Consider the following 57,671-nt stretch of genomic DNA (forward strand, 5'->3'; position numbering starts at 1 on the left):
TTCTTAGTCCTGTAGAATTGAGTAATTGTGCAGAACAAGAAAGATTTCTCAAAGAACAAGAAACTCAACGTGCAGAACGTGAAAGACTTCTCAAAGAGCAGGAACAAATAAAGTATCAAACCTTGCTATCACAATTAAAAGCTAAGGGTATTGATATTACTGCACTCGAATAAACTATTACCTCCACCAGAATACCCTTGGGAGGTTTTTAAAAACTGGAGTTTATACTAAAGAGAAGAGCGATTGGGAAGCACTCCCTACGGGAGCTCGCCATTATGTCCTAATCTTGATGGCTACAGCTATAATTGCCAGTTATGTGAACTTTCCATTCCGTCAGGACTTTACCGTTTTCAGTATTATTAATCACTAAAAATATGTTGAATATTCCCCAATTAGTCGCTCTTGAATTAGGACTTAAAGTCAACCAGGTACAAAACGCCTTGGATCTCTTAGCTGAGGGTGCAACTATTCCCTTTATTGCACGTTATCGTAAGGAACTTACCCAAGAAATGACGGAAGTACAACTACGAGATTTATCCGATAGATATACATATTTGACAGAACTAGAAGAGAGAAAACGGGCAGTTTTAAGCGCCATATCAGAACAAGGTAAACTCACGGACAAACTGGAAGAGAAAATCAGCTCCTGTTTACAGAAAACGGAATTAGAGGATTTATACTTACCCTACAAACCAAAGCGTCGCACTCGTGCTACTATTGCTCGAGAAAAAGGTCTGGAATCCTTAGCAGCATTTATTAAATCATTAAATGTAAAAAATGGTACATCCATTTCCCTGGATTCAGTAGCAAGTAAATATGTTGCCCAGGAAAAAGGTGTGAATACCAGTGAAGAGGCGTTAAAAGGCGCTAGTGATATTTTAGCGGAAGAAATAGCTGACAAGGCTCATTTAAGAGCCTATATCAGGGAATATGTGTTGGAAACGGGTGTGATTATTTCCCGAATCAAAGAGGAATATGCGGAAGGGACAACTAAATTTGAAATGTACCGTAACTATCAGGTAAAGGTCAAAAATGTTGCTCCCCATAATATGTTAGCTTTAAGTAGGGGAGAAGCGGAAAAACTCTTAGTCTTTGACATTGGTTTTGACCAAGATTTTCTACTTGCTTATTTGGAATCTCAGGAAATTCACACCCGAACACAAAATATCAGACAGTTCTACCAAGCTATGTTAAAGGATGCTTTTAACCGCTTGATGAAAACTTCGTTAATTAATGAAGTAATTAGTGAAAAGAAAACCTATTCTGATGTTGAATCTATTAAAACCTTTGAAGCAAATCTGAGGGAGTTGTTATTGTCTGCACCCGCAGGGATGAAACCCACCTTGGCCATAGATCCAGGGTTTAGAACGGGTTGTAAGACAGCGATTTTAGATCCGACGGGTAAATTCCTAGAATATCAAGCTGTTTTTCCTCACCAGGGAGGGGAACAGAGGCAAAAAGCAGTTCAGACGGTAAAAAAGCTCATAGAAAAGTATGAGATTCAACTAATAGCAATTGGCAATGGCACAGCATCTCGCGAAACGGATGAATTTATCACCGAGGTTTTAAGAGATTGCCACTCCAAACCAATTAAGGTTATGGTGAATGAGTCTGGTGCATCTATATATTCAGCTAGTGAAGTAGCTAGAGAGGAATTTCCTGATTTAGATATAACTGTCAGAGGTGCAATTAGTATTGGGAGAAGATTGCAAGATCCCCTGGCTGAATTAGTAAAAATTGACCCCAAATCCATTGGGGTGGGACAATATCAGCATGATGTGGATCAAAAACTCCTGAAAAAGAAATTACATGAAACCGTTGAAAGTTGTGTCAATTATGTGGGAGTAGATTTGAATACTGCTTCTAAAGAACTGTTGACATTTGTTTCTGGAATTACCCCTACAGTTGCTAATAATATTATCACCTATCGCAATCAATATGGGGCATTTAAAAATCGTCAACAACTGTTGAAAGTGCCAAAACTTGGTCCGAAAGCATTTGAACAGTCAGCAGGGTTTTTAAAAATTAGAAATGGGGAAAATCCCCTGGATAATACTGCAGTTCATCCGGAAAGTTATCCCCTGGTAGAAAAGATAGCAGGGGATTTACAAGTACCATTAAATCAAGTTACCCAAATAGCAGAACGGTTGAAAAAAACTGGCATCAAAAAATACCTGACTGATGCCATCGGAGAGCCTACTTTGCGAGATATTCTCAGGGAACTGGAAAAACCAGGAAGAGATCCTCGTGCGGAATTTAAATATGCCACCTTCCGGGAGGGAATTAAGGAAATTAGGGACTTAACCGTGGGTATGGAATTGGAAGGAATTATTACTAATGTGGCTAATTTTGGTGCTTTTGTTGATATTGGAGTTCATCAGGATGGATTGGTTCACATATCCCAATTAGCAGATAGATTTGTGGAGGATCCCAAAACCATCGTTAAGGTGGGACAGTTGGTGAGGGTGAGGGTGCTGGAGGTGAATGAAAAGTTAAAACGTATTAGTTTATCTATGAGAAAGCCTAATTAAGCTCCCATGCCTGAATACTGCTTTAACCCTAAGCGCCATAGTAGGCGATTGGCTATCCAAAATATGCACAACCAAGCTAAAATGGATAAAAATCCCCTGGTTAAATCTACGGGTAGACCTACTAAAATGCTTGCGGGAAAATGAATTAGGTAGGGAAATGGTGTCCATAGGGCGAAGTTTTTAACCGCTGGGGGAAAAACCTCTAAGGGTGCAATCATACCTGATAGAAACAGAAATAATAAGAACCAAAAGTTTTCTAGGGATGTAGCTCTTTCAGTCCAAAAGGCTAACATTCCTAGAGTGTACTGGATGAGGAACCTCAATGCAAAAGATAGGAATGCAACTAGGATAAACCAAAAAAAGTTGGTAAAACTGGGGATCCAGAAAGCTTGGGGGTAAAATGCGAAGAATATGCCCACAATTGCCACAATAAATGGCATTCTGGCAAATCTTTCACTAATGTGACCAGCAAGATGATGAAATACCGGGTCTAAGGGTTGTAATAATCGATTGGAAAGTTTCCCCTCGACTACTTCTCTTTCAAAATCATAAATTACCCAAACAACCGTTAGTTGTCTAAATAGAAATACTGCAAAAAAATAGCGGGTAAAGTCAAGTGGACTTAAACCAAAGTTTCCCCCCTGTGCTGCTTTATTCCACACACCCATAATTATTATGGGTAGGGAACCAGATAAAACCCATAATAGTAGTTCTGAGCGATATTCTAGCATGTAGGCGTAATACACTGTGAGGAAGATGTGGGCCTTCCTGAAAAAATACTTCATCTTTATTTACTTACGGTGGGTTGGTGATATAAGAACGGACTGGAAAACTTTACCTATTACTTCTTCTACTGGTGGTTCGGTGACAGTTAAATCTACCACGTCTAAATCTGCTAATATTTGTCCTACGGTGCGGGTTAAACCTTCCCTTTGCACGAGTAAACTAACTCTTCTACCTTCTAGATATTCTACCTCTCCATAGTAAGTAAGTTTTTCAATAGGTAGTGACTGGGACAATTCTATATAGATTTGACGATAGGGGGCAAATTTCTGTATTAATTCTTCCAGTCTGCCATCATACATCAGTTCGCCTTGGTGAATTACTAACACTCTTTCACAAAGAGCTGTGATATCCGCCATGTAGTGACTTGTTAATAATATGGTAGATTGATAAAGTTGGTTATATTCTCTTAAGAAGTCTCTTACGTTAACTTGGGCGTTAATATCCAGTCCCAGAGTTGGTTCATCTAAAAACAGAACCTGGGGACGGTGTAAAAGAGCGGCTAAAATTTCTGCCTTCATTCTTTCACCTAGAGAAAGTTTCCTGACTGGTTGGTTTAGTTTGCTACCTAGGGAAAGCATTTCTGTCAGTTCACCAACTCGCTGCTGAAATTCTCTATCGGATATATTATATACTGCAGCATTGATTTTTAGGGAATCTATGGCTGGTAAATCCCATAATAATTGCTGCTTTTGTCCCATAACTAGGGTAATTCTTTGCAAAAATGCTTCCTGACGACGAAAAGGACTGAATCCCCCCACTTTTAGTGATCCGCTGGAAGGATGAATTAGACCAGTCAGCATTTTTAAGGTCGTGGTTTTACCCGCACCATTGGGCCCCAAAAACCCCACTATTTCTCCAGGTTCTATGGTGAAGGTTACATCTTTAACAGCTTGAATGTGACGATATTGACGATTGAAGAAGTGGTTTATTGTACCAACAAACCCAGGTTGTTTAATGGCAACTGAATACGATTTGCTAAGATTTTGAGCTTGGATAATCGACATAAAAATATTACAATATGTGCTGAAACGTCAAGCCTTCGCCTACAAAAGATCCGTAAATCGAGGATCACTCTGTAGTTTCTTTAACACCTGTTTAATTTCCTGAGTTCGATCTTTGTCAACTATTAGGGTAACATTGCGATCGCGCACAATCACCAAATTTTCTAAACCGATAGTGACCACTAAATCGTTGGGATCGGAAGCATAAATAATAGTTCCTTGGGTATGGAGACCGACATGGGTAGCTAATTCTACATTTTGATCTTCCTGGGTTTTGAGTAGACGTTCAATGGCATTCCAGTCCCCCAGATCATCCCAGCCAAATTCTACTGGTAAGACATAAGCCAAATTAGTCTTTTCCATGAGGGCATAATCTATACTTTGCTTAGGCAAAGAAGGGTAAATCCCAGGTCCATGTTCTGCTAAAGGGATGACAATTTCTGGAGTATGGGTGTGTAATTCTTGTAGTATGACTCCAGCGCGAAATACAAACATGCCACTATTCCAGCTAAAACGTCCTGTAGATAAAAAATGTTCAGCTGTTTCTCGGTTGGGCTTTTCAGTAAACCGGTTGACGTGATAGACTGGTAAATTATTAAATTTACCAACCCTTTCACCCTGTTCAATATACCCATAAGCAGTGGATGGAAAACTAGGCTTAATCCCCAAAGTGACGATCGCTTGTGTGCTGGTTGCTAATTGGGTAGCAGCACTGAGAGTGTTTTCAAACGCCTCTTGGTCAGCAATCCAGTGATCAGCAGGGAAAAATCCAATCACAGTGTCATCCCCATGACGCTTCTGGATTTCCAAACTTGCCCAGGCGATCGCAGCTGCTGTATCCCTACCCTCTAATTCAACTAACAGGTTTGAGGGTAACAGGTTGGGCAATTGCTGTTCTACACCCTGAGATATTTGGCTGGAAGTGATTACCCACAGATTATCCCAACCTCCAGAGACATTTAGCAGTCGCTTGGCTGTGGATTGCAGTAAACTTTGGGAACTACCATCCAGATTTAAGAACTGTTTAGGTTTGTCTTTGCGACTTAGGGGCCAAAAGCGCTCGCCCTTACCACCAGCCAAAATAACGGGGATCATGGAACTAGTCATGTTGTTTTCAGAAAATGGGAACTACTGTAAAACAATATTAAGTCTATATTTATTATTCATCCCATTTGGGATAATCTTGACTGAATCCATCTGGCCAGTGGGGAATTATTGAATAAAAAATCTAGTAGTCTACATTAATTTCAGATCAAGGTTGGTTTGGTTGTTCAACTGGTTTCCTTGCAAGCCTAATTTTCCCTGCACTATCTGAATTATAACCTGCGATACCAGAAATTTGTGGCTTAATATGAACGTACTCTTATGAAAAAGTGATTAAGTGGGGAGGCAATTGTGATTAAACAAGTTCAGTGGTTAGAAAATCAGCTTGCAATTCAACAAGTGACTGCTTTAGAACATGAGGGACAACTGGAGCAATTTATGTCAGTTGAAACTCAGACTGTGTCAAATCCGGTATTGAGAGCGGAGGTAACTGCAGGGGGTGTAAATAGTCAACGAACAGTCGCTGAACTAATGGGATCAATGCCATATCAGATTTCTGACAAATTAGGATTAAGTATGCCTCGTTGGCTATTGTGGGTATTAACCTTTTCTATAAGCATCACCTTATCAGGGCTATTCATGTCAGCAGTTGCTTTATGGACTCCCCTATGGAGTAACTTAGAGAAAGCAGAAGATGACGGATTTACACCAAGTAATAGAGATACTTTAAAAGTATCGGATGGTTTATGGAATAAACTTTCCCTTTATCAACTATCCAAACCCATGAACATTTTAGTGATGGGTGTTGAACCGATTAAAGGCACCCTAGATGGTTCACCAGAAAGTTTTGCCGGTAGCAGTGACACCATGTTACTAGTGCGGTTAAACCCTAGTGATAAATCAATAAGGGTGCTTTCCATTCCCAAGGGGACAATGGTGTCCTTACCAGAAGATGGACTCAGCAAGATATCAGAAGCTAATACCAAGGGTGGTCCGGTATTAGCTGCACGGGTAATCAGTCGCACTTTTAGTAACGCTCCCATAGATAGGTATATTCGTATTTCCACGAGTGGTTTACGAGAACTGGTGGATCAGTTGGGGGGAGTAGATATATTTGTACCCCAGTCTATGAGCTCTCAGGAGCAAACTGGTGGAACACCAACAAATTTAGTGAGTGGGTGGCAAACCCTCAACGGTGAACAGGCGGAATTATTTGCTCGTTTTCGGGAATCTAGTCTGGGAGATATAGCCAGGGTGCAACGACAACAAGCTCTGATTGGTGGTCTGGTTCAACGCTTAAATAATCCTGTCGTTCTACCTCGGTTACCCCAACTTACTCGTATGATGCGCAAGTATTTTGACACCAATTTGAGAATGGAAGAGATGATGGCCTTGGCCAATTTTGCCGTCAATGTGGAACGGGATAATTTTCAAATGACCATGCTTCCTGGTACCTTTAGTAAGTTCAGTAAAGATCCAGAAAGTTACTGGTTGAATCTCACCGGACAACAAAGTTTGTTAAAAAATTATGTTGGGGTGGATATTTATCAAGTCAAATCAGACTCTCGTTCAGTTTCTCAGCTAAAAATTGCCATTCAAAATGCCAGCAGTCAACCTCAAGTAACTGCAAAAGTTATCAACCAACTCAAGTCCAAGGGTTTTGCTAATATTTACACTGTTCCCGATTGGGCTGAAAACCAACGCCAAACCCAGATCTTTGTTCGCAGAGGAACTCGACAACCAGGAGTAGAGCTACAGACAATATTGGGTAGGGGTCAAATTGAAGTTTCCGCTCAAGGAGATTTAGATGCAGATCTCACCATTCGCATTGGTGAAGATTGGAAATAGATTAGAAATGAAAGGCGAAATTTGAGGCCACTATCAATATTCCCCGTACCATCAGGTCGGGGAGTATATCAAAAGGCATGTTTAATTCCTAGGAAAGGTCTGAATGTATTTAACTACAGCTGGGTGAAATTTAGATAGTTTCTAACCAGTCATAGATCTGCTCTAACTGGTCTAGAGTTATTAGTCCATATTGCCACAGGATCATGGTTAGGGATCCAGTATCTTGCTCAGGGTGACGCAGGGCGACAGCTAGGGAAGCTGCTGAAATCGCTAAATCTTCCTGCAGGAAATTGATCAGACGGGTGTATCTCGATTGTACCATTTCTATCTCACCTCCCGGGGGTAAAGCATATTATCTTATATCGTTTCTTTTTTTTTAGTTACCTAAAGACAGTATTTAATGTGTCACCTGAGCGGTTTGAATACCTCAATTTTGACCCTATCTCCTATTTTGAGACCCAGTTCCCGGGCCCGTTCAGCTCTTAATTCAACCACTTGGTCTATTAGCACTCTTGGACCGTAGGTAGGACAGGGTTCATTTTTGCAGGGGGGGGCGGTCTTGATATATTGAACCACGCCTCTGTTAATAAATACCATGTCTAATGACACTGGTACATTCTTCATCCAAAATCCTACTGGTTGGGGTGAGGGAAATGCAAACAACATACCCCGGTTATCTGGTAAAGCTGGACGATACATTAACCCCATCATCTGCTGTTCTGGTGTTTTTGCAACTTCCAAATCAATTTTTTTGCCATTGGCAATGGTCATTTGAGCGGAAACTGGCAAGTATTGACCTTTAGTGTTTGACTGGGGTAACTGAGCATTTAAGGTGGTATTGAGTTGGGCCGAACTCGGAGCAGAACAGCTGGCGAGTAAAATACTCAACAGTAAATAACATATTATAAGACAGTGTAACATAAGTTATGAAATATCTCATCCATGTCTAAATATCTAAGATATACCCAACTAATATCTAATGGTTAGTCGACAATTAATTTCCCAACTCCTCAATGTTTTTCATGGTTTGTTGATATAATCCCCTGTTACCCTCTTGGTCAAAAATAGTTGCTGCTTTTTGCAAGTCTTGTAAAGCACGACGTTTATCTCCAGAAGAGGCAAAAGCATTACCACGATTATTATAAGCAGGAGCAAACTGTGGATTTAACCGAATGGCTTGATTATAATCAGCGATCGCTTTTGATGTATTTCCCAGACTAGAATAGGCATTACCGCGATTATTATAAGCAACGGAATAATTTTGGTCAATGCGAATAGCTTGAGTATAATCTTCTAGAGCTGCATTTTTGTTTCCTTGAGCAGCATGGGAATTGCCTCTATTATTGAAAGCCTCGTCATAGTTAGGCGATAAACGAATAGCTTCGTTATAATCTTCTATAGCACCTTTTTGGTCTCCTAAAGAAGCACGAGCATTACCCCTATAGTTGTAAGTTTCTGGGTCATTAGGATTAATTTGCAGAGACTGATTATAATCATTAATTGCTCTTTCTTTATTATTTAAGTCAAAATAAGCTAAACCACGAGCCTTAAATGCAGGTGCATAGTCAGAATTTAAACTGATAGACTTACTATAAGCAGCAATAGCAGCTTGAAAATTGCCTCTCGAGTGCTGATTTTGTCCCTGAAGATAAAATTCTCCTGCACCAGAGGTTTTACGGGTGGGACGTTTAGGGGGATTGACCCCTATTTCAGTTACCAAAAGATCCTGATTGCGATTACAAGAAACGCATAAAATTCCAGTTAACCCAGTAAAGACTAATATTGTGAATATTTTGCCTAGCACTTGCTTATTATGTGTCAATAACTGCCATTTCATAAGTTTCTATTAATGACTTTCATATCCTCAAGGGAATTAAGTAGGGAGGCACAATTATTTGTAGGATGGGTCGAGTAACGAGATCCATGCGGGTGTTGGGTTTCATACTTCAACCCAACCTACGTTCATCTTATATTTAATTCCACCCACTCACTTACTTTCTCCTAAATTTAACCAAATAATTGATGGTTTTAATGTATAAACAGTTTCATTCCTAATGTGGCACAATGTTCAATTGATCTGTTATACTGGGAGCAGATGGCAAAAACAGGATTAAACCCCAAGCCATAATGAGTAAACTCATATCACAGCTTACCAATCATACTAACTATGCTAGAAAAAAACCTGATGAAATTACCGGGTGAGTCTCAAACTCCCAGATTTCTACAGAGAATCAACTGGGTTTTTAATCCCGTGCAACTAATGGAAAAATCTGCCCAGGCCTACGGGGATTTTTTTACACTCAAATTATCCAGTCAAGAACCAATAGTATTTATTAGCATTTAAGCCTGGTTGATAATATCAAGGTTAAACCTCTCAGGAGAGGTGTTACCCTAGCTCCTTCTGCTGGTAAATGGTTGGTAGCAACTGGAAAAGCTAATTTATCTACCAATATTGGGCACGAATCTTAAATATGTACCCCCTAAACCTTCTACAATGCTGCGAGTATTTGCATCCATCATTTTTTGATAGGTTTCTCCATCACTACCTGGTTCACCCAATCCATCAATATAAAGTGGTCGAGGAAAAATTTTCACTTTTGTTTTTTTGGCAATTGGCGCAAGTAACATCAAATTAACTGCTCTATCAGCAAAAATTATTGGTGCTTGGGTTGTTTTAATATATTCAGCTAGACTTTTAGCTTTTTTAGCTGTTAATTTATCTTCATTGCTGATATCTGGTAAGGTTCCTTTATAATCTAACCCATAGGCCTTGACGTAATAAATCATCGCCCCATGGGTGGTCAGCAATTTCCGTTTTTTGTCAGGAATGGTGGAAAGAGTAGATTTAATCCACTGGTTTAATTCTTTTAATTCTCGGGTCAGTTGGCGGGTATTACTATTATATCTCTGTTGATTTTCCGGTGATATTTTGCCTAATTGAAAATTCACTACTTCTACCATTTTGATGGCATTTCTCACATCATGCCAAATATGTGGTTCGTTAATAATTTTGCCATTTTGGCGCAGTTTTTGTGGTTGTTTCACAGCACGTTGACCAACTGGTATTTTGGCTATGTTTTTTCGACTATTTTTGAAGGACTTAATTAGGTTAGGCTCAAAATTATAACCGTGATATAAAATCAGATCTGCTTTTTTGATGGCTTTGATATCTTCCGGTGTTGGCTGATATATAGGAGGTTCCAAACCAGGAGGAACTAAACAAATTAGATTGATACTTTCTTTGGCTATTTGGTTAGTAATATCGCAGAGTATGGTTGTAGTAACTACAACTTGGGGTAGATTTTGACTGATCTTTTGATTCTGGTGATCTTGAGTATAGTTATTATTTAGATTCCTATGATTACAACCTAAAATTGCTAGTATTATTGGTAGGCCAATTGGTAAACAAATATTGCAAAACTTACAATTTAACAACTTATTCATCACAATTATTTTAAGTAGGGAGGCACGATTATTTATAGGATGGGTTAGCGGTAGGGTAAACCATTACGTTCATGTTTAATTCCACTCACCTACTTATCCTATTTATCTTTACATAGTTTGGTCTTTTAACGCCAACTTACTTAGTCTATAACTTCACACTGGGAATTATTAGATGACCAAATAATTAATTCCCCTTGGTCTCCACCCGCTGCCAAAAATTTGCCTTGGGGTTCCCAAGCTAGGGTAGAAAAACCTTCAGTTACACCTGACAAAATTTCCCATACTTGAAAATTTTCATCCCATAAACACAACCAACCATCAGCACCAGCAGAAGCAAGTATTAACTCATTATTTGGCAATCTATAATTTAAGGACTGGGGTGGGTGGGCGATCGCAGTTACAATGTCGAAGTGATTAGTCAAAATTGTTGACTCCCAACCTACAGATTCATCAACAGATTTATGCCACATTACTACACCTTCTACACTGGCACAAGCTAAGATGGGATCTCCTGTATCACTTGTTCTATTAGACCAAGCCAATTGACGAATTTTGCCAGGAAAACCACGCATTAGCCAGGGATCGGGATTTTCCCACTCTAATACTGCGATACTACGATCCATATTTGCTGAAGCCAAATATTTACCGTCACTGGACCATGCCACACCCGTACTGACTGTATCCGTATACAGTATATAAGGTTCCTCATCCCAATTTTCCCTATTCCAAACCTTAACTCCTTTATAACCGCTAATAGCCAAATACTTTCCATCCTGACGCCAATCAATTCCTAAAATTGATGAGTTTTCAAAGTTGAGGGTGACCACCAGTTCCCGCGCATCCACATCCCACACTTGAACATAACGACCTAAACTAAAAGCTAATAGATTATTGGTATGGTTCCAAGCCAACTTATCAATCCAAGCTGGAGCGTTTGCTAGGGTTTGAATTAACTCTTTGTCCTTCCAGATTTTTACGTTTCCATCCTGACCACCTACAGCCAAATACTGGTCATCAGCTGAGAAACCTCCACAGTCTAGGGATTTACCTGTGGAAGTTTGGAGATTGGTAATTGTTTGGTTTTCCCAAATGATTACCTCTCCTGATGCGGAGGTGACGGCCAGCTTGTGACCGGATTTAGACCAGTTTAAGGATGTTACATATTCTGTTAGCTTTTCTGAATAATGGGTGGTGAATTTTTGCGGTTTGTTAGTGGTGAAGTTCATATATGGGAAATATGGAAATTGGGAATATCAATTCTGTTGATGATCTTGGGAGCGATTATAGCATACAGGATAAAAAATCTTGTTTTAATTTTGTCCCATCTAGGTTCCTTCCGATAAAAACTAGTTGATTTTTTCTCGGTTCACTATATTTCCAGGGTCTATCTGGTCTACCATCAAATATCATGTGTACCCCCTGAAAGACAAAACGCTCCTCTTCACCAGCAATATTTAAAATGCCCTTCATGCGAAAAATATCTTGCCCTTGATTGCGCAATAATTGCCCTAACCAAACATTTAATTTCTCCCCATCTAAGGCACCTGATTCTACTAAAGCTACTGAACCTACGCTATTATCATGTTCATGAGTATCTTCACCTAAAAAATTGGGATCTATTTCCAATGCTCTGGCTAAATCAAAGGCTCTCACACCTAATAAGGCATCCATGGATAGTTGGGAATTCTGGGTATGGTAAATTTTAGCCATGGCGTTCATGGCACGAATTCGCTTTTCTAATTCCTCCAAAGTTTCTGGGGAAACTAAATCGGTTTTGTTTAACAAAATTACATCGGCAAAGGCTATTTGCTCCTGAGCTTCATCCGCTTCCCAATGTTGACAAATGTGTTTGGCATCCACAACTGTTACTACCGCATCTAATGATAGTTGATTTTGCATGTCCTCATCTACAAAGAAGGTCTGAATTACAGGCGCAGGATCTGCTAATCCGGTGGTTTCAATCACTAAATGGTCGAACTTATCCCGCCGTTTCATTAAGTTACCAATGATCCGAATTAAATCCCCACGTACTGTACAGCAAATACAGCCGTTGTTCATTTCAAAGATTTCTTCGTCCGCATCAATCACTAGTTGATTATCAATGCCCACTTCCCCAAATTCATTGATGATTACAGCTACTTTTTTACCGTGCTCGTAGGTGAGAATGTGATTCAGTAGGGTGGTTTTTCCTGCCCCTAAATAGCCTGTTAAAACGGTTACAGGTATGGTAGTCGAGATTTCTGAACCTATCATAATTTATCCATTTATCCCCAGTTTTTGATAATCATTCTTTTTTTTAACATAAGTTTTGGCAGTTGGGAGCCTTATTTTCTGGGAGGAATCACTTAATTTGTTTGAAGTTTTGTAAAGTTTAGCAACAATTTGCTCATAGTTGTTGCAGGAGTTGAGATGAAGGTGGTATGCTCACCGGGTGAATGGTAAGTTAAATGTTAAAGAAATATTTAGAGAACTAGAATCTTGTACTAACTTTTGTAAAATCTCGGATACTAAGTAGTTGGTCAGTTCCTATGTCTTATCCGTTATACGTCGCTTTTATCTGGCATCAACATCAACCACTGTATAAGTCACCCGCTAATAACCACTATCGTTTGCCCTGGGTGAGGTTACATGGCACAAAGGACTATTTAGATTTAATCCTATTACTGGAAAAATATCCTAAATTGCACCAAACGGTAAATTTGGTCCCGTCTCTAATTCTCCAGTTGGAAGATTATATTAAGGGTGATGCTTTTGACCCCTATCTGACGGCCAGTTTGACCCCTGTGGAAAATTTGACCATAGAACAGAAAGAATTCATTATCCAACACTTTTTTGATGCTAATCACCACACTTTAATTGACCCCCATCCCCGTTATGGACAGTTATACCACCAAAGACAGGAAAAAGGACAGAACTGGTGTTTGTCAAATTGGGAATCGGCGGATTACGGCGATTTATTGGCTTGGCATAATTTGGCTTGGATTGATCCCCTATTTTGGGATGACCCGGAAATTTCAGCTTGGTTAAAACAGGGACGGGATTTTACTTTGGGCGATCGCCAAAGGATCTATTCTAAACAGAAACAAATACTAAGTCGCATTATTCCTCAACATCGGAAAATGCAGGAAACCGGACAGTTGGAGGTGACTACTACTCCCTATACCCATCCCATATTACCCCTATTAGCAGATACTAATGCTGGAAGGGTGGCGGTTGGAAATATGACATTGCCCAATTCTCGGTTTAACTGGGCCGAAGATATTCCTCGTCATTTACAAAAAGCCTGGGATTTCTACCAAGAAAGATTTGGAAGGGTGCCAAGGGGTTTATGGCCTTCGGAGCAGTCCGTTAGTCCGGAGATTTTGCCCTATGTGATAAAACAAGGATTCAAGTGGATTTGCTCGGATGAAGCGGTTTTGGGTTGGACTACAAGACATTTTTTCCATCGGGATGGAGCGGGAAATGTCCAGGAACCGGAACTACTATATCGTCCCTATAGATTACAAACTCCCGAAGGTGAGGTGTCTATTGTTTTTCGGGATCATAGATTATCGGATTTAATCGGGTTTACCTATAGTTCTATGCAACCTAGGCAAGCGGTTGCCAACTTGGTTGGACATTTAGAGGCAATTTCTAGACAGCAAAGAGAGAGGTCAACTGAACAACCCTGGTTGGTCACTATTGCTTTGGATGGGGAGAATTGCTGGGAATTCTACCCGGAAGATGGCAAACCCTTTTTAGAAACTCTATATCAAACCCTAAGTCACGAACCTAATATTCAACTAGTAACGGTTTCTGAATTTTTAGACAAGTATCCTCCTACAGCGACTATTAATGGAGACAGGTTACATAGTGGTTCATGGGTAGATGGTAGTTTTACCACTTGGATAGGAGATCCGGTAAAAAACCGAGCTTGGGATTATCTTGTTCAAGCTAGACAAACTTTGGCCAGACACCCGGAAGCTACGGAAGAAAATAATCCCGCCGCATGGGAGGCTTTATATGCTGCTGAGGGATCGGACTGGTTTTGGTGGTTTGGTGAAGGACATTCATCAAATCAAGATGCCATATTTGACCAGTTATTTAGAGAGCATCTTTATGGCATTTATAAAGCACTAAATGAACCCATACCTGCTTATTTAAATTCGCCCCTAGAACTGCATGAAGTGAAAGCGGACCGTCGCCCAGAAAGTTTTATTCATCCAGTTATTGATGGTAATGGGGATGAGCAAGATTGGGACAAGGCTGGTAGGGTAGAAGTGGGTGGTGCTAGAGGAACAATGCACCAAAGTAGTCTAATCCAGCGTCTTTGGTATGGGGTAGATCACCTCAACTTCTATTTGCGAGTGGACTTTAAAAATGGACTTACTCCAGGAAAGGAATTGCCACCGGAATTAAATTTACTGTGGTACTATCCAGACAGACCAATGGTGAACAGTTCCATACCTCTAGCGGAGGTTCCGGATATGGCTCCGGTTAATTATTTGTTCCACCATCACCTAGAAATTAATTTGATTTCCCAAGCAGTTCAATTTCGGGAAGCTGTAGAGAATTATCAATGGTTACCCCGTGCTAGTCGCGCTCAGGTGGCTTTAAATACCTGTTTGGAGGTAGCAGTGCCATGGGTAGATTTACAGATTCCTCCTGATTATCCTCTGCGGTTAATTTTGGTTTTGGCTGATGATGGCTGTTTTCATAGTTATTTACCAGAAAACGCCCTGATTCCTATCGAGGTTCCCTAAAATCTCTAAAATCTATTCATCAAAAACGGTGGGGAGATTAGATTTCCCCACCGTTTACTGATGTTTAAGGTTTAAGGTGTTTAAGTTTTTAAAAACTCCGGACTACAGCTCAATAGTTGGAGCAAGTAACTCCGGACGCTGTCTAGCTGTTACTTGGACAACACCATTTTCGTCTATGTCAACGTAAGCAATGTCCCCATCTTTGATTCGTCCAGACAGAATCTCTTCTGCTAAACTATCCTCGAGTAATCGCATAATTGCTCGACGTAATGGTCTGGCACCATAGCTAGGACTATAACCTTCTTGGATTAGACGGTCTTTAAAGCGATCGCTCACTTCTAAGGCAATACCTTTTTCCGTCAATCGACCAAACACTTCCTTGAGCATGATGTCGGCAATTTCGGTAACTTCAGCCTTGTTCAACTGACGGAAGACAATAATTTCATCCAGACGGTTTAAGAACTCAGGACGGAAATACTGTTTGAGTTCTTCATTCACCAGGGAACGAATACGATTGTACTGCGATTCAGCTGCATCTTCGGCAAACTCAAAGCCAATACCGCTACCACCTTTTTCAATTACCTTAGAACCAATGTTAGAGGTCAAAATTAACAAGGTGTTCTTAAAGTCTACTGTGCGTCCTTTAGCATCGGTCAAACGACCATCTTCTAAAATTTGCAGCAGCATATTGAATACATCCGGGTGTGCCTTTTCGATTTCGTCGAACAGCACTACAGTATAGGGACGACGGCGTACCGCCTCCGTAAGCTGACCACCTTCGTTGTAGCCGACGTAACCTGGAGGGGAACCAATTAACTTACTAACGGTATGACGCTCCATGTACTCGGACATATCCAAGCGAATCATTGCTTCTTCCGATCCGAAGAAGTAAGATGCCAGAGATTTAGCTAATTCGGTTTTACCTACTCCAGTAGGACCAGAGAAGACAAAACTAGCAATTGGGCGATTGGGATTTTTTAAACCTACACGAGCGCGACGAATGGCTCGAGAAACGGCCTTAACCGCATCCTCTTGACCAATAAGACGCTGATGTAGGGTATCTTCCATGTGTAGTAACTTTTCCGATTCGGATTCAGTGAGTTTATTCACTGGTACACCGGTCCAGGAAGCCACAATGTGAGCGATATCCTCCTCAGTTACTACCGGTTCAACCCCCTCTGCACTGGTTCCATTAGCTTTGTTTTGGGCGATCGACCTAATTTCCGCCTTAATTTCCATTTCTCTGTCACGCAGTTCTCCCGCACGGTCAAAGTCTTGGGAACGCACAGCATCATCTTTTTCTTTTAATATTTGCCGCAGTTCCTTATCTAACTCCTTAGCTGCTGGAGGTAACTGAGAATTAATTAGACGAACACGAGAACCTGCTTCGTCAACTAGGTCGATTGCCTTATCTGGCAAATAGCGATCGCTAATATATCTATCAGATAATTTCGCTGCTGCTACTAAAGCTTCATCAGAGATTTTTAACTTGTGATGCGCTTCATATCGATCGCGCAACCCATATAAAATTTCTATTGTTTCATCAACAGAGGGTTCGCCCACCATTACAGGTTGAAACCGTCTTTCCAGGGCTGCATCTCGTTCGATGTGCTTCCTGTACTCATCCAAAGTAGTAGCACCGATGCACTGTAATTCACCCCTGGCCAAAGCTGGTTTGAGAATATTAGCAGCATCAATAGCTCCTTCAGCAGCACCTGCACCGATTAAGGTATGAACCTCGTCAATTACCAGGATGACATTACCCGCTTGGCGGATTTCATCCATGATTTTCTTTAGGCGCTCTTCAAATTCCCCACGATACTTAGTTCCTGCTACCAGGAGACCAATATCTAGGGTAACAACACGCTTATCCTCTAAGATGTCCGGGACATCCTTGTTAGCGATGCGGCTGGCCAAACCTTCAGCAATGGCCGTTTTACCAACTCCAGGTTCACCAATCAGCACCGGATTATTTTTAGTCCGGCGACCCAAAATTTGAATCACACGCTCGATTTCCTTGGCGCGTCCCACCACGGGATCAAGCTTGTTATCTACGGCCATTTGAGTCAAATTAGAGCCGAATTCATCCAAGGTCGGGGTTTTTGTGCGACCCGAAGAACCGCCAGGAGTAACTTCTGCAGTTTCTCCTAACATCCTAATTACTTGGGTTCTCACCTTTGACAAATCTACACCCAGGTTCTCTAGCACCCTGGCTGCTACGCCTTCCCCTTCACGGATGAGACCCAACAGCAGATGCTCGGTGCCTATGTAGTTATGCCCTAGTTGGCGTGCTTCTTCTAAGGATAGCTCCAGAACCCGCTTGGCTCGTGGTGTAAACGGAATTTCTACAGCCACAAAGCCGGATCCCCGACCTATGATTTTTTCTACCTCAATTCGGGCATCTTTGAGATTGACACCCATTGACTTTAGCACCTTGGCGGCCACCCCTGTTCCTTCCCCTATCAGACCCAGGAGGATCTGTTCGGTTCCGACAAAGTTGTGACCCAAACGGCGGGCCTCTTCTTGGGCCAGCATGATTACCTTAATGGCTTTTTCTGTGAAGCGTTCAAACATGGCATCCTTCCCATCACCTGCGTCGTGCCGGTACGTCGATTTTAGCACAAGCAAAACTTTTGGATATCCCTGTTGCCAAAATAGATATCCAGTGACCATCACTTTTGCCGATGGGTTGATCCTTGGACTTTTTTGCTAGCTAGTTGGCTGTAGATGTCTAATTCACTAGCTTTTTCGCCACTAGGCTCGAGGATAGACTAGTTTTTCTCCTATTTTTCCGCCCTTATTCTCAGCCTAAACCCAATATCATACTGGTCGCTGCTTTGTCAACCTATAATAATTTTATTAAAAGTTAGTAAAACTTTACATAAGATATTCTTATCCAAAATAGATAATAATTTTCAATGTTTGATGATTTATCTACTAATTCTCCTCTTGTATTAATATCCAGGAGAACTGTTGCAGACGCTGTTCGACAAGAACATGCCATTTCTCTAATGTTTGGAGAAAGTGGGGGTGTTGTAACTGAGAAATCCATAAAATCAAACCATCTTCCTGATTATCCTGATAATAACGGGGTCTAATGCCCGCAGTTTTCCACCCAAACTTTTTATACAAGGAAATTGCTGGGGTGTTGGAAACACGAACTTCTAGTGTGGCCCGTTCTAATCCCATATCTACCGCGTCTTTTATCAGAGAGTATAATAGGGCTTGTCCTAGACCTTGACCTTGATATTCCGGATGCACAGCTAAAATGGTAATGTGTGCTTCTTCTAAAACTGACCAAAAACAACCTATTCCTAGTAAGTCATGGCTGGGAATTAGTGAAAATAAACCGAGGAAGTGACTACTGATATTTTCTATCTCTTGGCGATAGCCTTCTATTGTCCACAGACCATCAAAACAAGCCTGATCAAGTTCTAGCAGGTCAGTTAAATGTTCTAAGGTCACGGGTTCAATTTTTAATTCGGATAATTTCACCATACTTCCCCTGTTCTATCTTCTTTTTAGAGCTTTTAGCTAGGTTTTTTGATAAAGTGGATGTCAGGAGTTTAGCTCCCACCATCAAAAGTTAACTCTAACCAACTCAAAAATCAACGCTTTAATCAGGACAAATTTTAATTAATTATGGTATCGACTTACCCTGTCAAGGTTCAACCTTCCGGTCATCAGTATCTATCTATTGTAGATGTTCCTACCAGTGTTTCTCCTAATCAGCAACTTCTACCTGTAAGTGCCAAAGTTATTGATCATGATTTCCTGGAAATTGGCGGGTGTGATGTTAAAACCCTGGTTCAACAGTTTGGCTCTCCCCTCTATATCCTAGATGAACTAACTGTGCGCACCGCTTGTCAACAATATCGAGACGCCTTTAATAAATATTACAAAGGACAATCCCAAATATTGTATGCTTCTAAAGCATGGAACTGTTTAGCAGTTTGTGCCATTGTTGCTTCAGAAGGTTTAGGAATAGATGTGGTATCTGGTGGGGAACTTTACACCGCTTTAACTGCGGGTATGAGTCCGGACAAAATCTACCTTCATGGCAATAATAAATCTCACCATGAACTGATTTTTGCCGTAGAGACAGGTTGCACAATTGTAGTTGACAACTGGTACGAATTAAAGACCCTGGTAGCTATCCTAGAGCGGGAGGACCAGGCTAAAAAAATCAGGATCATGTTACGGTTAACCCCGGGAATTGAATGTCATACCCATGAATATATCCGTACTGGACATTTAGATAGTAAATTTGGTTTTGACCCCAATGACTTACCAGAGGTATTTGGCTTTGTCAGTCAACAGTCAAGGCTACACTGTGTGGGTGTACATGCTCACATTGGTTCCCAAATTTTTGAACGTCAACCCCATCGAGATTTAGCCGCTGTAATGGTACAGTGGTTGCGTGAAGCAAAACAATACAATCTAGAATTGGCAGAGCTAAATGTTGGTGGTGGTCTGGGAATTAAGTATACCGAGTCCGATGATCCCCCAAGTATTGAAGAATGGTCTAGGGCAATTTGTGAAGTAGTTCAAAATGTTTGCGCTGAAGAAAACTTGCCCTTACCTAAACTCTTGTGTGAACCCGGGCGATCGCTGATTGCTACGGGAGGTGTAACTGCTTACACTATTGGTTCAACTAAGACCATTCCGGATATTCGTACCTATGTAACTATTGACGGAGGGATGTCCGATAATCCTCGTCCAATTACATATCAATCGGTTTATCGAGCAGTGGTAGCCAATAAAATGTCTGCCCCCCTCACAGAAACGGTCACCTTAGCGGGTAAACACTGTGAATCGGGAGATATTCTGATTAAAAATGTCCAACTGCCAAAAACTGAGCCGGGGGATGTGCTAGTGGTTATGACAACGGGAGCATATAATTACAGTATGGCCTCCAACTACAATCGTTTACCCCGTCCAGCAGCTGTTCTAGTAGCCAATGGAGAGGCAAATTTAATTTTACAACGGGAAACCTATCAAGATATCATCCGACAAGATTGTTTACCGGAAAGACTTAAATAATTAGAAGTAATTAAGAGAGTCATCAAGGAGCGAGTCTCTTGGATGGTTATTAACCTTAGTTTATCCAGATGTCATGAGAAATTGGTGGAAGCAATGGCTGACGACAAACTTAGAATGGTCACAGTCCTTGCTGATTGGGACTCTGGATATTCTCTTGGTGGTCGGTTTGACATATATGATTCTGGTAATTATTAGTGAACGTCGAACACTATGGATGGTAAGGGGGTTTATTTTTCTAATGTTGGCTTCAGCAATAAGTGGAGCTTTAAACCTCATTTTACTCAATTTTGTTTTAGAGAAGCTAGTTATTGGTTGTGCAGTGGCCATGGCCGTATCATTACAGTTGGAATTTCGCCGGTTTCTAGAACAACTAGGAAGAGGGGAGTTTCGCCAGTTATTTCAACCTCACCGATTAACAGTAACTAAATCTGACAGCGTAATTGATGAAATTGTTGATTCTATCAAAGAACTTTCTAAAAATCGTATTGGTGCTTTATTAATTTTGGAGACTACTGAACCTATCGATGAGCGGGACTTCTCAGTACCAGGAGTAAAGTTAAATGCACAAGTGTCTAAGGAACTTCTACAGACGATTTTTCAGCCCAAAACCCTATTACACGATGGAGCAACTTTAATTCGGGGTTCACGGATTGTTTCATCAGGTATAATTTTACCACTCTCAGGACGTACGGCCTCCCGTCAGTTGGGAACAAGACACCGAGCAGCTATGGGAATCACTGAGCGAGTGGAAAATTGTATTTGTGTTGTGGTATCAGAAGAAACTGGTTCTATTTCCCTAGCGGAACGGGGAACTTTATATAGACCACTGACAATTAGGAAGCTAAAGGAGTCTCTGGAGGCTCGTTTTTCGACCACTGTGGACCGGGAAGTCGTTGCACCTGGTGTTTTCGGTTTAGTTAGTCAAATTGCTAGTCAAATTTTTAGATTTGTTTTCCGTTTATTTAGATTACCATTATCTTTTGCCAAAAAAAATCAGACTGAAAAATGACAATACAACAAACTGAACTTCTATATTTACCTCCCGATTTAAAACCAGAATTATTGCCTAAACATGTGGCCGTAATTATGGATGGCAATGGTCGATGGGCTAAAGGCCAGGGCCTTCCTCGAATTATGGGTCACAAGCAGGGTGTGGACGCTCTTAAAAACTTGCTACGCTGTTGCAAGGATTGGGGTATTCAAGCTCTAACTGCTTATGCTTTTTCCACGGAAAACTGGAATAGACCACATGAAGAGGTGGAATTTTTAATGACTCTTTTCCAAGGGGTGCTACGTCAGGAACTACGGGAAATGGTTGAAGAAAATGTGGAAATTCAGTTTGTTGGCAATTTACAAGCCTTACCTGTAGCACTACAGCGGGAAATCTCCCACTCTATGGCACAAACTCGTGGTAATCAAAGTATTAAGTTTACTGTGGCTACCAATTATGGTGGTAGACAAGAAATTGTACAAGCTTGTCAAGCTATTGCTCAAAAAGTTAAAGAGGGCCTATTAAACCCAGAGGAAATTTCTGAGGAGTTATTTGCTGGTCACTTGTACACAGCAGGAATTGCAGACCCAGATTTACTCATCCGCACCAGTGGAGAAATGCGTTTATCTAATTTCTTGCTTTGGCAAATGGCTTATGCAGAAATTTATATCACTGATACTTTATGGCCAGATTTTGACAGGAACCAATTCCATCAAGCTCTACGTGCTTATCAACAAAGAGAACGACGGTTCGGTGGAGTATAAAATCAAGGACCAGAAAAAACCGCTTGCTCTATATCTTTCCGACTTAGGGAATACCTAAAGGAACGTTGGATATCTTGACCATTTTCCCCCGCTTGGATATATCTTACTGTCAGCTGCTCAATATCTAGCCATAATTCTGCCTGCCATGTTTGCTTTTTTAACCGCCAACAATGTAGTTCTGTTTCGTCTTGTTGGCAACCCTGATGCTTTAACCACTCTTCAATTTGTGGTAAGGGATGATTGTATAGGGGGGTCTCTGGGGATAACATAGATAATTAAAAATCAATAAATCACTATAGAGCAATGGAAAAACCTGGCTCACCTCTTATAAATGCTACTAAGATTACCAGTATCAAACAACCTATTATTGTCAGAGCTAGTACAAGCAGTATAAATAGTTCTCCAGATGATAAAGGGCGATCGCTCGCCTCTAAATACATAGACTTAGAATAATCATGGGGTTTGGGAATGGAATCATTGAAATTTGTAGGTGATGGAATAACCCCAAATCTGTAATAACCAATTTTTAAATCATAACTCAAACGACGTTCAGGATTACTCAAAGTAGCATAAGCTTCGTTAATTTGCTGGAATTTAGCAGTAGCAACCTGATCGGGAAGTTCCGTAGTGTCTGGATGATAGTGTTTACTCATTTCCCGGTAAGCGCGGCGAATATCAATCACTGATGCCCAGGGGTGAAGTCCTAGCAAGGTGTAATAGTTAGGGCGATCGCTTTGTACTTCTTCTCCAGTTTGATTCACAGTTGTGGTTTACCTTAATTGCACTTGGCATTTAGAGAAGTATAACTTATTTCTTTCACTTAGTCAAGAACAAACCTATCTAAGGTTTGAGCTTTAAGCTTTCTATTTCCCGTAACTTCTCATAAAGTTGTCTCTCCTGATCACTAATATTTTTGGGGGTGATGATTTGAATTTCCACTAGTTGGTCACCACGTTTACCATCTTCCATGGGATAACCTTTATTTGCCAACCGGAATCTTTGCCCAGACCTGACTGCGGGAGGAATAGTCATTTTTACTGGACCATCTAAAGTAGGTGCTTCCACCTGGCCACCTAAAACCGCCTCACTGGGGGTTACAGGTACCTGACAAGAAATGTTAAATCCCTCCATTTTAAATAACGGATGAGGTTCAACAGTAATTTTTAAATATAAATCACCTCCACTAATTCCCTGATTGCGTAAGCGGATAGTTTGTCCTGTGAGCATAGCAGGTGGCATAGTCACTTCCAAAGATCGCCCATCTTCTAGGCGTATTCTCTCATTACCGCCTTGATAAGCCTTTTCTAAAGGCAAAGTCAATCTAGCTTCAATATCTTTAGGGGGAGTACGATTATTAACAGTATAAGCGACCTTGGTACGAGGATTACCAAAAGGGTCTTGAGTAGTTGTATTAGGGCTTTTCTTAGCCTCCTTACGACTGCTAACACCTATAACCTGATTAATAAAACTTTCAAAATCTGGGAAATCAGCTGGATTGACACCCTGGTTACTAGATTCACTAGGGCGGTTAGTACCCCAGCTCTTAGACTTTGCAGCTGTTTTAGCACCTGTAAAACCTCTTTGTTGCCAGTAGCGACTAAACTGGTCATATTGAGATCTGCGAGCGGAATCGGAAAGTATTTCATAGGCCTCCCCAATCATCTTAAACTTTTCCTCAGACTCCTTGTTACCGGGGTTGAGATCGGGGTGATACTGTCTAGCCAATCGACGATAAACCTTTTTAATTTCTTCATTGGAAGCATCCTTGGTGACTCCCAAAATTTCGTAATAATCACGGAAATTCTGCAAATTTTGCATAATTAGTTATCAGTGCTGGGGTAGGGAAACAGATATTTTGATTTTGGTTAGGGAATTTATAGCCAATCATCATCCTCGTCATCCCAATTATCCTGGTAACCGGGACGGGTGCGACGGGACTCGTTATTATAGGATGGGGAGGAGCGGTTGTTTTGACCATAGTTCTGATCCCTAGTATTATCCCTACCATAGTCTCTGTTATAGGAACGGGATTCTCGATAGGGTTCTCTGGGATATTCTGGCTGTTTTTCTTTTTCACCCATGAAAATCTCCCGAATGGCGCCAAACAAGTCCTCATCTTCATCCTCAGCATAATACTCCCGCACTTCACGATTTAGCTCGTACAGAGCATCTTGTAGGTCTGAGTAAGCCTGGTCAATACCCCGGTCATCATTTTCTTTGAGACTTTCCCGCAGTTCACGACAAATATTATCAATACGCTGACGACGGTTGCGGGCAAACTGCATACCCATTTCCAAAGCCACTTCTCTTAACTGTCGTTCTGCTTGTAAGATGAGAGCCTCAGACCGAGTGCGTTTTTCCACTCTTTCTCTTCGCTCACGATCAACATCAGCAAACTTCTGAGCATCCTGAATCATTCTGTTAATTTCGGATTCACTTAAAGTAGAAGCACCTTGAATAGTAATACTTTGTTCCCTACCAGTGGTGCGGTCTAAAGCCATGACCTGCAAAATACCATTAGCATCTATATCGAAAGATACTTGAATTTGAGGTATACCTCGAGGAGCGGGAGGAATGCCATATAACTTAAACCTTCCCAGGGATTTATTATCCGATGCCATTTCCCTTTCACCCTGAACTACATGAATTTCCACACTGTTTTGATTATTTTCTGATGTGGAAAAAATATCGGAGCGCCTAACGGGAATAGTAGTATTACGGGGAATCAGTTTTTTCATCAAACCGCCAATAGTTTCCAAACCTAGGGAAAGAGGAGTAACATCCAAAAGTAGAACGTCTTTCATTTCCCCAGCTAGAATCCCTGCTTGAATGGCCGCACCTACAGCTACTACCTCATCCGGATTAACATTCTCACTAGGTTCAATGCCAATTAAATCTCGCACTAGCTGCTTCACCATTGGCATTCGGGTAGATCCCCCAACTAATACCACTTCTTCTATATCCACAGGTGAAATTCCGGCATCTTTAAGTGCCCGTTTAACTGGATTACGAATCCTGGTGAGTAAATCACTACATAAACCTTCAAATTGGGAGCGAGTCAGTCTAGTTTCCAGATGTTTTGGACCATCCTCTGTTGCAGTAATAAAAGGCAGATTAATATCCGTAACACTCACATTAGAAAGTTCAATTTTTGCCTTTTCCGCTGCTTCCATTAAACGTTGTAAAGCTTGTCTATCCTTTCTTAAATCTACCTCTTCTGTAGCTAAAAACTGTTCCGCCAACCAGTCTACTATTTTTTTGTCAAAATCATTACCACCTAACTGAGTATCACCACTAGTGGATTTAACCTCGAAAACACCATCACCCACGTCTAGGATAGAGACATCAAAAGTGCCACCCCCCAAATCAAAAACGAGTATGGTTTCCAAATCACCTCGTTCTAATCCGTATGCTAGGGAAGCAGCAGTAGGTTCATTGAGGATACGCAGCACCTCTAACCCAGCAATTCTACCAGCATCGCGGGTGGCTTGCCGTTGAGAATCATTAAAATAGGCAGGTACGGTGATTACCGCCCCAGTGACGGGTTGACCCAAATAGCGACTGGCATCAGTGGCCAATTTCTTCAACACCATTGCCGAAATTTCTTCCGGGGCAAAGTCCTTATTTAATCTGGGACAGGCAACCTTAATATTGCCCATTTCATCCTTACGAATGGTGTAGGGTACACGTTTAGAATCGGGATTCAGTTCTCCATATCTACGTCCAATAAATCGTTTAACAGCAAAAAACGTATTTTGGGGGTTGAGAACTGTTTGCCTTCTGGCCATTTGTCCTACAACTCTTTCACCTTCTTTGCTGAAACCTACAACTGAGGGAGTAGTTCGCATACCTTCAGCATTAGCAATCACCACCGGCTTGCCACCCTCCATCACGGCGACTACTGAGTTGGTTGTACCCAAGTCGATGCCGACTACCTTGCCCATAGGTTTTTTTTCTCCTGTTTTCTGTTCAACTAGATTTATATGATATTATTCTATTATGCTTTCCCATTGTCCCCCGGTTGCTCGGCATCAATTGCCTAGGTCAACTAATGCCAAACACCGAACCCATACTAGATTTGATGGAGTTTCCCGCATCTTTTAGGGTTTTGGTAATTGGGTGTTTAGACTGGAGAAACACCTTGGCGCAATTACGTCCAGGCATTCCCGAAATGGATCCACCAGGATGGGTTCCCGCACCTGTTAAAAATAAATTGTTAATAGGCGTTTTGTAATTGGCCAATTCCGGTAGGGGTCTAAAGAATACCATCTGGTCTAAGGTCATGTCAATATGGTAATAATTGCCTTTATAAGCTCCTAGTCTTTCCCCTAATTCTGCTGGACTTTCTACCCTTCTGGCAATGGTAGCGGTTTTTACATTAGGAGCATAAGTAGCCAACTTTTCCACCACTTTATCTGCTACCTGATTTTTTAACTCATCAGTCCAACCTGTTCCGTTTAAACCCTTACCCTGGGCGCTGGCAATTTGATAGGGGGCAAAAAATTCAATCCACACTGTGTGTTTTCCCGCTGGGGCTAAACTGGGGTCTAAAAAGCTAGGCACTACCACGTACATGGATGGGTTGCTGTCGGGAATTTCTCCTAAAGTGCATTTACTATGAGCTTGTTCCACATGGTGCATGGAGTCAGCAATTAGAATAGACCCAGCCAAATATTCATCTTTATGTTCGTGGTAGGGGAAACGCAAAGGCTCATCTAAGGCTAAATCTATCTTTAAAATAGTTTCATTATTGTTGACGATCCGTCTTGCCAATCTTTCTCGCAGTTGGGGATCTCCATCGTCTACTTCCGTGGGATCGACTAGTTGTAAAAACAATCGTTGAGCATCAATGTTAGAAATTACTCCATACTTAGCACGATATTCCCTACCACCAGCTACACGTACCCCTACGGCTTCACCATTATCAATTAGGACTTTTTCTACCAACTGGTCAGTGAGGATTTTACCTTGCTTGGCAGTAACTAAATTTACTAGCGCCTTGATTAAAGCACCCGTACCTCCCCGGGGTCTACTCATTCCTGGGTGGTGACGCATGGACATCATCATTACGCCTATGGCTAGGTTTTTTTGTGATGGTGGTGCTCCCAGTTCTGATGCTAATCTTGAGAGAGGAGCTTTTAAAAACTCTTCATCAAACCATTCGTTTAAAATATCTTCTGCACTTGTAAGCATGGTGCGAATAAAATCTAAACTTTTTTGAGTAGAGCCAACAACCGAAAATAAATCTTGGAATTTTTCCAGATTATAGTTACCAAAAATTTCTATGATTGATTTTGGTGGAGCATTGAAAATGGGGATCATGGCATTGATTACTCGTTGCCAATATTGAGTAAATTCTGCGTATTTTTTAGCGTCCTTTGGGTTGTACCTGGCGATTTCTGCACAGGTTTTTTCTACGGATTTATGAGCTAGGAAGTACTTACCATCTGGGTGGGGACAGAAAACCACTGGATCGCATTCTAGATATTCCAAACCATATTTTTCCAGCTCTAATTCTTCTACCACTGGACCTAGGTGAATAAACTCATGGTCAATGGCACAAAGGTTAAATTTAAACCCTGGTGCTTGGTCTGGAATACATTCCTCCGTGGTAGCTGCACCACCGGGAACGGAACGCTTTTCTAGTAGTAGAACACTATAACCAGCTTTAAGTAGGTAAGCTGCACACACTAAACCATTGTGTCCAGCACCAATAATTATTACATCATATTCATCTTTATGGTTCATGTAGCCTTAATATACTATAATATATACTGCTTGTAGTTTACTGTAAGTATTATAACCCAAGTATCATAACTCAAAAATAGAGTTTTTGGGGAGGGGAGTTGACAAAAAAACTTCCCCCTCCTAGCTTATATCACAAGATTTACCAAATTTACCATTTGTGTCTTATCCAATCATAGATCTCTAAGTATTTTTCCCCGGGAAGATTCCAGGAGTAGTCATACTGCATACCCTGAATGGCTAACTTTTCAAACTCCTTTGGTTGGTCCTTCCATAGGTCAATAGCTCTACCCATGGCTGACTCTAGGCCTTGCTCGTCTTGACTATAAAACACGTAACCATTACGCCTTTCTGGGGGTAGGGTTTCTTCGTGATCTCTGTCAAAAACTGTGTTTACTAATCCACCCACACCTCTAACTATGGGAACTGTGCCATATTTTAACCCAATCATCTGAGTTAATCCACAGGGTTCATAATTACTGGGGACAACTATCATATCCGATCCTGCATAAATTAGATGGGATAGTTCTTCGTTAAATCCTAGTTCTAAATGAACATCTGGGTTACTATTTAAAAATTGTTTTTCATGTTGAAAATGAGCGTTGATTGCTGGTTCGGTGGCTGAACCTAAAAGTACAAATTGCGCTCCTTGATTTAGGGCATAATAAATGGCATGGTGGACAAGATGTACACCTTTTTGATTATCCAAGCGACCAATATAGGCGATGATGGGTTTGCTATCATCATCCTGTAACATCAGTCGTTCTCGTAAGGCTTTTTTGTTATAGGCTTTTTGCTCAAAATCATCCCAGCTGTAACTATGGGGAATATAACGGTCAATTTCCCCATTCCAAAAGTCATAATCAATGCCGTTTAGAACTCCACTAAATTTGTCTTTTTGCAAATATAATGTGTGTCCTAATCCGCAACCTACTTCTGTGGTTTGTGCTTCTACAGCATGATTTGGTGAAACTGTGGTGATGGCATTGGCATAGTTGATCCCCGCCTTCATAAAGTTGATGGCAAAGGGGTTAAAGTTGTCTCTTAATTTGTCGTACTGAAAGTAATATTCCGGTCGGTTTAAGTTGGTTGCTTCCAGGGTTTCTACACCCCCCATTCCCTGATGTTTGAAGTTGTGAATGGTGTAGCACACTCTTTGATATTCCATGCCATGGTATTTATAAATTTCATACAACATGACAGGAATTAGTCCGGTTTGCCAGTCGTGACAATGAATTATGTCTGGTCTTTTATTACTCTGTAATAAAAACTCCAGGGCGGCTTTGCTGAAAAAGGCAAATCGCATATTGTCATCATTACATCCGTAGTAACAACCCCTATTAAAGAAGTTGTCTTGGCTATGGGGTTGAATGAAGAAACACACTCTACCATGTACCCAACCACAATATACTGAGCAGTGAATTGCTGCACCAAACCAGGGTACCCACAAGTTTAAATAAGCATCGTGTAATCCCCATACATGGTCATAGCGCATACAGTCGTACATGGGTAGTATTAGTTCAACTGTATTTCCCCTTCCTTCCAATTCCCTGCTAAGTCCGTAGACAACATCCCCTAACCCCCCAGCTTTAATTACTGGAGCGCATTCTGAGGCAATTTGTACTATGTACATTCCTAGCCCTCACTTCACAAAACTTTATTTTTATTTAACTTCATTTAATATATAGTAATTATTACTCATTTGTTTCTTTATTTTTATTGATTGAAACCGTGACTCGAGACTTGTTGGGGGAGCACCATCCCCCCGGGACTAATCCATTAATATTGTTTTAGAAGCAATTCTGGTTTTTTTCCGCTCTGCATCTGATAGTTCTTCTCCATTTTGCAGACGGGTCGCAGAACTCTGTAATACGGTTGCACCACGACTGTCACCAATTTGTAATGCTGTCTTGGCAGCTGTTTGTAACATGGTTATTGCTCCTGTGCGATCGCCTGATTCTAGTTTTGTTTCTGCGACTTGGGTTTGGCGATATTTGGCTAATGCTAAGACTGAGTTTAACACGTCTGGATTATTAGCTGGCTGGTAAGTTTTGGTAATATTAGCATAGACTGGAATAAGAGGTGAAAGGATAGCTTCTTTATTCACAGCAGGATTATCGTAACGAACTTGAATATGTCCAATTATTTGCTCACCTTCTGGCAAGCTACCTAAATAAATATTTGCTAACACTCTCCGTGTTCCGTCTTTCATTAAATCTCCCAACCGGAAGACAAAGGTGCCATTGAGTTCCGTGCTGATAGGTAATTCAATGGTTTCTGGAGCAACCTGGGCCACCGGTTTGAGGTCAGCTAATCGCACACCGGGAACCAGGGATAATAACAAATGGGCGTTAGTCAATCCCACGGATTGAATGCGTTTAAATATCCGGTTAAACTGCTCTATAGCGTTTTGCGGAGTTTCTATGTAAGCTAGAGTACCTCCGCCAGCATCGGCGATTTTTTCTAGCAGATCCTGATTCCATTCATCACCAAAGCCAAAGCTGTTAATGGTGAGATTGAGTTTGGCAGCTTTTTGTGCTAGTTCCAAACAGCGTTGATTGTCATTTGGTCCTATTTGTAACCGCCAAATTTTGAACCCATTGTCACCATACCCATCTGTGAGCAGAAAGGCGTGAGAACAAGCACCTTTACTTCCTTTGAGTAGTTCGGTAATTCCCAGGGAAAGTCCCTCACCAATTATGGTTCCTCCCCCAGCTTTTAGTTTGTTGTGTAGCTGAGATTTAATGGTTTTTGGGTCTTTAATTATCTGATTGGGAATAATTACTTCCCCACTCCCAGCAAAAGCCACAATGGCAATTCTATCCCCAGACTGGAGTTGGTCTATTAACTGCTCTACTGCATTAATTACCATGCTCATGGATTCACCATGCATAGACCCGCTTTTATCTAAAATCAGACACAAATTCAAGGGTAAACTGGTGTCTAGTTCATCAGCAATGGCTGAAATGGAAACTTCTAGTTGACGCTGACTATTGTCTTGGGAGGCGTCTATGTTAGTGTTGTTCAGTGCAGACAGTAGTTGAATTTTCATTGAAGGTTTATGTAGGGGTAGGATCCTGTAATACAGTTTTTGAGACAATTTTGGTTTTCTTGCGATCGCTTGCTGATAAATCCTCTCCAGCTTGTAAACGAGTTGCAGAATTTTGTAGTACGGTCCCTGCATTAGCATCACCCATTTGCAAAGCTGTTTTTGCGGCCGCTTGTAACATAGTTGCTGCTCCCAAACGGTCTCCCTGCTGCAATCTATCTTCTGCTAACTGGGTTTGACGATACTTAGCTAAAGCCAGAATGTAATTTTGCACTTTTGGACTAATATTTTCTTGGTAGGTGCGTTCCACGTTCACATATAGTGGTAGATTTGGGGAATATAATCCGGTTTTGTCTACAGAAGGATCATCGTAACGTACTTGTACATTAGCGATCGCCTGTTGACCTTCGGGCAATTGTTCCAGATAAATATTAGTTAATATCACCCGTTCCACATCTTTCATTAAATCCCCTAATTTAACCCCAAACCGTCCATCTGGTTCCATTTGCACTGGTAATTCAATCGTATCTGGAGCCACCTGAGCAAAGGGTTTAAATTCAGCCAAACGCACATTTGGTGCTAGTGAAAGTAACAAATAAGCATTAGTCAACCCTACAGTTTGCATTCGCGTCAACAAGCTATCAAACTTGTCCATTGCCTGATCTGGGTGTTCAATATGAGATAAACTTCCCAGTCCAGCGTCAGAAATTTTCTCTAAAATATGTTGATTCCAATTATTGCCAAATCCCAAGGTGTTAACGGTCAAATTATAGTCAGCAGCTAACTGGGCAAATTTTAAACAGCGATTATTGTCACCATGTTCATTTTCGCCATCTGTGAGTAAAAAGGCCTGGGAAATAGTATCCTTTCTTCCCTTAGCCAACTCCTCGATTCCCAATCGCAATCCCTCATCAATAGATGTTCCCCCATTTGCTGACAGACGATTGATTTGTTGTTTAATGTGATCTCTATCTACAACATTTTGATTAGATAGTAATACTTCCGCTCGGTGATTAAACACTACAATGCTTAGTCTATCCTGATCCCTAAGTTTATCAACTAGCAACCAAGCAGCGCGTTTGACATTTTCCACAGGTTGGCCCTTCATGGAACCACTGTGGTCTAAAATCAAACATAGGTTTAAAGGAACTCTTGAATCTATAGTTTCTCCAATAGCGGAAACAGAGGTGGCCATCAGGCGTTGACTACCAGATTTACTAGCATCCACATTAGTATTATTGACACCGGGCTGCAAATTGACCTTCATAAACCATTATCCTAAACAGATTATAATAAATAATTTCACACTCAAGTAGATGTAATACGGAAAAGTGTGGGAGAAAGGCTCCAATCAAACTCCGCTGCACAAGATAATTCTAACCTCGACTGAGCCGATCCACCATTAACTAAATCTTGGAACTAATCTTGGTCGGTAAATAATTCACTAATCTGAGGATCGCGCTAGGATGTAATACATACAGTTAAGAATATAGACTCAGGCAATTTAGTTCATGGAAACTTCTCCCATCAAAGCTGTCCAAACCTCCTACTACAGCGACAACTGGTACCGTACACCACCACCAGACCTGGCCTCCCTATTGCTAAAGGAAAGAATAGTTTATCTGGGCACACCCTTGGTTTCTCCAGATGAATATAAACGCCAAATGGGGGTTGATGTCACCAAGTTGATTATTGCCCAACTACTGTATCTCAAATTTGACAACCCAGACAAACCCATCTTTTTCTACATCAACTCTACAGGTACATCTTGGTACACTGGAGATGCTATTGGCTATGAAACGGAAGCCTTTGCCATTTGTGATACCATAGACTACATTAAGACTCCTGTACATACTATCTGTATTGGTCAGGCCATAGGTACAGCAGCACTTATTCTCTCCTGTGGGACTAAAGGGTTTCGTGCCAGTTTGCCCCATGCTACAATAGTTCTCAATCAACCTCGTAGCGGTACAAGAGGTCAGGCTACGGATATTCAAATTTATGCCAAGGAAGTCCTGGCCAACAAAGCAGCAATTCTAGACATTTTCTCCAAAAACACGGGACAGCAACCGGAAAAAATCTCTAAGGATATGGAAAGAATGTTCTATTTGACTCCACAAGCTGCCAAAGAATACGGTTTAATAGACCGTGTTTTAGAAAGTATGAAGGATTTGCCTAAACCCCTGCCCATCCCTGTTTAGCACGAAAATAACCCCAATTGCTGCCCACATCTCTAGTCGTTTTTTCTTACCCGTATGTCCGTTAATGCCGCCCTCCGAGTCCCCTATAACATTCCCGGTAGTAATTCCTGGCAATGGGTAAATATATACACCCGTATGGCTCAGGAACGAATTTTGTTTTTGAATCAGCCACTCACCACCGATCTGGCCAATTCTCTCATTTCTTCCCTGCTGTATCTTGACTCAGAGGACTCAAGCAAACCTGTCTACCTCTACATCAACTCTTTTGGTGATCCTGTTATGGCTGGTATGATTAGTGAGATGGCGGGAATGGAGTCCACTAATGCTTGTTTGGCAATTTATGATACTATCCAACACGTTAAATCAGAAATTGTTACCATTTGCTTAGGACAAGCTGTATCCATGGCTGCTTTGTTGCTTTCCTCTGGTGCCAAGGGCAAACGGGTGAGTCTACCCCATTGCAGTATTGCTTTGGCACAGTTCCGCAGCGCTACCCGGGGTCAAGCTACGGATATTCAAGTGAATGCACAGGAGGTTCTACGCAAAAAATCCCTGATTCTAGATATTTTTTCCCATAATACTGGACAGTCTCGCGAAAAAATCGCTCAGGATAGTGAGCGTATTTTTTACATGACCCCTCCAGAAGCTAGGGAATATGGGTTAATTGATCATGTCTTAGAAAATACTAAGCAGCTATAACCCACAGATAAAGTACATCTAAACCCTAATTATTCTATTAAACCGTCATGCCCATTGGTATTCCCAAGGTTCCCTATCGTCTTCCTGGTAGTAATTACGAGCAATGGATTGATCTAGAGGATCGTCTATTTCGGGAGCGAATTATTTTCCTCACTGAAGAGGTGGATGATGGTATAGCTAATGCCATTGTTGCCTATCTACTTTACTTAGATTCCGATGATCAGACTAAGCCGATTTACCTGTATATCAATTCCCCTGGTGGATCTGTAACTGCAGGAATGGCAATTTATGATACTATACAGTACATTAAATCGGAAGTCGTTACAATTTGTGTTGGTTTAGCTGCTTCCATGGGATCATTCCTCCTAGCTGCTGGAGCGAAGGGTAAACGTTTAGCTCTACCCCATTCCCGAATTATGATTCACCAACCTTCCGGTGGTACTCGTGGCCAAGCTTCTGACATTGAAATCGAAGCTAGGGAAATTCTACGTATCCGTCATCAGCTCAACCAAATTTATGCTGACAATACTGGTCAAGTCCTATCTAAAATTGAAAAGGATATGGATAGGGATTTCTTTATGTCAGCCCAAGAAGCCAAAGAATATGGTTTAATTGACCGTGTGATTGAATAGACCACTTGGGGAATGGGGACTTTATACGTGGTAATGATTAGGAAGCAGGTGGTTTTTAAGCCTTATTGACCAGTGAAACAGTTATGTATTATGGTTGGGAAGTTAACAAACTAGGAGCAACATATGCAGTTACAAGATTTAGCAAGTTTCTTTGCAGTTCTGACAATTTTAGAACCAGATAGCAAGATCTGCCAGTTCACGGCAAAATTAGCAACCGCTGGTTCAGCAACTGAAGGAGAAACTGATACTGCGGTTCTTAAAGAGATTAAAAAGCATTTGCCTGAACTACAAAAAGAACTAGACGCAATTAAAGATAATAAGTTAGCACTTAAAGAAAAAGTAATAACAAAGATCCTAGCGCCTGACACGTAAAAAGTCTGGAAGGTTGGTAGCCCCTAGCTTTCAAGCGGGGGCGGAAAGTTGAATAAGCCAACCAACCTATAAGCTTCCAAAAGTGTGGCAACCCAAGAAGCCAAGGAATATGGTTTAATTGACCGTATGAGCGAATAAACCACTTGGGGAATGAGGACTTTACAACACTCGGGGTGAATTTGCTGTGTTAAACTACGATGTGATTGTCTGTGGAGCAGGTCCAGCCGGTACAACGGCAGCATGGATGGCAGCTAAAACAGGACTTAAAGTAGCGCTAATTGAAAAGTACCCTCTACCACGTCACAAGACATGCGGTGGAGGAATGCCTGCTGTATTAGGGAATCTATTACCTGATTTAGTCCCGGAAGCAGTAGTGGCTTGTCAAGTCAACTATATGCGGCACACATGGAAGTTTGACCATCCAATTTTAGGTGCAATTAACCCACCGGGGAGCGAACCAGAATTCAAGTTGTGGATGGTGCAGCGTTCAGTATTTGATAATGCCTTAGCGCGACAAGCAGCACAAGCAGGAGCGGATTTACGGGATGGACTAGCAGTTAAGTCTTTAGAAATTGACTCCCATGGTGTCATTGTTCGTGCCCGATCTTTTAAGAGTGATAGTGGAATAGGAGGGGGGGAATTTGTAGCTTATGCTCCTTATGTGATTGGAGCAGACGGAGCTAATGGGATCACAGCCAAAATAGCTAACTTGAGACGAGAGAGGACCATGGCCCTGGCCATGGAGGTGGAATACCCTTATAATTGGACGCAGGATCACCCCAAGGATCTACGTCCAGATGTGATCCACTTGGAATACGGTGCTGTTCCTAATGGCTATGGGTGGATCTTCCCGAAAGAAGACCATTTGAATGTGGGGGCGGGACTGTTTCGACCCGATCGCCGTGACTGTCGTAGTGACCACAGCATTCGTGACCAGCTCCAGCAGGCTATCTGTCAGTATCTAGACTTTATGGATATCTCTTACAACCCAGAATTAATCCGTTTTCATGGTCATCCTTTACCCATATGGGATGGTAGGGAAAAATGCCACACTCCTGATGGCAAAATTCTTTTAGCTGGGGATGCTGCGGGACTAATTAATCCCTTTTTTGGGGACGGAATTTTACATGCGGTTAAAAGTGGAATGCTTGCAGCTGAGTGCGTTGCTACAAACACCACTTCTAGTTATACCCAGCGAATTCACCATGAGTTTGCTGCTAATTTTGACGCGGCACTGCAAATGGCGCGATTTTACTATCAATGGCCTCACTTTTGCTACCAGCAAATAGTTACTCGCCCCACCGCCACCCATATTGCCGCTCGTTTGCTCTATGGAGAAACTCCTTTCCATCAAATTGCGGAGCGAATGATAGGCAAAATGCGCAGTTTGATGTTTTAGTACAATAGTAGAACTATTTAGGATTTGTTTATATTATATTATGAGTATTCCCCGTACCTTCCGGTCGGGGAGTGCTTCAAACCGCTGCTACTTCAAGCGAGTTCTTTGCTGACGACGTTGCTTGTGTCTAGCTATTGCTTTTCGCTTTTCTTTTTCTAATGGGGTTTCAAAATGACGGTTTTTGCGCATGTCCTGGAAAATTCCCGCTTTGGAAACTTCCCGCTTAAACCTACGCAAAGCTGACTCAATTCCTTCATTTTCCCCTAAAACTACTTGTGTCATTATTGTTGCTCCTTTTTAGTTAATACTTACAAACTAGACAGTAAAAATGCCGAAGGCAAGTTCTAACAGGTACTGAACTGAGTCCATAACCTTTACAACCCCATATTTAAAAATCTTTCCTTACAGGATTAATCAGGATTAATAACGACGGTCGCGACCACCACCGCCAGAACGTCCTCCTCCCCAAGTACCCTGGGAAGATCTTTCTTCACGGGGTCTAGCCTTGTTTACTTTTAGTTGTCTACCCATCCATTCTGCACCATTTAAAGCATCAATTGCTGCGTTCTCTTCAGCTTCACTGGACATATCTACAAAACCAAACCCCCGTGGACGACCTGTTTCCTTATCAGTAGGTAGCTGCACTTTGCTCACGTTGCCATATTTAGAGAAAGCACTTTTCAGATCTTCTAATGTCACATCATAGGACAGGTTTCCAACATAAATCGACATAAAGTAATGGTCTCCCAAACCGACAGTGTAGAGAGTTAGATTCGGAGAGACGCATTAAAGTAATTTTAAAACGAATTACTCAACCGAAAATAATTCTTTTATCCGTAAGTATAGCATAGTTTTTGGCGATGAACTTAAAAATGAGTAACATTTTCTCAAAAAGTTTTGCTTTAGTGCTATGTTGCAAATTCAGTTAATATTTCTTTGGCTTTCTGGGATAGTATTTCATGTTCCGGAAAGTTACTAGCCAGTAAACAACCCCATTGGTTCACATCACCGGTGTTATATTCTAAGGGACTGCCATCTAAATGAGTAAATTTACCTCCTGCTTCCGTTAAAATTAGTTCGGGAGCAGCTATATCCCAGTCCTTGGGGGCGGACTTACCGGAGAGGGAAATGTAAACGTCTGCTTGTGCTTCAACAATAGCGGTCACTTTGCAACCCACACTACCAATAGCTTTTTGTTGTTTACAAGGAAGATTTGCCAGTAAATATTCTAACCTCTCATTTCTGTGAGAACGGGTGACTACCAGAATTAAATCTTCTATTGTTTTGTTGTTAGTTACTTTTAGTTGCTGGCAGCCATTGGCTGTTTCCATAAAAGTACCACCACCTTTGGTAGCATAATAGATTTTTTCTGCTTCTGGTATAGCTACAACTGCTAAAATTGGTCTGTTGTTTTGTACTAAAGCAATATGTAGGGCATATTCTCCGGTTTTACCAATAAAATCCTTTGTCCCATCTAGGGGGTCTATAATCCAAACCAATTCTGCAGGGTGTTGACCCGGTTGACTTTTATAAGTTTCTTCACAGATATAACCAAATTTTTCTTGACCAAAAGCTGCTTGCAACCGTGAGAGTATGTACTCACTAACTGCCAGATCTGCTATGGTTACAGGAGCATCCTGTTCATATTTAATATCTAGGTTTCCATCCCCCACGGTTCCCCGATAATAGGACCTGAGTAGGTTGGCTGCTCCCCAGCTGACTCCACGAGTGATTTTTAGTATGTGTTGTAAATCGATCACGGTTTTTGCTCCTCCATCCACCGCCGTGTGCCAAATAGTTCACAGGATTTAGCTGCAATTTGACTGGCTAATGCCAAGGCCATGGTAAAACTAGATTGTAGAATGTAATGGCAAAAAGCACCATGGAAAATATCTCCAGCGCCCAAGGTGTCAACAGTTTTGATTTGAGGTACATGGATAGAACCTGTTTGACCAATGCTATAATACTCTATAGGTTTTTCTCCTTGGGTGATTGCTATATGGGGAATGTTAAATCCCATGAGATAGGTAAAAATATCTTGACGGGTTTCACATGGAGGAGGTTGAAAGTTGGCTGAACAAATGGCATAGTCGATATAGGGCAAAATTTCTTCCAGTCCTTCTTTCCAGCTACCTCCATCCATGACAATGGGAATGTTCTGATTTTTGGCCTTCATGACGAGGGTTTTACTGGCAACCATTTGATGTCCATCAATTAAAATTAGATCTATACCCTCTAATATGTTGCTGGGAATTGAGCTGATCTCCCCAGGACTTTTGACCGCATTCAGGGAAATTACTGCCCGCTCCCCTGTTTGTTGGGTAACAATAATTGAGGATACGGGAGGCGGTGTGTTTTTATGAGGATCTAAGTCGATTGTTTTAACTTCATAGTTGGCTAAGTCTGTGCTAATTAATTTTGTCAGATGATGGGAACCTAAAACACCTAAAATTGTAGAGTTATTATCTAGATAACTAAATGTAACGGAAGCGTTGGTTGCAGGCCCACCAGCTGCTACAGTATAGTCCATGGCAACTAATTTTTGATTATTCTTAGGTGGTGATTCGGCTAGATAAATTAGGTCCAGGGTGATTAAACCAATAAATAAAGCGGATTTTTTCATCGGAAGTCATAGGTTGTAAACCTGTTGATGGATAAATATGAAATTTGGGTAAGCATTCTCAATGAAATTTATGCAAGCTGAACCGAAACCAGGAACATTATATATCGTTGGTACTCCCATTGGAAATTTGGAGGATATGACCTTTCGGGCGGTACGAATTTTACAAGCTGTGGACATAATCGCAGCGGAAGATACTAGACATACAGGCAAATTATTACAGCATTTTCAAGTTCACACCCCCCAAATCAGTTATCACGAACATAATCGCACTGGCCGCATTCCCGAAATTTTGACCTACCTACATTATGGTAAGGCGATCGCCTTGGTCAGTGATGCGGGAATGCCAGGAATTTCTGACCCGGGTCATGAGTTAATTACAGCTTGTGTAGCTGCAGGAATTGATGTTGTTCCCATTCCCGGTGCTACGGCGGCTATTACGGCTTTAAGTGTTTCTGGATTGGCAACAAGTAAGTTTGTTTTTGACGGATTTTTACCAGCTAAGCGTCAGCATAGGCGAGAATATTTGGCAACCTTATTAACGGAAACTAGAACTTTGTTGTTTTATGAATCACCCCATCGGTTAAGGGAGACACTGGAGGATTTGGGAGAGATTCTAGGTGGAAGTAGAACCATGGTGATGGCTAGGGAATTAACTAAATTATATGAGGAAATTTGGCGAGGAGACATAAAAGAGGCGATCGCCTATTACCGGGAAAAGGATCCCCAGGGGGAATATACTTTAGTAGTGGGGGGAGCATCACCAAGTCAACCTGAAATTACAGAAGCTCAACTGAGGGCTGAACTTTTAGAAATAATCAAACAGGGAGTGTCTCGCTCCCAGGCCAGCAGACAGTTGGCTCAAGAAACTTCTATTTCTCGCCGTTATTTGTACCAGTTAGCACTTTCTATTGACCAAGAGGGTGTTTGAAACCAGTTTGCAACCAGCTCGCTAGGTTTGGGGGTAATATGACTATGGATATTATTGATAAATTGAGGACAGAGCAAGAATGACCCAAGTGGTTCTAGGAGAAAACGAAGGAATAGATTCAGCCCTACGTCGGTTCAAACGCCAGGTTTCTAAAGCTGGTATTTTAGCTGACGTTAAGTATCATCGTCACTTTGAGACCCCCCTGGAAAAGCGCAAACGGAAAGCTGTGGCCGCCAGACGGAAACGCCGTTTTAAATAAGTTTATTATATAGCCCACCTGCGATGCACCCTCAGTGGATGCCGCAGGTTAGCTTGTTGTGTAATACACAAATTTAAAAGCGCCACCATTTTGTTTGTAAGTAACTTAAAACACCAATTGCGATCGCCCCCAAAAATAATAGTCCAATGACACCACCGGGTAGAAAAGTAATAATTCGTAAACCCCTAAGTATGAACAGGGCTATTCCCATACCTATAAGGATACCCACAAACTGAGTTAACTGACGATTGAAAGAAGATTGTTTCACTTAACTATATCCTGAAACTGATTCTGCTCAAATCATATCCAGAAAATCCACTCAGCAGACTGTAATTAATTGGAGAAGTATTTAACAACTATTGTAGCTAGGCGGAAGTATATGTTTTTGAGTCAAGACAAACATAAATCACTCATAGATGGGAAAATACTAGTACAAACTCGTTCCCATAATGGTTGGGGTGGTGCAGTGACTGCTTCTATGTATTTACCCTTAGTGCGTTCTTATGTGTGGGATAAAATAACAGAATATCCACGTTGGGTACAGTATTTTCCCGATTTGACAAAAAGCGAACTTATCTTTCAGGGAGATGTCAAGTTTTTGTACCAGCGCGCCCGAAAAGCATTTTTATTTTTTACAGCTGAAGTAGAGATTTATCTAAGTGTAGTAGAAGTTTTGGGAAAGCAAATACAGTTTAAGATGGAGAGAGGAACATTTGAAGATTTTCATGCCAACCTACAATTTCAGGATATGGGGAATGGTACCTTACTAATATATACGGTAGAAGCAACACCAAATATTCCTATTCCCTCCATGCTAATTGAACAGGGAATGTCCTGGGGATTACCGGATAACCTGCGCAAAATGCGACAATTTTTGTGTAGTTGAGTGTGACAATTAACCAGGAACTACCAGAGGTGAACCACGGAAAACTAAACGTTCGTTTTGGACATCGACAAAAATTGTATCCCCCTCATCAAATTCACCCCGCAAGATGGCCTTAGCGATTTTAGTTTCTAACTCTCGCTGCAGGGCGCGTTTAAGTGGTCTAGCACCAAATACGGGGTCATATCCAACTTCTGCTAAAAAGTCAAGAGCGGATCCAGAAAGTTCTAGAGACATTTTCCTGTCAGTTAATCTTTGTGTGAGTCTTTCTACCTGTAGTTGTACAATTTTCCGTAACTCCGACTTTTGCAAACTGTGGAAAATAATAATTTCATCAATACGATTGAGAAATTCAGGACGAAAACTATTTCTCATGGTTTCCATGACTCGATGGCGCATTTCATCGTAGCGGGAATCATCTCCAGCAACATCAAGAATATATTGGGAACCGATGTTACTAGTCATGATAATAATGGTATTTTTAAAATCCACGGTTCGACCTTGGGAGTCAGTCACCCGACCATCGTCTAGGATTTGCAGAAAAATATTAAATACATCTGGGTGAGCTTTTTCAATCTCATCAAATAAAATTACCGCATAGGGACGACGACGAATAGTTTCTGTCAGTTGTCCACCTTCTTCATAACCAACATAACCGGGAGGCGCACCAATTAACCTAGAAACTGTATGCTTCTCCATATATTCTGACATGTCAATTCTCACCATGGATTCTTCTGTGTCAAACATATAAGCAGCTAGGGCCTTGGCTAATTCTGTTTTACCCACACCCGTGGGTCCTAGGAAAATAAAACTGGCAATGGGACGATTGGGATCTGCAAGTCCTGCACGGGAACGTTGAATCGCATCCGCTACGGCAGTTACAGCTTCAGCTTGTCCAACTACGCGCTGATGCAGTTCCTCTTCTAAATGCAATAATTTTTCTTTTTCTGATTCGACTAATTTGCTAATAGGAATACCAGTCCACTTAGAAATGACTTCTGCAATATCCCCGGGAGTCACTTCTTCTCGTAATAAAGATTTACCGGTTCTTTGGGTATTAGCCAGTTCGGTTTCGGTATTTTCCAATTGTTTCTGGAGTTCAGGAAGTTTACCATGTTTCAACTCAGCAGCACGATTAAGATCATAATTTCTTTCTGCTTGTTGAGTTTCTAAATTAATCTTATCAATATCCTCCTTAATTGATTGAATTTTGGTGATAATATCTTTTTCCGACTGCCATTGAATCCTCAGAACCGCCTGCTCTTCTTTGAGATCAGCCAGCTCTTTTTCTAGTCTTTCTAAACGCTCACGAGAAGCAGGATCACTTTCCTTTTGTAAAGACAACTTCTCCATTTCCAATTGGAGAATTTTGCGATCAATTTCGTCTAATTCCTCCGGTTTAGAGGTAATTTCCATTTTTAATCTAGCAGCAGCTTCATCCACTAAATCAATAGCCTTATCTGGTAAAAAGCGATCGCTAATATAACGACTAGATAAAGTAGCAGCAGCAACCAAAGAACTATCAGAAATTCTCACGCCGTGATGCACCTCATACCTTTCCTTTAACCCTCTGAGAATAGAGATTGTATCTGGCACATCTGGTTGATCAACATAAACCTGTTGAAAGCGTCTTTCCAAAGCTGCATCTTTTTCAAGATATTTCCGATATTCATCCAAAGTTGTGGCTCCAATACAGCGCAATTCGCCTCGTGCCAACATTGGTTTTAACAGATTGCCCGCATCCATTGCTCCTTGGGTAGCACCCGCACCAACAACCGTGTGAATCTCATCTATAAATAATACAATATTACCACCAGATTCGGTAACTTCCTTTAATACGGCCTTGAGTCTTTCTTCAAATTCACCCCTAAACTTGGCGCCAGCAATTAAAGCTCCCATATCCAAAGCGATGAGTTTTCTATCTTTTAAAGATTGGGGTACATCCCCGGCGACTATTCGTTGAGCTAAGCCTTCAGCAATAGCTGTCTTACCCACTCCTGGTTCACCAATTAATACAGGATTATTTTTAGTTCTGCGGGAGAGAATTTGAATAGTTCTCCTAATTTCATCATCCCGACCGATTACCGGATCTAGCTGACCTTTTTTAGCTGCTTCTGTGAGGTCACGTCCATATTTTTCCAGTGATTGATATTTTCCCTCTGGACTTTGATCTGTCACTTTTTGACTCCCTCTAATTTGTTTAATAATATTTTTTAATTTTGCTTCATCCAGACCCGCTTCTTGCAGTAGATTTTTGCCAAATCGATCATCTTTACAATATCCCAACAATATATGCTCTACAGAAATATATTCATCTTTGAATTCCTGACGATATTTTTCTGCCCGATCCAATAATGTATCTAAGCTCCGTCCTAAATATACGGATGTGCTAGATCCTGATACTTTAGGCTGACGAATAATAAATTGCTCAGTATAATCTGTGATTTTTTTAATATTGGTTCCAGCTTTAGTAAAAATTGCATTTCCCAATCCATCTTGTTCTAACAAGGCTTTCATTAAATGCTCACTTTCTAGCTGCTGCTGTTGGTACTGTTTGGCTATATCAGGAGTATGAGCAATAGCTTCCCAGGCTTTTTCTGTAAATTGGTTAGGATTATTTGGCTGCATATTTTTTCATAAATCATAAATAACTCTGTCTAATTTTAATGGGGGATTGAGCTGTTTTGGGATCGGTCTTCCAGGTCCGATCGTGTAGTATTATCCCAATGGGTACAAAACACAAATGTGATACTTCGGTCTTTTTAAGTTGAGGACGTGGTTTTTAACTGCGGATTAACAGTCTTTTGTGGCAAGTAACCCTCCACTAAACAGTCACAACCGATAGTACGCCAATTAACCCGTTCTAAAACTAAAGATTCAGTCATAGAACTCAAACCCAGGTCACCAACGGGCGTAGGCGCGTCTATGCCACCAATGATTTTGGGAGCAATAAAAGCCAGGACTTTTTGCACTGCATTTTCAGCAATTGCTCTTGCAGCTAGAGTTCCTCCACATTCCCACAGCACGGTACAAAAGCCACGCTCATACAGATGAGCCATTACCAGTCCCGGTGTTAATAGAGGTAGTTCCAGCACTTCTACACCCTTTTGGAGTAACATTTGCTGAAAATCAGGTGAACTACCTTCCTGGGTCAATACCAAGGTAGGAGCTACCCTGGTGTCCCAAAGATGGGCATTTTCTGGCAAATTCAAACTGGCACTCATCACCACTCGTAAGGGGTTATATCCTGTTTGTTGGTGAGTTGTTAAGTGGGGATTATCTCGTCTCACCGTGTTACCACCAACAATTACAGCATCACAAGCTGCTCTGAGTTGATGAACTTCGCTGCGGGCTTGACTGTTTGTAATCCAAGTGCTGTGTCCAGAATTACTAGCAATTTTGCCATCTAAGGTCATGGCATACTTCAAAATGCCTAAAGGTTTTTTGTGTAGAACACGATAGACAAAACCTTCATTTAGTTTCTGACAAGCTTCTTCTTCTACTCCTATAATTACCTCTATACCTGCTGCACGCAGTCTAGCAATACCAGCACCAGCTACCAATGGGTTAGGATCAACCATCCCCACCACTACCTTAGCCACACCCGCGTTAATTAAAGACAGAGAACAGGGAGGAGTCCTTCCATAATGATTACAAGGTTCCAGACTCACATAAATAGTAGCTCCACGAGCCCTTTCCCCAGCAGCTCTCAAGGCAAAAACTTCCGCATGGGGCTCACCAGCACGAGGATGAAAACCTTCGCCGACAATTTCTCCATCTTTGACCACCACTGCTCCCACTAGGGGGTTGGGTGAAGTGCGTCCCAAAGCTAATCGTGCCAGTTCTAAACACCTTTGCATCATTAGGGCGTCAAACTCGCTATCTAATATATTTGATGGTACTGTGAGTGGGGTTAACATCAGCTATTTTCCACCTGATAAATACATGATGAATTACGAGTTATTAATTACGAGTTAACTTAATAATTTTTTGCCACCAATGATTAAGAGGGTAATACACTACAGGGGCCCAAAGACTGCTGAGAATAGCAGAAGAAAGAGTAGATCTCTGGTAGTATATCCAGATATCCTCAATCATCTGGAAACAATTAGGTTTACAACTATTATTCGTGAAGAATAACTGAACAACAAAAACAGTATTTGATATAAGAACCATAATAAATACTATGAGGGCGATGGAAATAAAATCCTCCTGAATAAAACGGTGTTTTTGCAGTCGACTAGTTAATATTCCTACAATTGCTAGGCTTACAGTATGGGAAGGATGAGGAGATGTTAAAGCATCTTGCAACAACCCCATAATTATACCCGCGAATGCACCAGAAATTGCAGGACGTTTCACACTCCAAGCGACTAACCAAATTAATGCCCAGTTGGGTGCTATTCCCAACAGCTCCATACCCAAAAATCTGGTTGGTGACATTAATAGACATAAAAGCACAGATATAAATATAATTACCCAGTTTAAACCTTGTCGTGACCATGGATACCAGTACTTCAGTGGAGGAATTAAGGGCTTAGATTGTTGGTATTTTTTGGTTGAATTGAGATTTTTAGCACTAAAAAATCCAGAAATTTTCATTGTTTTACCAGATTGATGAGATTCTGTTTAATTATTTATTGCTCTGGTTATCATTAGAGTTGTTTGGTATTCCCTCCAGATTATCGGGTACGTGGGGATAGATTGTCACCCAGTCCAAGTAACGAATTGGTGGAAACAATTCCACTTTAGCTAACGGGGCTGGCAATTTCTTTAAATCTAAAGACTTTATTTTCCCCACCGGTTCCCCGGGTGGAAATTTTCGACTGTAGGTGGAAGTGGATACTAGATCCCCTATCTTAATGTTAGGGACCTTCTCGTAAAACTCTAACACCCCCTCCCCGGAATAATCACCCCGCAAAATACCTTTAGCTGCAGTTCGACTAATAGTTACTCCTACTTGACTTGTGGCATCGCTAATTAGTACAATACGGCTAGTATGGGGAGTAACTGTCCGCACTAAACCCACTAGCCCGCCTTCTGCTTTGACTACAAAACCAGGTTTAATTCCTACTTGTGCTCCCCTATTTACAGTTACTTGTTGCCACCAATGATCTGCACTGCGTCCCACTACTCTTGCTACTACTGGGCGATTGGAAGTGCCCCCCTTCTCTACATAGCCCAGTAAATTTTGTAGTCTTTGGTTTTGGGTTTGTAATTCCACTATGCGAGTTTGTAACTCCATGAGTTTGGCATCGCGAATTTTATTCTCCGCATGATTACTAGATTGCAAAGTAGTTAAAGGAAAGATAAAAGATTGGTATAGCTCCATTAATAATTCACCATTTGTCTCCTTCAATGTCCAAGCACCACTCAATATCAAACCTAATAATGCTAGTTGCAATGTTTTATGTTCCCACCAACGCTTTATAGTAAACATTTGTACCTTAAATTAACATGTAATGGATTAGTCAGTCAGTGTTTTAGTAAAAAACAGTACCCATCAAGCATTTCAATAATGATTTTCACCTTTATTATTACTTAGTGGATACTATCCAATTACAATAATTTAGATGGATCCAGGTATCCACTAGGCTAGCATTAAGACTTCTACGTGTTACGCGACCTTCCACTAAATACACGTTCAAGCTGCTTAAAGTTTTCCAAGACACGTCCAGTTCCCAAGACTACACAGCTCAATGGATCCGCAGCTATGTGGGTTACTATACCAGTTTCATGACTAATTAGTGTATCTAAGCCTTTAAGTAGTGCACCGCCTCCTGCTAACATAATTCCTCTATCAATAATATCGGCTGCCAGTTCTGGAGGCGTTCTTTCTAGAGTGCGTTTAACTGCTTCTACTATAATTGCTAATGGTTCTAGCATGCTTTCACGTACTTCTTGCCCTTGCACTGTGACTGTTCTTGGCAATCCAGAAAGCAAGTGGAGACCTCGAACTTCCATAGTCCCCTGATCTTCATCACTGGTGGGATAGGCCGAACCAATGCGGATTTTAATTTCTTCTGCTGTTCTTTCCCCAATTACCAGATTATGAACTTTCTTCATGTACTGAGTGATGGAATCGGTCAGCTCATCACCAGCAATCCGAACTGACTCGCTGACCACTGTTCCCTGCAAGCTAAGTACAGCTACTTCTGTAGTTCCCCCACCAATATCGATAATCATATTACCAGTGGGCTCTGCTACTGGCAAACCAGCACCAATAGCTGCTGCTACTGGTTCATCAATTAGATATACTTCTCTGGCCCCTGCTTGAGCAGCTGCATCCATAACAGCTCTTCTCTCCACTCCCGTTACTCCACTGGGAATGCCAATGACAATCCTCGGGAGGAGCAGAGGTTTCCCATCATTTACCCTTTGAATGAAGCTTTTTAACATTAGCTCGGCTGTGTCAAAGTCGGCTATAACACCATCACGAAGGGGTCGAACTGCCGTAATATTGCCTGGAGTTCGGCCCAGCATTCTTTTGGCATCCTCTCCCACTGCTAAGGCTATTTTTTCATTATGATCAATCGCCACTACTGATGGTTCCTGTAATACTATGCCTTTACCAGACACATATACTAAGGTGTTAGCTGTACCGAGATCGATACCCATATCCCATGACGAGCGGAAGTTTCTAAAGAAAGGAACCACGCTTATGCCCCCAAATTTCATTAATTTCAATGTTAACAGTTAGGTGTTATTATTCTGGATCTCAGACACATCCTAGCCTAACTCCAGTTGATCAGACTATTTTTCCAGTAATTTTCTCGACATTTTCAGCAATTAGTCACAGGCATCTCCTTTACTCTATTCTTAACTTACTGAGTACAACCGCAAAATTGGGGAGAATATTCTCCCAAGAATTAACTACCATATTTTATGGGTTTTCACAAGAAAATCTCCCGCCTCGATAACGATTAAATTGTCAATACCACATTTGTTTGTTATAATGTAACCGCATTTCTTTTTGGAAACAAGGTAACGGTAACACGAATGAGCATTAATGTTGTCACTCTGGTGGGACGTGCTGGCGGCGATCCCAGTATCAAGTATTTTGGTGCGACCCGTTAAATGGGAAACCAAGCCCTAGCCTGGAAACCATTACAAGGATGTGGCTGTGTGCCTACTTCACCTTGAAACTTAGCTCCTGAGAGGGTGAGATTTCTAAGCAATGTGAGAAAACTATAACAAATGTCAAGAAATGCTCATAGATTAAAATCTTTAACAAGCTTCTTAGAACTTCAATTCCCTCCTTCTAGATGCCAGAAGATGCAACGCCCCCACTTTTGGGACTGACAATCACCAAGGGTGAAGCGGGGAGTAAAGGAGGTAACTTTGAACCTGGCAAGGAATCCCTCCGAGCAGAGATGGGTATGAGTAAGGTAATCTGAATCTATGTTGGAGCCGTCGTTATTGATATCAGCCTACACAGGTTATTGGCTGTGCCAAAAGGCAAGGATTTGGGCTAGGCAATCCAAAATTTGACCTAGGGCATTCCCGCATAAACCCGGCGGATAGTAGGACTCTAACCCCATCGTCAAGCAGGAGCTAGGAACGGGATAACCCCCCAATTTCTCTCTCAATTTTCTATTGCTGAGTAGGGAGTCACCCGCATGATTTTGGGGGGAGGGATTGGCTCAGAAGCCAAGGCCTTTGGGAAAGCCAAAGGATATGCAGACAGAGCCACAATAACTCAAAATACGTCCCATTGAGTTATTGAGGAGCCGTGTGCGGTGAAAGTCGCATGCACGGTTTTGAAGCAGAGGTAACCAGGGTGACCTGTTTATCGACTGTAACAGTCGGGAACTGTTAAGTGCGATTTGACTTTAGCAGTTAATCGCAGAACTCGTAATAGTGACCAACCAGATTGGTTTAATCTGGAAATCTGGGGCAAAACAGCAGAGGTGGCTAATAATTATGTCCGCAAAGGTGCATTAATTGGTATTAAGGGTTTTCTTAAGTTTGATACCTGGAGCGATCGCCAGACCGGTACAAACCGTTCTAAGCCCGTCATTCAAGTAGAACAACTAGAATTACTAGGTTCTAAACGAGATAGCGAAGCTGGGATGGCTGATACAGCAGCGGAGAACTTTTAATCACTAAAAAGTTAGGCAGACTGGTAAGTTCCCGTCTGCCATCTGTATTTATTCAAGGGCGAACGATGGGACTTGAACCCACGAGTGGTGGAACCACAATCCACTGCCTTAACCACTTGGCTACGCTCGCCACCAACTCTTCTAAATTAACACGACCACATGAAAAAGATCAAGTTCCTTAGTAAAAATTCATCTTTTTTGTTAAATTAATCAGAAAGTACCTCTTTTCCTTAGATATGAAACTCTCTGTGATCATCATATCTCTAAGTGCACTGGCAACAGCTGGTTTGGGAGTAACTATGGCCCATACCAATCCCAGGGAAGTGACTTATCAGGAATACGCAGTTAAAAAAATAACTACTGTTCTCAAGACTGACGGTTGTCAGAAAGTGCCGATTTTCTTGCGCAACCTGGTTAAGTTTGACTGTAATCAGCTGGTTGATTCCGCTAAGTCACAGATTAAGGATGTGGTGGTTGCTACTACAAAAAGACAAAACTATGTTTTGCTGAGTATATATATCACCAACTTAAAAATTCACAACTCCCTACCAGGTTACACTTTTGAGACCCTGGGGGCGTTCAATAGTTTTTACACCTATAGAGTAAAACAGGAGTAGGAAGTAAGAATTTATACATTTACGGTGATGCTCTCAATTTGTTTAGCGGCTTTTTCCCATTGTTTAGCAGTATCTTCATCTTTCCAGTGAGTGCGGAGGTTTTCCGCTTTTTTATGGCAAATTCGTTCTAAGATCTCTAAAACTGCGGCCAGTGTGAGTTGATCAACCAAATGTTCTATAGCGTGGCTTGGTTCATTCATAAAAACCTCTTGTAAAGTATAAAATCTATAAGATCTAATGTCATCAGCTTACCTTTTAGTATCCCACGGTAGTAAGGACTCTCGACCAAACTTAGCCATAGAAGAACTAGCAAGGTTATTGTTTGAGAAACTAAACGCTGGAGAAGATCCAGAAAAGCACCTAGTAGGTGTAGGCACTTTAGAATTCAATAGTCAGCCATTAAGTGGACAAATAAAGGATTTTGCCCAAAAGGCTGTAGTTTGTAATTGCAAGTCTATTCAAGTCATACCTTTGTTTCTCCTACCGGGGGTCCACCTGATGTCAGATCTTCCCATGGAGGTGAAACTGGCCCAAGATTCTGTAGGGAATGACCTCCCCATTAAAATTAAACCATATTTAGGTAGTCATGCCATGATGTGGAAATTATTGGCCGTGGGAATGGCTCAAATATCAGCAGAAGCATTCATTCTTTTAGCCCATGGTAGTAGGCGTGCAAATTCTCATCATCCTGTAGAAACCATTGCCAACAATTTAGGTGCATTTAGCGCCTATTGGTCAGTTTCTCCCAGCTTGGAAGCTAGAGTTATAGACCTGGTGAGTACTGGTTATCAACGGATTGGCATCTTACCATACTTTCTCTTTTCCGGAGGGATTACGGATGAGATTGTCATTATGGTGGAAAGGTTAACATTAAAATTTCCAGAAATCAAGTTAGAGTTAGCCTCACCTTTGGGAGTAACTTCCCAATTAGTTGATATAATCTGGGATTTAGCAATACAAGAGGAATAAATTTTTGGGTAAGGTGTATTTAGTTGGTGCTGGACCTGGTGATCCAGGACTGATGACTCTCAAGGGTAAGGGTTTATTAGAACGTGCTAACGTGGTTGTCTATGATGCGTTGGTTAGTCCACAAGTTTTGGACATGATTAGTCCCCAAGCAGAAAAAATAGATGCTGGTAAGCGGATGGGAAGACATTCACTCTTACAGGAGGAAACTACTCAACTACTTATAGAAAAAGCCCAAGAACATGAAATTGTCGTGCGATTGAAGGGAGGCGACCCTTTTATTTTTGGGCGTGGTGGCGAGGAAATGGCTGAGTTGATAGCTGGGGGAATTAGCGTAGAAGTTGTTCCAGGGATTACCGCTGGTATTGCAGCAGCAGCTTATGCTGGCATTCCCTTGACCCATCGTCTGTATAGTTCTTCTGTGACATTTGTTACTGGACATGAAGCCATGGGTAAGTACCGACCAGCGGTCAATTGGCAAGCAATTGCCCAAAGTTCAGAAACTATTGTGATTTATATGGGTATGCACAATCTTCCCTATATCCTGGAACAGTTGATGGGGGTAGGAATGAGTTCACAAACTCCTATTGCTTTAGTTCGCTGGGGAACTCGTCTGGAGCAGGAAGAATTAATCGGTGAGTTGGGAACCATTATTCAACAAGTGGCAAAAACGGGATTTAGCGCTCCAGCTATAGCTGTTATTGGCTCAGTAGTAAAAATGCATGGTGTTTTATCCGTTCATCAGGGAGTTTTGAAACCGTCTAATTGATGTTTTCAAAAATCACTTTCATTAACTCATCTTGATTGAAGGGTTTACCCAAACAAGCAGTAGCTCCTACTAGTCTAGTTATAATTTTATTGATTAAGTTATTTTTCTTGGTTACTAGGATTATTGGTATGCCTTTTGAAGAGAACTGTTTGCATAATAATAAACCAATACCATAGCTGCTGAGCTTGGGCATGGTTACATCCAGAATAATCATGTCCGGTCTGATGACAGAAACTCCCATCACATCTGGGTCTGTTATATCTATTATGTTAAATATTGTTTGATTTAATAGTTTTCTAATATAGTTTAACAATACTATATTTTGACTAGCACAAGCAATTGTATAGGTTGGGGAAAGATTTTGGGGATCCAGACCAGATTCTTCTCGGGAAACATGGATTTCTGATTTGTACTTTTGCACCAAGGAATTGACGTTCAAGTGGCAGAATTTGGGTAGGGGATCTAAAAAGCTTTGAGGAATAAATTCATAGCTCCCTTGGTCAATTTCAAAAAATGATTCTAAAAACTCTAATACTAATTGTTCAATCAGTATCCCTGCCTCTACAAGGCTAATATACTGCTCATCCACTAACCAGCAAATGGCTAAATAGTCCGCATGGGAAATAGTCTGATTTTGTACACATTGTTCCACAAAATTCTCTAACTGCTCATTAATCCTCATCAGATTAGAATTTTGCCAACTTAACCGCTGCAAATTTCGATAAATCGGCTCCCAGATGTTTTCTGACCGACTAGCGTAAACAAGGTGACCTTCTTGTAAATATATTGACCAGGTTCCAGAAGGGCTAAAAACTTGCAAACAACCGGTGGTAGAGTCGTTGACAATTTTCACTAGTATAGATAGAGGTTGTATTTTTTGAAAAAATCTATATCTATTAATAGGGATAGTAGTTGACATAATTTGTGAGTACGAGTGTAAATACAAAACTTAACAACACCTGTTAATTATTTCCTTTATCTTCTCTCCCCTATTTATAGCAAAATTAGCGTGGAATTTTGCTATGATTTGCACAGGATGCTGGCAAAATGGCAAGAACATCGCAAATCACTATTCACTAATTGTGGTTAAAATTCATCTTTCTATTACGCAAAAAACCCAACGATTAGACCGTTATTTGTCATCTGTAATACCAGATCTATCTCGTTCTCGAATTCAAGACCTAATTGAACAAGGTTATGTCCAGGTAAATGGAAAAGTCTGTTACTCCAAGAATATTACCCTGGATGGGGGAGAATATCTGGAAGTAGAAATTCCCCCAGTGCAAGCTGCTCAACTAGTAGCACAAGATATTCCCCTGGATATTCTCTACGAAGATGAACAATTACTAATTCTCAATAAACCCGCAGGTTTAGTGGTTCATCCAGCACCGGGTCATTTGGAAGGTACGCTAGTTCATGCTCTGTTGGCCCACTGTCCTAATTTACCAGGAATCGGAGGTGTGCAACGACCCGGTATTGTACATAGGCTTGACAAAGATACTACAGGAGCAATTGCCATTGCAAAAACAGACATTGCTTACAAACAATTACAATTACAGTTACAATCTAAGATAGCAAGAAGGGAATATTTAGGAGTAGTTTATGGTGCGCCTAAAAGTGAAAGTGGGACAATAGACCTACCCATTGGTCGTCACCCTCAGCAGCGGAAAAAAATGGCCATAGTTCCAGTAGAGCAGGGAGGTAGAAATGCAATTACTAACTGGCACATTAAAGAAAGATTAGGTAATTATACACTAATTTATTTTCAACTAGAAACTGGGCGTACCCATCAAATTAGAGTGCATAGTGCCAAAATGGGTCATCCTATAGTGGGGGATCCAGTATATAGTTCTGGTCGTTCCGTGGGGGTAAACTTGCCAGGACAAGCGTTACATGCTTGGCAACTGAAACTACAACATCCCACTTCTGGAGAATGGGTAGAAGTAACCGCTCCACTTCCTGATAGCTTGACAAAATTAATCGAGGTTTTACGTCGACGCTGAGAGATTGGCTAAAGATGGAGGAATATGGCGAAATATCTCGAAATGTAAAATTTACAATGTCTAGTTCACATTAGTTAATAATGACCACCCTATCCAGATAGGCCAGGAACATCAATCCAGTTCAGTCTTGATAGATTTTTACGGAATTCTTAAATTAGTATAAAGGGGACAAAATTCGCCAAATTCTGGAAACTTCATGAAGTTATGTAACAAACTCGAGAAACTTTTAGGGGATCTAAGCCTTGTAGATAAAGGGTTTTGGAGGTTTTCTCTCTCTTGACTCATTTATTCATAAATTGTAACAAATAAAGTATCTATGGCATTGTATAAACTAATCAGAAAGGGGTTCAAAACCAGAGCAAAGTTAAATAAGACAACCAATCGGGTTGAGTTAGCTGGCTTCTCATAAAATTCCCTGTGGTTCTCAGAATTTCAGTCTGGAGCTAGACGAAACACCAAGACACAGGGGATAGGGAGAAGGTTGGCGCTAATGAGCTCAAAGTTTTTGATCATTCATCCCCGGTTGTTTTGATCAGCCCATCTCTCAACTAAGTAATTAGGAGATTAGAGTCCATGACATTAGATGTATTTTCCAAGGTTGTTTCCCAAGCTGACGCCAGAGGCGAATTTTTGAGCACTGAACAGTTAGACGCTTTAGCAGCAGTTGTAGCTTCCGGCAGCAAACGTCTAGATACTGTTAACCGTATTACAAGCAATGCTTCTGCTATCGTTACCGATGCTGCTCGTGCACTGTTTGAAGAACAGCCCCAACTAATTGCTCCTGGTGGTAATGCTTATACCAACCGTCGCATGGCTGCTTGTCTGCGCGATATGGAAATCATCTTACGCTATGTTACCTACGCTGCATTGGCTGGTGACGCTAGTGTTCTCGATGACCGTTGCTTGAATGGCTTACGCGAAACCTATATAGCTTTGGGTACTCCTGGTGCATCCGTAGCTGTTGGTGTTGGCAAAATGAAAGAAGCTGCAATCAAGATAGTTAACGATCCCAATGGTATTACCAAGGGCGATTGCAGTCAGATAGTTTCTGAATTGGCTGGCTACTTTGATCGTGCAGCAGCAGCTGTTGCGTAATTACCTATTCAACTACAAGTAGTTCAGAAGCTAGAAATCCTAGTTCTGCTTTATTACTCCCAACAAGATACGAAACCAATCAAGGAGAAAATTAACCATGAAAACCCCCATTACCGAAGCTATTGCAGCTGCTGATACCCAAGGACGCTTTTTGAGCAATACCGAATTACAAGCAGTTAACGGTCGTTTTGTACGTGCTGCTGCCAGCATGGAAGCCGCCCGTGGCTTAACAGCTAATGCTCAAAAACTAATTGATGGTGCTACCAACGCTGTATACCAAAAGTTCCCCTACACCACCTCCACTCCCGGGGCTCAGTATGCTGCTGATTCTCGTGGTAAATCCAAGTGCGCTCGTGACGTTGGTCACTACCTCCGCATTGTTACTTATAGCTTAGTTGCTGGTGGCACAGGTCCTTTGGATGAGTTCCTGATTGCTGGTTTGGCTGAAATCAACGGTGCTTTTAACCTATCCCCCAGCTGGTATGTGGAAGCTTTAAAATATATCAAAGCTAACCATGGATTGAGCGGTCAAGCTGCTAATGAAGCTAATACCTACATTGACTACGCTATCAACGCTCTAAGCTAGATAGATCCTTGCCCGGAGAGGGGTACAAGTGCTGGATGAGAAGATCCCTTTGGGGTTTAGTCAGTTGTGCGTGGGGAAGTGAGATTCCTGCGACTGAATCACCTAGCAGTTGAATCTCGCTCCGGGCATAGTTTTATGTATAAATAACCAAGGGGAAAACAATGGCAATTACAACAGCAGCGTCTAGACTGGGAACAGAACCATTTAGCGAAGCGCGTCGGGTTGAGCTGCGCCCCAGTGCCAGTCGCGAAGAGGTGGAATTGGTTATTAGAACAGCCTATCGGCAAGTATTAGGTAATGACTATATACTAGCTTCGGATAGACTTGTCAGTGCGGAGTCACTTTTGCGTGATGGCAATTTGACCGTTCGTGAGTTCGTAAGAGCGATCGCTAAATCTGAACTCTACAAAGTAAAGTTCTTCTATAACAGCTTTCAGACCAGACTGATAGAGCTGAACTATAAACACCTGTTGGGTAGGGCTCCATTGGATGAGTCAGAAGTGGTATACCACTTAGACTTATATAACAACAAAGGGTACGATGCAGAAATCGACTCTTACATAGATTCAGTGGAGTATCAAAACAACTTTGGAGAAAATATAGTTCCCTACTATCGGGGGTTTGATTTTCAACCAGGGCAAACCAGTGTGGGATTTACACGGATGTTCAGATTATACCGTGGATATGCCAACAGCGACACAGCCCAGGTAGAGGGAAGCAAATCCAGATTAGCCAGGGAACTTGCTGGTAAGAAAGCATCTTCCATAGTTGGTCCATCAGGAAGTAATGACAACTGGTCATTCCGTCCATCAGCAGACAATGCTCCCAAACAGAATTTGGGTAATGCTGTGGGGCAATCTGATCGCGTTTACCGAATTGAAGTAGCAGGTATTCGCAGTCCAGGATACCCCAGCGTGCGCCGCAGCAGCACAGCATTCATAGTACCTTACGAGCGTCTTTCTGACAAGATTCAGCAAATTCACAAACAAGGTGGAAAAATCGTCAGTATTACAGCCACGTAAGGTAAGTAGTTGATATTACCCATGAAGAGGAGATAGAGAGGTAATGTTTGGTCAAACAACACTAGGTGCTAGTAGCGTTTCTTCATCTGCAAGTCGTGTATTTCGTTACGAAGTTGTAGGGTTGAAACAAAACCAAGAAACGGACAAGAACAAATTCAGCATCAGACGCAGTGGTAGTGTGTTTATTACAGTGCCCTACAGTCGGATGACAGAAGAAATGCAGCGGATCAACCGACTGGGTGGCAAAATCGTCAAAATTGAAGCCCTGACAGCAGCAGAATCCTAAATACCTGGTGATGATAGAACCCAGTATATCCGAAGTATCTCCGGAAAGTGGGGCACAGTTGACACCAGAGCAAGCCATAGCTAATCTGCAATCATCAGATTTAAGTCTCCGCTATTATGCCGCCTGGTGGTTGGGTAAGTTCCGTATTAATCAGCCAGAAGCTATAGAGGCGCTAATCAAAGCCTTAACAGATGAAGCTGATAGAACGGAGTTGGGGGGGTATCCACTCCGACGCAATGCAGCCAGAGCTTTAGGTAAATTAGGGAGTTCCCAGGCTATAGAGGGATTGATTAGTTCCTTAAACTGTGAAGACTTTTATGTGCGAGAAGCAGCAGCTGAGTCTTTAGCCATGCTTAACGCCAAAACCGCAGTACCGGAACTGATAAAAATGCTAGGTGGGGGTTTGGCCCAAGCTGTGCAAGTGCCAGGTCGTCCCCATCTAGTTCAACCCTATGAAGCAGTATTAGAGGCTTTGGGTTCTCTTGGTGCGACTGAGGCCATTGGTCTAGTTGAACCCTTTTTAGAGCATTCCGTTCCCCGAGTAAAATGTGCCGCTGCTAGGGCCATGTATCAACTCACCCAAGATTCCCAATATGGGGAATACTTGGTGGAAATGCTACGAAACAGCGACCTGAAATTGCAAAGGGTGATTTTGGGTGATTTGGGGGCAATTGGCTATATAGGTGCTGCGGAAGCGATTTTCCAAGGCAAGGCGGAAAATAGCTTTAAACTCATGGCATTAAAGGGATTGTTGGAACATCATTTAAAAGATGTGTCACAAGGTATTTCTGAGTCAGCAATTCTGGTCATGAATCTTATGGACTCACTTTTATAGTCACTAAGTAGGGAGGCATAATTATTTGTAGGATTGGTTAGTGGTAGGGTAACTCGTGGGGGCGTTGGGTTTCGCACTCCTCAACCCAACCTACGTTCATGTTTAATTCCACTCACCCACTTAGTTCTTATTGACCTTTGAAAAATTACCTAGCATAATGACCCAGGAATTAATTGGTGCATTGGGTGGGGTGGAGCAATTAAATCAGTTAATTGATGCGGTTAATCAGGCTGAAACACCACTTGAAATGGTAACAGCAGTCAGAAACCTAGCTGCTGCCAAAAGTCCCGCTGCTATTGCCACCCTAATTGCCGTCTTTGGCTATAATAACCCACCAGCAGCAGGAGTGGCCCTAGCCGCACTTACCGACTTAGGAACAGTAGCAGTCCCTAGCCTGCTCGCACAA

At 41.5% G+C, this 57,671-nt stretch carries 56 protein-coding genes, 1 tRNA gene and 1 pseudogene (1 of these 58 running past the window's edge); 26 read left to right on the plus strand and 32 right to left on the minus strand.

The genetic code is table 11. The annotated features are described in order from the left end of the window. Positions 1 to 374: 374 nt before the first annotated feature. Entirely contained in the window at positions 375 to 2,531 is a 2,157-nt protein-coding gene (locus tag ASL19_RS08400) for a Tex family protein (RefSeq protein ID WP_006276507.1), read from the plus strand. Here the strand turns inward: ASL19_RS08400 and ASL19_RS08405 are convergent. The 3 genes from ASL19_RS08405 to ASL19_RS08415 are packed head-to-tail and all read right to left on the minus strand — an operon-like array spanning position 2,528 to position 5,425. After that, on the minus strand, positions 2,528 to 3,316 hold the full coding sequence (locus ASL19_RS08405) for an ABC-2 family transporter protein (RefSeq protein ID WP_057177994.1): 789 nt from the start codon (positions 3,314 to 3,316) through the stop codon (positions 2,528 to 2,530). The two genes, ASL19_RS08400 and ASL19_RS08405, sit on opposite strands and share 4 nt — an antisense overlap. A gap of 6 nt (positions 3,317 to 3,322) precedes the next feature. Next, positions 3,323 to 4,321, minus strand: coding sequence for an ATP-binding cassette domain-containing protein (locus ASL19_RS08410; protein WP_057177995.1), 999 nt, complete (start codon positions 4,319 to 4,321; stop codon positions 3,323 to 3,325). A gap of 39 nt (positions 4,322 to 4,360) precedes the next feature. After that, positions 4,361 to 5,425, minus strand: a complete 1,065-nt coding sequence (locus ASL19_RS08415) for a mannose-1-phosphate guanylyltransferase (protein WP_006276504.1) — start codon at positions 5,423 to 5,425, stop codon at positions 4,361 to 4,363. A gap of 288 nt (positions 5,426 to 5,713) precedes the next feature. On the opposite strand from ASL19_RS08415, the gene ASL19_RS08420 reads away from it, so the two are divergent. Next, positions 5,714 to 7,210, plus strand: a complete 1,497-nt coding sequence (locus tag ASL19_RS08420; RefSeq protein WP_057177996.1) for an LCP family protein — start codon at positions 5,714 to 5,716, stop codon at positions 7,208 to 7,210. A 130-nt stretch (positions 7,211 to 7,340) separates the two neighbouring features. On the opposite strand, the gene ASL19_RS08425 is transcribed toward ASL19_RS08420, so the two are convergent. From ASL19_RS08425 to ASL19_RS08435, 3 genes are all read right to left on the minus strand, one after another. After that, on the minus strand, positions 7,341 to 7,532 hold the full coding sequence (locus ASL19_RS08425; RefSeq protein WP_006276502.1) for a DUF2949 domain-containing protein: 192 nt from the start codon (positions 7,530 to 7,532) through the stop codon (positions 7,341 to 7,343). A gap of 83 nt (positions 7,533 to 7,615) precedes the next feature. Continuing rightward, entirely contained in the window at positions 7,616 to 8,131 is a 516-nt protein-coding gene (locus ASL19_RS08430; protein ID WP_057177997.1) for a DUF192 domain-containing protein, read from the minus strand. Between the two features lie 73 nt (positions 8,132 to 8,204). Next, on the minus strand, positions 8,205 to 9,047 hold the full coding sequence (locus ASL19_RS08435; protein WP_057177998.1) for a tetratricopeptide repeat protein: 843 nt from the start codon (positions 9,045 to 9,047) through the stop codon (positions 8,205 to 8,207). 330 nt (positions 9,048 to 9,377) lie between these two features. Here ASL19_RS08435 and ASL19_RS17850 point away from each other — a divergent pair, with 330 nt between their 5' ends. Further along, on the plus strand, positions 9,378 to 9,554 hold the full coding sequence (locus ASL19_RS17850; RefSeq protein WP_161808591.1) for a hypothetical protein: 177 nt from the start codon (positions 9,378 to 9,380) through the stop codon (positions 9,552 to 9,554). A 95-nt stretch (positions 9,555 to 9,649) separates the two neighbouring features. Here the strand turns inward: ASL19_RS17850 and ASL19_RS08440 are convergent, their stop codons facing one another. From ASL19_RS08440 to ASL19_RS08450, 3 genes are all read right to left on the minus strand, one after another. Next, entirely contained in the window at positions 9,650 to 10,654 is a 1,005-nt protein-coding gene (locus tag ASL19_RS08440) for a metal ABC transporter solute-binding protein, Zn/Mn family (protein WP_057177999.1), read from the minus strand. A 140-nt stretch (positions 10,655 to 10,794) separates the two neighbouring features. Then, entirely contained in the window at positions 10,795 to 11,880 is a 1,086-nt protein-coding gene (locus ASL19_RS08445; RefSeq protein ID WP_057178000.1) for a hypothetical protein, read from the minus strand. Between the two features lie 55 nt (positions 11,881 to 11,935). Further along, the gene (locus ASL19_RS08450) at positions 11,936 to 12,907 is read right to left on the minus strand and encodes a GTP-binding protein (protein WP_006277608.1); all 972 of its coding nucleotides are present in this window, start codon (positions 12,905 to 12,907) and stop codon (positions 11,936 to 11,938) included. Between the two features lie 275 nt (positions 12,908 to 13,182). Between ASL19_RS08450 and ASL19_RS08455 the strand changes: the two genes are divergently transcribed. After that, the gene (locus ASL19_RS08455; RefSeq protein ID WP_057178001.1) at positions 13,183 to 15,396 is read left to right on the plus strand and encodes a glycoside hydrolase; all 2,214 of its coding nucleotides are present in this window, start codon (positions 13,183 to 13,185) and stop codon (positions 15,394 to 15,396) included. A 102-nt stretch (positions 15,397 to 15,498) separates the two neighbouring features. Here the strand turns inward: ASL19_RS08455 and ASL19_RS08460 are convergent, their stop codons facing one another. Both ASL19_RS08460 and rimI read right to left on the minus strand, forming a co-directional pair. Further along, positions 15,499 to 17,970 carry an ATP-dependent Clp protease ATP-binding subunit gene (locus ASL19_RS08460; RefSeq protein WP_006277610.1) on the minus strand — a complete coding sequence of 824 codons (2,472 nt, stop codon included), beginning with the start codon at positions 17,968 to 17,970 and terminating at the stop codon, positions 15,499 to 15,501. Positions 17,971 to 18,333: 363 nt separating this feature from the next. Continuing rightward, a complete protein-coding gene (rimI, locus tag ASL19_RS08465; RefSeq protein WP_006277611.1) occupies positions 18,334 to 18,894 on the minus strand; it encodes a ribosomal protein S18-alanine N-acetyltransferase in 561 nt (186 codons plus the stop codon). Positions 18,895 to 19,038: 144 nt separating this feature from the next. Between rimI and lysA the strand changes: the two genes are divergently transcribed. The 3 genes from lysA to ASL19_RS08480 all read left to right on the plus strand — a co-directional run bounded on the left by lysA (position 19,039) and on the right by ASL19_RS08480 (position 22,194). After that, positions 19,039 to 20,439 (plus strand): diaminopimelate decarboxylase, encoded by a 1,401-nt coding sequence (gene lysA, locus ASL19_RS08470; RefSeq protein ID WP_057178002.1) that lies wholly within the window; start codon positions 19,039 to 19,041, stop codon positions 20,437 to 20,439. Positions 20,440 to 20,512: 73 nt separating this feature from the next. Then, positions 20,513 to 21,448: a diadenylate cyclase CdaA gene (cdaA, locus tag ASL19_RS08475; protein WP_057178003.1), complete on the plus strand. Its 936-nt coding sequence runs from the start codon at positions 20,513 to 20,515 to the stop codon at positions 21,446 to 21,448. Further along, positions 21,445 to 22,194 carry an isoprenyl transferase gene (locus ASL19_RS08480; protein ID WP_057178004.1) on the plus strand — a complete coding sequence of 250 codons (750 nt, stop codon included), beginning with the start codon at positions 21,445 to 21,447 and terminating at the stop codon, positions 22,192 to 22,194. Before cdaA ends, ASL19_RS08480 begins: the two co-directional genes overlap by 4 nt. A gap of 2 nt (positions 22,195 to 22,196) precedes the next feature. Here the strand turns inward: ASL19_RS08480 and ASL19_RS08485 are convergent, their stop codons facing one another. The 8 genes from ASL19_RS08485 to ASL19_RS08520 all read right to left on the minus strand — a co-directional run bounded on the left by ASL19_RS08485 (position 22,197) and on the right by ASL19_RS08520 (position 32,255). Next, complete coding sequence (locus ASL19_RS08485) at positions 22,197 to 22,463, minus strand: DUF3143 domain-containing protein (protein ID WP_006277619.1); 267 nt, start codon at positions 22,461 to 22,463, stop codon at positions 22,197 to 22,199. Positions 22,464 to 22,487: 24 nt separating this feature from the next. Beyond that, positions 22,488 to 22,955: a J domain-containing protein gene (locus tag ASL19_RS08490; RefSeq protein ID WP_057178005.1), complete on the minus strand. Its 468-nt coding sequence runs from the start codon at positions 22,953 to 22,955 to the stop codon at positions 22,488 to 22,490. Positions 22,956 to 23,034: 79 nt separating this feature from the next. Beyond that, positions 23,035 to 24,012, minus strand: coding sequence for a DnaJ C-terminal domain-containing protein (locus tag ASL19_RS08495; RefSeq protein WP_057178006.1), 978 nt, complete (start codon positions 24,010 to 24,012; stop codon positions 23,035 to 23,037). 56 nt (positions 24,013 to 24,068) lie between these two features. After that, positions 24,069 to 26,138: a molecular chaperone DnaK gene (gene dnaK / locus ASL19_RS08500; RefSeq protein ID WP_057178007.1), complete on the minus strand. Its 2,070-nt coding sequence runs from the start codon at positions 26,136 to 26,138 to the stop codon at positions 24,069 to 24,071. Positions 26,139 to 26,238: 100 nt separating this feature from the next. After that, positions 26,239 to 27,942, minus strand: a complete 1,704-nt coding sequence (gene crtO / locus ASL19_RS08505; protein WP_057178008.1) for a beta-carotene ketolase CrtO — start codon at positions 27,940 to 27,942, stop codon at positions 26,239 to 26,241. A gap of 148 nt (positions 27,943 to 28,090) precedes the next feature. Further along, positions 28,091 to 29,572 (minus strand): glycogen synthase GlgA, encoded by a 1,482-nt coding sequence (gene glgA / locus ASL19_RS08510; RefSeq protein WP_006277624.1) that lies wholly within the window; start codon positions 29,570 to 29,572, stop codon positions 28,091 to 28,093. Between the two features lie 138 nt (positions 29,573 to 29,710). Then, positions 29,711 to 30,991: a VWA domain-containing protein gene (locus ASL19_RS08515; RefSeq protein ID WP_057178009.1), complete on the minus strand. Its 1,281-nt coding sequence runs from the start codon at positions 30,989 to 30,991 to the stop codon at positions 29,711 to 29,713. Between the two features lie 7 nt (positions 30,992 to 30,998). Next, a complete protein-coding gene (locus tag ASL19_RS08520; protein ID WP_057178010.1) occupies positions 30,999 to 32,255 on the minus strand; it encodes a VWA domain-containing protein in 1,257 nt (418 codons plus the stop codon). A gap of 244 nt (positions 32,256 to 32,499) precedes the next feature. Here ASL19_RS08520 and ASL19_RS08525 point away from each other — a divergent pair, with 244 nt between their 5' ends. From ASL19_RS08525 to ASL19_RS08545, 5 genes are all read left to right on the plus strand, one after another. Then, positions 32,500 to 33,189 carry an ATP-dependent Clp protease proteolytic subunit gene (locus tag ASL19_RS08525; RefSeq protein WP_006277627.1) on the plus strand — a complete coding sequence of 230 codons (690 nt, stop codon included), beginning with the start codon at positions 32,500 to 32,502 and terminating at the stop codon, positions 33,187 to 33,189. A gap of 54 nt (positions 33,190 to 33,243) precedes the next feature. After that, positions 33,244 to 33,888, plus strand: a complete 645-nt coding sequence (locus tag ASL19_RS08530) for an ATP-dependent Clp protease proteolytic subunit (protein ID WP_040009238.1) — start codon at positions 33,244 to 33,246, stop codon at positions 33,886 to 33,888. A gap of 47 nt (positions 33,889 to 33,935) precedes the next feature. Continuing rightward, complete coding sequence (locus ASL19_RS08535; RefSeq protein ID WP_006277630.1) at positions 33,936 to 34,520, plus strand: ATP-dependent Clp protease proteolytic subunit; 585 nt, start codon at positions 33,936 to 33,938, stop codon at positions 34,518 to 34,520. Between the two features lie 123 nt (positions 34,521 to 34,643). Then, a complete protein-coding gene (locus ASL19_RS08540) occupies positions 34,644 to 34,892 on the plus strand; it encodes a hypothetical protein (RefSeq protein ID WP_057178011.1) in 249 nt (82 codons plus the stop codon). A 184-nt stretch (positions 34,893 to 35,076) separates the two neighbouring features. Further along, on the plus strand, positions 35,077 to 36,291 hold the full coding sequence (locus ASL19_RS08545) for a geranylgeranyl reductase family protein (protein WP_057178012.1): 1,215 nt from the start codon (positions 35,077 to 35,079) through the stop codon (positions 36,289 to 36,291). Between the two features lie 87 nt (positions 36,292 to 36,378). On the opposite strand, the gene rpsU (ASL19_RS08550) is transcribed toward ASL19_RS08545, so the two are convergent. The 4 genes from rpsU (ASL19_RS08550) to ASL19_RS08565 form a co-directional block, all read right to left on the minus strand. Further along, a complete protein-coding gene (rpsU, locus tag ASL19_RS08550; RefSeq protein ID WP_006277632.1) occupies positions 36,379 to 36,573 on the minus strand; it encodes a 30S ribosomal protein S21 in 195 nt (64 codons plus the stop codon). A gap of 138 nt (positions 36,574 to 36,711) precedes the next feature. Continuing rightward, positions 36,712 to 37,023, minus strand: a complete 312-nt coding sequence (locus ASL19_RS08555) for an RNA-binding protein (protein ID WP_006277633.1) — start codon at positions 37,021 to 37,023, stop codon at positions 36,712 to 36,714. 176 nt (positions 37,024 to 37,199) lie between these two features. Continuing rightward, positions 37,200 to 38,051 (minus strand): 3'(2'),5'-bisphosphate nucleotidase CysQ, encoded by an 852-nt coding sequence (locus tag ASL19_RS08560; RefSeq protein WP_006277634.1) that lies wholly within the window; start codon positions 38,049 to 38,051, stop codon positions 37,200 to 37,202. Next, positions 38,048 to 38,914 (minus strand): sugar kinase, encoded by an 867-nt coding sequence (locus ASL19_RS08565; RefSeq protein ID WP_057178013.1) that lies wholly within the window; start codon positions 38,912 to 38,914, stop codon positions 38,048 to 38,050. Before ASL19_RS08565 ends, ASL19_RS08560 begins: the two co-directional genes overlap by 4 nt. Positions 38,915 to 38,984: 70 nt before the next feature. On the opposite strand from ASL19_RS08565, the gene rsmI reads away from it, so the two are divergent. Together rsmI and rpsU (ASL19_RS08575) are read left to right on the plus strand one after the other, a co-directional pair. Next, complete coding sequence (gene rsmI / locus ASL19_RS08570; RefSeq protein WP_057178046.1) at positions 38,985 to 39,842, plus strand: 16S rRNA (cytidine(1402)-2'-O)-methyltransferase; 858 nt, start codon at positions 38,985 to 38,987, stop codon at positions 39,840 to 39,842. A gap of 79 nt (positions 39,843 to 39,921) precedes the next feature. Continuing rightward, complete coding sequence (rpsU, locus tag ASL19_RS08575; protein WP_008226419.1) at positions 39,922 to 40,101, plus strand: 30S ribosomal protein S21; 180 nt, start codon at positions 39,922 to 39,924, stop codon at positions 40,099 to 40,101. A 73-nt stretch (positions 40,102 to 40,174) separates the two neighbouring features. Here rpsU (ASL19_RS08575) and ASL19_RS08580 read toward each other — a convergent pair whose 3' ends face one another. Next, complete coding sequence (locus tag ASL19_RS08580) at positions 40,175 to 40,369, minus strand: hypothetical protein (RefSeq protein WP_006277638.1); 195 nt, start codon at positions 40,367 to 40,369, stop codon at positions 40,175 to 40,177. A 111-nt stretch (positions 40,370 to 40,480) separates the two neighbouring features. Here ASL19_RS08580 and ASL19_RS08585 point away from each other — a divergent pair, with 111 nt between their 5' ends. Beyond that, positions 40,481 to 40,987 carry an SRPBCC family protein gene (locus tag ASL19_RS08585; RefSeq protein WP_057178014.1) on the plus strand — a complete coding sequence of 169 codons (507 nt, stop codon included), beginning with the start codon at positions 40,481 to 40,483 and terminating at the stop codon, positions 40,985 to 40,987. Between the two features lie 9 nt (positions 40,988 to 40,996). Here the strand turns inward: ASL19_RS08585 and clpB are convergent, their stop codons facing one another. From clpB to ASL19_RS08610, 5 genes are all read right to left on the minus strand, one after another. After that, entirely contained in the window at positions 40,997 to 43,612 is a 2,616-nt protein-coding gene (clpB, locus tag ASL19_RS08590) for an ATP-dependent chaperone ClpB (RefSeq protein WP_057178015.1), read from the minus strand. Between the two features lie 134 nt (positions 43,613 to 43,746). After that, entirely contained in the window at positions 43,747 to 44,904 is a 1,158-nt protein-coding gene (ribD, locus tag ASL19_RS08595; RefSeq protein WP_152980413.1) for a bifunctional diaminohydroxyphosphoribosylaminopyrimidine deaminase/5-amino-6-(5-phosphoribosylamino)uracil reductase RibD, read from the minus strand. 43 nt (positions 44,905 to 44,947) lie between these two features. Beyond that, positions 44,948 to 45,586 (minus strand): rod shape-determining protein MreD, encoded by a 639-nt coding sequence (mreD, locus tag ASL19_RS08600; RefSeq protein WP_057178017.1) that lies wholly within the window; start codon positions 45,584 to 45,586, stop codon positions 44,948 to 44,950. Positions 45,587 to 45,617: 31 nt separating this feature from the next. After that, positions 45,618 to 46,424 carry a rod shape-determining protein MreC gene (gene mreC, locus ASL19_RS08605; RefSeq protein WP_057178018.1) on the minus strand — a complete coding sequence of 269 codons (807 nt, stop codon included), beginning with the start codon at positions 46,422 to 46,424 and terminating at the stop codon, positions 45,618 to 45,620. 170 nt (positions 46,425 to 46,594) lie between these two features. Next, on the minus strand, positions 46,595 to 47,602 hold the full coding sequence (locus ASL19_RS08610; RefSeq protein WP_057178019.1) for a rod shape-determining protein: 1,008 nt from the start codon (positions 47,600 to 47,602) through the stop codon (positions 46,595 to 46,597). Between the two features lie 1,184 nt (positions 47,603 to 48,786). Between ASL19_RS08610 and ssb the strand changes: the two are divergent. Then, positions 48,787 to 49,086, plus strand: a pseudogene (gene ssb / locus ASL19_RS08615) (single-stranded DNA-binding protein); the annotation flags it as partial. A 57-nt stretch (positions 49,087 to 49,143) separates the two neighbouring features. On the opposite strand, the gene ASL19_RS08620 reads toward ssb, so the two are convergent. After that, positions 49,144 to 49,216 (minus strand) — tRNA-His (locus ASL19_RS08620). A 118-nt stretch (positions 49,217 to 49,334) separates the two neighbouring features. Between ASL19_RS08620 and ASL19_RS08625 the strand changes: the two genes are divergently transcribed. Beyond that, complete coding sequence (locus tag ASL19_RS08625) at positions 49,335 to 49,703, plus strand: DUF4359 domain-containing protein (RefSeq protein ID WP_235528961.1); 369 nt, start codon at positions 49,335 to 49,337, stop codon at positions 49,701 to 49,703. Positions 49,704 to 49,714: 11 nt separating this feature from the next. Here ASL19_RS08625 and ASL19_RS08630 read toward each other — a convergent pair whose 3' ends face one another. Further along, entirely contained in the window at positions 49,715 to 49,903 is a 189-nt protein-coding gene (locus tag ASL19_RS08630; protein WP_006277650.1) for a hypothetical protein, read from the minus strand. A gap of 37 nt (positions 49,904 to 49,940) precedes the next feature. Here ASL19_RS08630 and ASL19_RS08635 point away from each other — a divergent pair, with 37 nt between their 5' ends. Together ASL19_RS08635 and cobA are read left to right on the plus strand one after the other, a co-directional pair. Continuing rightward, positions 49,941 to 50,672, plus strand: coding sequence for a sirohydrochlorin chelatase (locus ASL19_RS08635; RefSeq protein ID WP_057178021.1), 732 nt, complete (start codon positions 49,941 to 49,943; stop codon positions 50,670 to 50,672). A gap of 4 nt (positions 50,673 to 50,676) precedes the next feature. Beyond that, positions 50,677 to 51,438 (plus strand): uroporphyrinogen-III C-methyltransferase, encoded by a 762-nt coding sequence (gene cobA, locus ASL19_RS08640; protein ID WP_057178022.1) that lies wholly within the window; start codon positions 50,677 to 50,679, stop codon positions 51,436 to 51,438. On the opposite strand, the gene ASL19_RS08645 is transcribed toward cobA, so the two are convergent. Continuing rightward, positions 51,431 to 52,357, minus strand: coding sequence for a DUF4388 domain-containing protein (locus ASL19_RS08645; RefSeq protein WP_057178023.1), 927 nt, complete (start codon positions 52,355 to 52,357; stop codon positions 51,431 to 51,433). The two genes, cobA and ASL19_RS08645, sit on opposite strands and share 8 nt — an antisense overlap. A 103-nt stretch (positions 52,358 to 52,460) precedes the next feature. Between ASL19_RS08645 and ASL19_RS08650 the strand changes: the two genes are divergently transcribed. The 7 genes from ASL19_RS08650 to ASL19_RS08680 all read left to right on the plus strand — a co-directional run. After that, positions 52,461 to 53,441 (plus strand): RluA family pseudouridine synthase, encoded by a 981-nt coding sequence (locus ASL19_RS08650; protein WP_181884024.1) that lies wholly within the window; start codon positions 52,461 to 52,463, stop codon positions 53,439 to 53,441. A 573-nt stretch (positions 53,442 to 54,014) separates the two neighbouring features. After that, positions 54,015 to 54,536: a phycocyanin subunit beta gene (locus ASL19_RS08655; RefSeq protein ID WP_006277655.1), complete on the plus strand. Its 522-nt coding sequence runs from the start codon at positions 54,015 to 54,017 to the stop codon at positions 54,534 to 54,536. Positions 54,537 to 54,633: 97 nt separating this feature from the next. Further along, the gene (gene cpcA, locus ASL19_RS08660; RefSeq protein ID WP_006277656.1) at positions 54,634 to 55,122 is read left to right on the plus strand and encodes a phycocyanin subunit alpha; all 489 of its coding nucleotides are present in this window, start codon (positions 54,634 to 54,636) and stop codon (positions 55,120 to 55,122) included. 161 nt (positions 55,123 to 55,283) lie between these two features. After that, a complete protein-coding gene (locus tag ASL19_RS08665) occupies positions 55,284 to 56,144 on the plus strand; it encodes a phycobilisome linker polypeptide (RefSeq protein ID WP_006277657.1) in 861 nt (286 codons plus the stop codon). Between the two features lie 43 nt (positions 56,145 to 56,187). Continuing rightward, positions 56,188 to 56,430: a phycobilisome linker polypeptide gene (locus ASL19_RS08670; RefSeq protein WP_006277658.1), complete on the plus strand. Its 243-nt coding sequence runs from the start codon at positions 56,188 to 56,190 to the stop codon at positions 56,428 to 56,430. A 10-nt stretch (positions 56,431 to 56,440) separates the two neighbouring features. Continuing rightward, positions 56,441 to 57,265 carry a HEAT repeat domain-containing protein gene (locus tag ASL19_RS08675; protein WP_006277659.1) on the plus strand — a complete coding sequence of 275 codons (825 nt, stop codon included), beginning with the start codon at positions 56,441 to 56,443 and terminating at the stop codon, positions 57,263 to 57,265. Positions 57,266 to 57,422: 157 nt separating this feature from the next. After that, positions 57,423 to 57,671: the 5' portion of a HEAT repeat domain-containing protein gene (locus tag ASL19_RS08680; protein ID WP_057178024.1), read on the plus strand. It continues 402 nt past the right edge of the window; 249 of the gene's 651 nt are visible here — the first part of the coding sequence; it begins with the start codon at positions 57,423 to 57,425; its stop codon lies off the right edge, out of view.

The organism is Cylindrospermopsis sp. CR12 (assembly GCF_001432185.1).
GTDB classification, from domain to species: domain Bacteria; phylum Cyanobacteriota; class Cyanobacteriia; order Cyanobacteriales; family Nostocaceae; genus Raphidiopsis; species Raphidiopsis raciborskii.

Coding starts and splice junctions, on each gene's coding strand:
- ASL19_RS08400 (WP_006276507.1), top strand. CDS start 375: ATGTTGAATATTCCCCAATTAGTCGCTCTTGAATTAGGACTTAAAGTC.
- ASL19_RS08405 (WP_057177994.1), bottom strand. CDS start 3,316: ATGAAGTATTTTTTCAGGAAGGCCCACATCTTCCTCACAGTGTATTAC.
- ASL19_RS08410 (WP_057177995.1), bottom strand. CDS start 4,321: ATGTCGATTATCCAAGCTCAAAATCTTAGCAAATCGTATTCAGTTGCC.
- ASL19_RS08415 (WP_006276504.1), bottom strand. CDS start 5,425: ATGACTAGTTCCATGATCCCCGTTATTTTGGCTGGTGGTAAGGGCGAG.
- ASL19_RS08425 (WP_006276502.1), bottom strand. CDS start 7,532: ATGGTACAATCGAGATACACCCGTCTGATCAATTTCCTGCAGGAAGAT.
- ASL19_RS08430 (WP_057177997.1), bottom strand. CDS start 8,131: ATGTTACACTGTCTTATAATATGTTATTTACTGTTGAGTATTTTACTC.
- ASL19_RS08435 (WP_057177998.1), bottom strand. CDS start 9,047: ATGAAATGGCAGTTATTGACACATAATAAGCAAGTGCTAGGCAAAATA.
- ASL19_RS17850 (WP_161808591.1), top strand. CDS start 9,378: ATGCTAGAAAAAAACCTGATGAAATTACCGGGTGAGTCTCAAACTCCC.
- ASL19_RS08440 (WP_057177999.1), bottom strand. CDS start 10,654: ATGAATAAGTTGTTAAATTGTAAGTTTTGCAATATTTGTTTACCAATT.
- ASL19_RS08445 (WP_057178000.1), bottom strand. CDS start 11,880: ATGAACTTCACCACTAACAAACCGCAAAAATTCACCACCCATTATTCA.
- ASL19_RS08450 (WP_006277608.1), bottom strand. CDS start 12,907: ATGATAGGTTCAGAAATCTCGACTACCATACCTGTAACCGTTTTAACA.
- ASL19_RS08455 (WP_057178001.1), top strand. CDS start 13,183: ATGTCTTATCCGTTATACGTCGCTTTTATCTGGCATCAACATCAACCA.
- ASL19_RS08460 (WP_006277610.1), bottom strand. CDS start 17,970: ATGTTTGAACGCTTCACAGAAAAAGCCATTAAGGTAATCATGCTGGCC.
- rimI (WP_006277611.1), bottom strand. CDS start 18,894: ATGGTGAAATTATCCGAATTAAAAATTGAACCCGTGACCTTAGAACAT.
- lysA (WP_057178002.1), top strand. CDS start 19,039: ATGGTATCGACTTACCCTGTCAAGGTTCAACCTTCCGGTCATCAGTAT.
- cdaA (WP_057178003.1), top strand. CDS start 20,513: ATGAGAAATTGGTGGAAGCAATGGCTGACGACAAACTTAGAATGGTCA.
- ASL19_RS08480 (WP_057178004.1), top strand. CDS start 21,445: ATGACAATACAACAAACTGAACTTCTATATTTACCTCCCGATTTAAAA.
- ASL19_RS08485 (WP_006277619.1), bottom strand. CDS start 22,463: ATGTTATCCCCAGAGACCCCCCTATACAATCATCCCTTACCACAAATT.
- ASL19_RS08495 (WP_057178006.1), bottom strand. CDS start 24,012: ATGCAAAATTTGCAGAATTTCCGTGATTATTACGAAATTTTGGGAGTC.
- dnaK (WP_057178007.1), bottom strand. CDS start 26,138: ATGGGCAAGGTAGTCGGCATCGACTTGGGTACAACCAACTCAGTAGTC.
- crtO (WP_057178008.1), bottom strand. CDS start 27,942: ATGAACCATAAAGATGAATATGATGTAATAATTATTGGTGCTGGACAC.
- glgA (WP_006277624.1), bottom strand. CDS start 29,572: ATGTACATAGTACAAATTGCCTCAGAATGCGCTCCAGTAATTAAAGCT.
- ASL19_RS08515 (WP_057178009.1), bottom strand. CDS start 30,991: ATGAAAATTCAACTACTGTCTGCACTGAACAACACTAACATAGACGCC.
- ASL19_RS08520 (WP_057178010.1), bottom strand. CDS start 32,255: ATGAAGGTCAATTTGCAGCCCGGTGTCAATAATACTAATGTGGATGCT.
- ASL19_RS08525 (WP_006277627.1), top strand. CDS start 32,500: ATGGAAACTTCTCCCATCAAAGCTGTCCAAACCTCCTACTACAGCGAC.
- ASL19_RS08530 (WP_040009238.1), top strand. CDS start 33,244: ATGTCCGTTAATGCCGCCCTCCGAGTCCCCTATAACATTCCCGGTAGT.
- ASL19_RS08535 (WP_006277630.1), top strand. CDS start 33,936: ATGCCCATTGGTATTCCCAAGGTTCCCTATCGTCTTCCTGGTAGTAAT.
- ASL19_RS08540 (WP_057178011.1), top strand. CDS start 34,644: ATGCAGTTACAAGATTTAGCAAGTTTCTTTGCAGTTCTGACAATTTTA.
- rpsU (WP_006277632.1), bottom strand. CDS start 36,573: ATGACACAAGTAGTTTTAGGGGAAAATGAAGGAATTGAGTCAGCTTTG.
- ASL19_RS08555 (WP_006277633.1), bottom strand. CDS start 37,023: ATGTCGATTTATGTTGGAAACCTGTCCTATGATGTGACATTAGAAGAT.
- ASL19_RS08565 (WP_057178013.1), bottom strand. CDS start 38,914: ATGAAAAAATCCGCTTTATTTATTGGTTTAATCACCCTGGACCTAATT.
- rsmI (WP_057178046.1), top strand. CDS start 38,985: ATGCAAGCTGAACCGAAACCAGGAACATTATATATCGTTGGTACTCCC.
- rpsU (WP_008226419.1), top strand. CDS start 39,922: ATGACCCAAGTGGTTCTAGGAGAAAACGAAGGAATAGATTCAGCCCTA.
- ASL19_RS08585 (WP_057178014.1), top strand. CDS start 40,481: ATGTTTTTGAGTCAAGACAAACATAAATCACTCATAGATGGGAAAATA.
- clpB (WP_057178015.1), bottom strand. CDS start 43,612: ATGCAGCCAAATAATCCTAACCAATTTACAGAAAAAGCCTGGGAAGCT.
- ribD (WP_152980413.1), bottom strand. CDS start 44,904: ATGTTAACCCCACTCACAGTACCATCAAATATATTAGATAGCGAGTTT.
- mreD (WP_057178017.1), bottom strand. CDS start 45,586: ATGAAAATTTCTGGATTTTTTAGTGCTAAAAATCTCAATTCAACCAAA.
- mreC (WP_057178018.1), bottom strand. CDS start 46,424: ATGTTTACTATAAAGCGTTGGTGGGAACATAAAACATTGCAACTAGCA.
- ASL19_RS08610 (WP_057178019.1), bottom strand. CDS start 47,602: ATGGGTATCGATCTCGGTACAGCTAACACCTTAGTATATGTGTCTGGT.
- ASL19_RS08630 (WP_006277650.1), bottom strand. CDS start 49,903: ATGAATGAACCAAGCCACGCTATAGAACATTTGGTTGATCAACTCACA.
- ASL19_RS08635 (WP_057178021.1), top strand. CDS start 49,941: ATGTCATCAGCTTACCTTTTAGTATCCCACGGTAGTAAGGACTCTCGA.
- ASL19_RS08645 (WP_057178023.1), bottom strand. CDS start 52,357: ATGTCAACTACTATCCCTATTAATAGATATAGATTTTTTCAAAAAATA.
- ASL19_RS08650 (WP_181884024.1), top strand. CDS start 52,461: ATGATTTGCACAGGATGCTGGCAAAATGGCAAGAACATCGCAAATCAC.
- ASL19_RS08655 (WP_006277655.1), top strand. CDS start 54,015: ATGACATTAGATGTATTTTCCAAGGTTGTTTCCCAAGCTGACGCCAGA.
- cpcA (WP_006277656.1), top strand. CDS start 54,634: ATGAAAACCCCCATTACCGAAGCTATTGCAGCTGCTGATACCCAAGGA.
- ASL19_RS08665 (WP_006277657.1), top strand. CDS start 55,284: ATGGCAATTACAACAGCAGCGTCTAGACTGGGAACAGAACCATTTAGC.
- ASL19_RS08670 (WP_006277658.1), top strand. CDS start 56,188: ATGTTTGGTCAAACAACACTAGGTGCTAGTAGCGTTTCTTCATCTGCA.
- ASL19_RS08675 (WP_006277659.1), top strand. CDS start 56,441: ATGATAGAACCCAGTATATCCGAAGTATCTCCGGAAAGTGGGGCACAG.